The following is a 57671-nucleotide window of genomic DNA, read 5'->3' as shown; positions in this document are numbered from 1 at the left end:
CACCCCACCCGCCCCGAGGCCCTGCCGGCCGACCTGCGGGACGGCCTCGGCGGCGAGGAGCGCGGCCTGCTGCGGCGCGGGCGGGCGGCCGCCGCCCTCCTCGACGAGGTGTGGGGACGCTTCACCGACGCCGTCGAACCGCTTCGGGCGGCGGGGCGGCTCGGCACCCTGCTGTTCCAGTTCCCGCCCTGGTTCGGGCCCGGCCCGAAGGCGGAGGACACCCTGCGGGACTGCGCACGGCGCACGGGGGAGATGCCGCTCGCCGTGGAGTTCCGGCACCCTGACTGGTGGGCGCCGGACCGGGCGGACGCCACCGCCGCGCTGCTCACCGGTCTCGGCGCCGGCGCCGTCGGCGTGGACATGGCCCAAGGTCTGCCCGGCTCCCTGCCGCCCGTCGTGCCCGTCACCCGGCCCGCGCTCGCCGTCGTGCGGTTCCACGGCCGCAGCCCGGCGTGGGGCAGGGGCAGCAAGGAGGACCGCTTCCGCCACGACTACGACGTGACCGAACTCGCCGCCTGGGTACCGCGGTTGCGGCGTGCTGCCCGGCAGACCGGCGAGCTGCACGTGCTGTTCAACAACTGCTGCGGGGACGCCGCCGTACGCGCCGCGGAGGACATGCGGCGACTGCTCAGCGAGCCGCGTCGCTGATCCCCAGCCGCAGGTGTTCCACGTGGTACACGGCCTGGTCGAGCAGTTCGGCGACGTGGTGGTCGTGCAGGGCGTACACCACCGAGCGGCCCCTGCGCTCACCGACCACCAGGCCGAGGTTGCGCAGCAGGCGCAACTGGTGCGAGCAGGCCGACTGCTCCATGCCGACCTCGGCCGCCAACTCGGTGGCGGGGAGCGGTCCTTCGCGCAGCCGGGCGAGGATCAGCAGCCGGGACGGGGTGGACAGGGCCTGGAGGGTGGTGGCGACCTTCGCCACGTTGTCCGCGTCCAGGCGCACCCGTTCGGCGGCGTCCTGCGCGGTGCTGGCGGCTCCATGACCCATGCGGCCATCTTACGGGGACCCGGAAGGCACCTGAACGGATGAACGAATGAATGGGTCTTCATGTGTTCCTGTATGGTGTGCCGCGTGTCCACGACGCTTGCCCCCGCTCCGCAGACCACGCCCTCGGCCCCGGTGCCGTCCCGCCGGCGCACCCGTGCCCTCGCCCTGCCCGAGGCCCGCTGGGCCCTCGCCTCGCTGCTGGCCTTCCTCACGGCCCTGCCGCTCGACCTCGGCGGCGCCCCCGTGTGGGCGTACGGCCCGCTGTACGCGGTCGCCTATGCCACGGGCGGCTGGGAACCGGCCCTGGAGGGTCTGCGCGCGCTGCGCGAGAGAACCCTGGACGTCGACCTGCTGATGATCGTCGCGGCGCTCGGCGCGGCGGCCATCGGGCAGCTCCTCGACGGCGCCCTGCTGATCGTCATCTTCGCCGCCTCCGGCGCCCTGGAGGCCCTCGCCACCGCCCGCACCGCCGACTCCGTGCGCGGCCTGCTCGACCTCGCCCCCACCACCGCGACCCGGCTCACCGGCGACCGCGAGGAGACCGTCCCGACCGCCTCCCTCGCCGTCGGCGACCTCCTCCTGGTCCGGCCCGGGGAGCGGATCGGCGCCGACGGCTCGGTGACCGACGGCACCGGCGAGGTCGACCAGGCCACCATCACCGGCGAATCCCTCCCGGTCCTCAAACGCCCCGGCGACGACGTCTTCGCCGGCACCCTCAACGGCACCGGCGCCCTGCGCGTCCGCGTCGCCCGCGCCCCCGCCGACTCGGTGATCGCCCGGATCGTCACCCTGGTCGAGGAGGCGTCCCGCACCAAGGCGCCCACGCAGCTGTTCATCGAGAAGATCGAGCAGCGCTACGCGGTCGGCGTGGTCGCCGCCACCCTCGCGGTCTTCGGCATCCCGCTCGCCCTCGGCGCCGGACTCACCGACGCCCTGCTGCGCGCCATGACCTTCATGATCGTCGCCTCGCCCTGTGCACTCGTCCTCGCCACGATGCCGCCCCTGCTGTCCGCCATCGCCAACGCCGGCCGGCACGGCGTCCTCGTGAAGTCGGCGGTCGCGATGGAACGCCTCGGCGAGATCGACACCGCCGCCCTCGACAAGACCGGCACCCTCACCGAGGGCACCCCCGAGGTCACGGCCGTACGCCCGCTGCCCGCGACCGGCCTCGACGAGGACGCCCTCCTCGCCCTCGCGGCCGCCGCCGAGCACCCCAGCGAGCACCCGCTGGCCCGCGCGATCGTCGCCGCCGCCCGCACCCGCGGCCTGCGCCTCGCCCCCGCCGAGCACTTCGAGGCGGCCCCGGGGCACGGCGTCACGGCCGTGGTCGAGGGCCACGAGGTGCACGTCGGCCGGGCGGACACGCCCCAGGGCGCCGAGACCACCGTCCAGGTCACCCGCGACGGCACCCCGCTCGGCAGCCTCGCCCTCACCGACCGCCTGCGCCCCGACGCCGCCGCGGCCACCGCCGCGCTCACCGCCCTCACCGGCACCGCCCCCGCCCTGCTCACCGGCGACCACGAGGCCGCCGCCGTCCGCGTGGCCGACGCCACCGGTCTCACCGACGTCCGCGCCGGCCTGCTGCCCGACGGCAAGGCCCGGGCCGTACGGGAGCATGAGCGGGCCGGGCACAAGGTGCTCTTCGTCGGCGACGGCGTCAACGACGCCCCCGCCCTCGCCGCGGCCCACGCCGGCATCGCCATGGGCCGCGCGGGTTCCGACCTGGCCCTGGAGACGGCGGACGCGGTCGTCGTCCGCGACGAGCTGACGGCCGTACCCGCGGTCGTCCGCCTGTCCCGGCGCGCCCGCCGGCTGGTCGTGCAGAACCTGGTGATCGCGGGCACCGCCATCACCGCGCTCGTCGCCTGGGACCTGATCGGCCACCTCCCGCTGCCGCTCGGCGTCGCCGGGCACGAGGGCTCTACGGTGCTGGTCGGGCTCAACGGGCTGAGACTGCTGCGCGAGTCCGCGTGGCGATCCGGCGAACCGCAGGAAGCGTGAGGTCCATGTCGGATTCTCGCCAGCCCCGGCCCGTCCGGTGGACCATCCTGGACACATGCAGACGGGAATGCACACCGACACCGAGGGCTGCGTGCGCGCCGTCCGGTCCAAGGACGCGCGTTTCGACGGCTGGTTCTTCACCGCCGTCCTGACCACCCGCATCTACTGCCGGCCGAGCTGCCCCGTGGTGCCGCCCAAGCCGGAGAACATGACCTTCTACCCGAGCGCGGCGGCCTGCCAGCAGGCCGGGTTCCGGGCGTGCAAACGCTGCCGCCCGGACACCAGCCCCGGCTCACCGGAGTGGAACCAGCGGGCCGACCTCACCGCCCGCGCCATGCGCCTGATCGCCGACGGCGTCGTGGACCGCGAGGGCGTCCCCGGCCTCGCCGCCCGGCTCGGCTACAGCACCCGCCAGATCGAACGCCAGCTCCTCGCCGAACTGGGCGCGGGCCCCCTCGCCCTCGCCCGCGCCCAGCGCGCCCAGACCGCCCGGCTGCTCATCGAGACGACCCCGCTCCCGATGGCCGACATCGCCTTCGCGGCCGGCTTCTCCTCCGTCCGCACCTTCAACGACACGGTCCGCGAGGTCTTCGCGCTCGCCCCGAGCGAGCTGCGCGCCCGCCGCGCCCCCAAGGACGCGCCGGCCGGCGCCCCCGGCGGCGCGCTGTCCCTCCGCCTCCCCTTCCGCGCCCCGCTCAACCCCGACAACCTCTTCGGCCACCTCGCCGCCACCGCCGTACCGGGTGTGGAGGAGTGGCGGGACGGCGCCTACCGCCGCACCCTGCGCCTCCCGTACGGCCGGGGCGTCGTCGCCCTCACCCCCACGCCCGACCACATCGCCTGCCGCCTCACCCTCTCCGACCTGCGTGACCTGACCGTCGCCATCAGCCGCTGCCGGCGCCTGCTCGACCTCGACGCCGACCCGGTCGCCGTCGACGACCAGCTGCGCACCGACCCGCTGCTCGCGCCGCTGGTCGACAAGGCCCCCGGCCGCCGGGTCCCGCGCACCGTCGACGAGGCCGAGTTCGCCGTCCGTGCCGTCCTCGGCCAGCAGGTCTCCACCGCCGCCGCCCGCACCCACGCGGCCCGCCTGGTCACCGCCCACGGCGACCCGGTGGAGGACCCGGAGGGCGGACTGACCCACATCTTCCCGTCGACCGAGGCCCTCGCGGAGGTGGACCCGGAGTCGCTGGCGATGCCCCGCACCCGCCGGACCACCCTCACCACCCTGGTCCGCCACCTCGCCGACGGCTCCCTCAGCCTCGGCGTCGAGACCGACCGGGCCGACACCCGCGCCCGGCTCCTCGCCCTCCCCGGCTTCGGTCCCTGGACCGCCGACGTCATCGCGATGCGCGCCCTCGGCGACCCCGACGCCTTCCTCCCCACCGACCTCGGCATCCGCCGCGCCGCACGCGATCTGGGCCTGCCGTCCACCCCCGCGGCGCTCACCGCCCGCGCGGCGGCCTGGCGGCCCTGGCGGGCGTACGCCGTCCAGTACCTGTGGGCGACCGACAGCCACCCGATCAACTTCCTGCCCGTGTGAGGACGGACCCGTGTCAACCGTGAAACAGCACACCGTGATCGACAGCCCCTACGGCGCACTCACCCTCGTCGCCGAGGACGGCGTCCTGTGCGGCCTCTACATGACCGACCAGCGCCACCGCCCGTCCGAGGAGACCTTCGGCACGGCCGACGACGGCCCCTTCGCCGAGGTGGAGGAGCAGCTGACGGCGTACTTCGCCGGGGAACTGACGGACTTCACCCTCCCCCTGCGCCTGAACGGCACCCCCTTCCAGCGCACGGTCTGGGACCAGCTGCGGAAGATCCCCTACGGCGAGACCCGCACCTACGGACAGCTCGCCGACGCCCTCGGCAACCCCACCGCCTCCCGCGCCGTCGGCCTCGCCAACGGCCGCAACCCCATCGGCATCATCGTCCCCTGCCACCGCGTCATCGGCGCGAGCGGCGGGCTCACCGGCTACGGCGGCGGCCTGGAACGCAAGCAGCGGCTGCTGGACTTCGAACGCGGGACGGCGGGGGCGGCGCTGTTCTGAGCCCGGAAAGGTGTTGCCGGTGCCCGGCGGAACGGGTTAGCCTCACGGCACTCTGAGATCCACGCTCCCTCGAACGATGCCGCAGAACGGGAGCAAGCCCGCGCACAGCCGCGCGGCGCCAGGAGGGGCGGCGCCACCATCCGGCACGCCCTCCTGAAGGACACTCCCATGAAGATCGGCCTCGGCCTGCCCATCGACGACCCCGCCCGGCTGCTGACCTGGGCCCGGCGCGCCGACGCGGGCCCGTTCAGCACGCTCGGCCTGCTCGACCGGCTCGTCCACGACAACCCCGAACCCCTGGTCACCCTCGCGGCCCTGGCCGGCGCCACCTCCCGCATCCGGGTCCAGACCGAGGTGCTGATCGCCCCGGTCCACGGCACCGCGCTCCTCGCCAAGCAGACCGCCACCCTCGACCGTCTCTCGGGCGGCCGCTTCACCCTCGGCATCGGCGTCGGCGGCCGGGAGGACGACTGCCTCGCCGCCGGCATCGACATCCGCCGGCGGGGCCGGCGCCTCGACGAGCAGATGACCCTCCTCCGCCGCGTCTGGGCGGGCGAGCCCTACGCCCGGGACGTCGGCGCCATCGGCCCGCGCCCCGCGACGCCGGGCGGGCCCGAGGTGCTGTTCGGCGGTTTCGCCCCGGCCGCCCTCGAACGGGTCGGCCGCTTCGGCGACGGGTTCCTCGGCGCAGCACTGCCACCCGCGCGCATGACCGGCCTGTTCCGCGCCGTCGAGGACGTCTGGCGCAGGCACGACCGGGCCGGCCGGCCGCGCCTGGTGGCCCAGGCGAGCGTCGCCCTCGGCCCCGACGACACGGCGGACCGGGCCCGGCGCAGTCTGCTCGACTACTACGCCTTCACCGGCCGCGCCGAGTACATGACGAAGGGCCTGCTCACCACCGCCCGGGAGATCCGTGCGGCCGTCGACGCCTACGGCGACATCGGCGCCGACGAGGTCGTCCTGTACTGCTGGACCTCGGACCCGGATCAGGTCGACCGCCTCGCCGACGCCCTGTTCTGACCGCCCGTGGATTTCGGCCGTTGCTGCGCCTCGGGCCGGCCGACGACGAAGGCCCGGCCGTCACACCGAATCGGCCAGAACTCGGTGGATGGCCGGGCAACGCGCGTCTGAACGGGGCTTTTTCGCAAGGTTGTTGCATGGTGGCGGGAAAGTGGCTGTCGGGGTTCGTGCAGCGGAGGGGACGGGTAGACACGTCCGCGTCAAGGTGATCAGCTCGTCACCAGAGCAGGCGAGGGCCCGAGCGCGCGTCTCGACGGGAGGAGTGGTGTGACCGAGCAGCCAGCGCCGCATCACTTACCGCCGGCGCGCACCTCCGTCGACCGATGGTCGTGGGACGCCTACCTGACCGGGGCGCCGACACAGTCCCGGTTCCCGAGGCTCACCGCGGACGACTCCGCCTCCGAGACCGTCAAGCGGGTGGCCGTGGCCCTCTCCGCCGAGACCTCACGGATGATCGAGGCCCTCGCCGCCGCGGAGCGGACGACCACCGGAGTCTTCCTGGCGACCGTCGTGCAGGCAACGCTGTCACGCAGCGCCGACCAGCCCGACGTGCTCATCGCCTACCGCACATCCGCGGCGCCGGCGGTCCGCACGCTGCCGCTGCTCTGGACACACCGGAGGGCGGAGACCTTCCGCGACCGGCTGCGGCACAACGCCGCGGCCGAGGCTGCTGCGGGAACCACCCCGGCCGGGCGTGTCCCGGTGCCCCGCGGCCACGTCCTGGTGACCGAGACCGCCCGCCACCCCTCGGCCCCGTCCGCGAACGCGGCCGAGAAGCAGCAGCTCGACCACGACGGCCACGAGGCGTCCTTCCGCTTCCACCCGGGCGAGGGCCGCACCCTCGTCCTGGCGGCCGACTACCGCGGCCGGAGGTTCGACACCGACGGCGCCGCGCTCGTCACCGGCCGCCTGCTCCACCTGATCGACGCCGTCGCGCGCGCTCCCGGAACCCCCGTCCACGACCTGCCCGTGGTGCCCCCCGAGGAACGGGCACGCCTGCACCGCCTGACCGCCACCGGCCGGACACGCCCCGACGCACCGCGCCTGCACGACCTGGTACGGGAACAAGTCCGGCGGACCCCCGACGCGATCGCGGTCCAGGACGAACATGACGAGCTCACCTACCGCGGCCTCCTCGAGCAGGCGGAGGCGGTCGCGCACCGGCTCCGCCTGCGGGGTGCGGGACCCGACACGGTCGTCGCCGTGTGCGCCCTGCGGTCGGCGGCACTGGCCGTGGCCCTGCTCGGCGTCCTCCTCGCGGACAGCGCGTATCTGCCGCTCGACGCCGGCCACCCGCCGCAGCGCATCCGCGACATGCTCGCCGAGACCGGCACCCGCGTCCTGCTCGCCGACGAGCACGGCCGCGACGCGGCCCGCGCCGCCGCCCCGGACCACGTCACCGTTCTCCCGCTCGACGCGTCCGGCGTCCCCGCGGCCCCGGCACGCCCGGCTGACGCGACCTCACCGGGCCGCCACCGTGGGCCTCGGGGCGACACCGACCTCGCGTATGTCATCTACACCTCCGGCTCCACCGGGCGTCCCAAGGGTGTGGCCGTCGAGCACCGGGGCATCGTCAATCGCCTCCTGTGGATGCAGTCCACCTACCGGCTGCGCCCCGACGACGTGGTGCTGCAGAAGACCCCATACACCTTCGACGTCTCGGTGTGGGAGTTCTTCTGGCCGATCATCAGCGGCGCACGCCTGGTCATGGCCCGGCCGGGCGGACACCAGGACCCCCGCTACCTGACGGCGGTCATCCAGGAGGCGGGGGTGACCACCGTGCACTTCGTGCCCTCGATGCTGGGCATCTTCGTCGAGGAACCCTCCTTGCCGGCCTGCCGCTCGCTGCGCCGCGTGTTCTGCAGCGGTGAGGCCCTGCCGGCCTCGGTGGCCAACCGGTTCCAGCGGGTCAGCGGCGCCGAGCTGCACAATCTCTACGGTCCCACCGAGGCGTCGGTCGATGTGACCCACTGGCCCTGCCGCCGGGTGGAGCCCGCCGGGACGGTTCCGATCGGCTATCCCATCGACAACGTCGGCGCCTATGTGCTGGACCGTGCCGGACGGCCGGCGCCGCTGGGTGCGCCGGGGGAGCTCTGGCTCGGCGGGATCGCCCTGGCGCGCGGCTACTTCGGGCGGCCGGGGCTCACCGCGGAGCGGTTCGTGCCCGACCCGACCGGTTCGGGACGGGGGCGCAGGCTCTACCGCACCGGGGACCTGGCCCGTTGGCACCCGCAGGGCCATCTGGAGTTCCTCGGCCGGCTCGACCACCAGGCGAAGGTGAACGGGGTCCGGGTCGAACCGGGCGAGATAGAGGCCCAGTTGCGCAGACATCCGGCGGTACGGGAAGCCGTGGTGACCGTGCGGCACGACATGGGCACCGCCGCCCGGCTGGTCGGCTATGTCGTGCCGGCGTCCGGTGAGCCCGCGTCCGCGGCGGAGCTCGCCCGGCACTCGGCGGACTACCTGCCCGAGTACATGGTGCCCTCGGCCTTCGTGACGCTGGATTCCTGGCCGTTGACCAGCAGTGGAAAACTCGACCGGGAGGCCCTTCCCAAGCCACAGCTGAAACGCCGGCGAAGATAATCCGACAAGAATATGCCAACCCTGTTGACTCGCCCGGAAGATATCGCCTAGGGTTTCTCCCGGAAGTACGAGATATGAGCAAGTTCAGGCAAGATGCTCAGCCCTCCCGATGGAGGGTTCGGAGGAGACACCTACCGGCCTCGCCCGGAGGGAAGTCTCATCGATTGAATGCCGGACTCGAGGCTCTTCTGTTTTCTGATTACTGATTCTTTCTCCCTCGGTTGGCTCGCCTCGGTGAGGCCTGCCCCATGGATGGCCGTGGCGCGTCCACGGCTGGTCGGTTGTGCCCCCCATGTGCCCGTAAGGAGGTGACTCGATATGACCGCCGAAGACTTCCTGGCGTCCCGCGAGGCGGGAGAGGCCGCGACGAAGTGGTAATCGTCGAAGCCGGAAGATAGCGGGATGCCGGGTGAACTGCTCGGTCGATGAGTTCACCCGGCATCCCGTTGGTCGGGGACACCGAGACAGGGGAGGGACATGCTGCACGACCTCGCGAACGAAGCGTCCTTGGACGGACTTGCCGGCCAGGAGTACCGCGACCGGATCGAGCTGATCGAAAAGGCGCTGACCGACGCGGCCGATGCCGACCTCTCCCTGCCGGAGCTGAGCACCTGGGCGGTCCGGCACCCGGACTGGAACGTGCGGCGGCTCGCCGTCGAGACCCTCGGCGCCCGGTTCTCCGACGATCCGGGGGCACGCGAGGCGATCAGCGAGGCGATCCACGACGATGTGGACTGGGTCGCCTTCACCGCGATCAAAGTCGCAGGTCAACGCCGTATCCCCGAGGCCGTACCGCATATGATCCGGATCTCCGGATGGCCGAGCAACTTCACCAGGCCCGCCTATGCGCGCAAGCCGGTGGGCTGCGGGGCGGCCTTCACCAAGGATGCCCTGCTGCGGTTCTTCGGCTCCACCGACCCGGACGAGCTGCGCAAGCTGGAGAACGAGCACTTCGCCGCCCTGCACGCCCAGGTCGCCGCCGCACGGCGCGAGCCCGACCTGCGGGACGCGGTACTGATCCCGGCCGGCCCCTTCATCGCCGGGGCGCGCGTACAGGAGATCGGCCCGTTCCAGATGGACGACACCGACAATCCCCTGCGGGTGGAAGAACTCCCCGCCTACTTCATCGACCGGACCTGTGTGACGAATCAGCGTTACGCGGAATTCCTTGAAGCGACGGCGGGGTCCCACGAATTCGGGCATCCGGACGAGCCCGACGGTAAGGACTACACGCCGGCGCACTGGCACGATCGGCGGTTCAACGACCCGGCGTTTCCCGTCGTCGGGGTCGACTGGTACGACGCCTACGCTTTCGCCAAGTGGGCCGGCGGGCGACTTCCATCGGAAAACGAATGGGAAAAGGCGGCGCGCGGCACCGATGGACGCATTTATCCCTGGGGTGACGCCTGGGACAATTCAAGAGCCCGGAGTGTATTCACCGCGTACGGCCGCGACGACATCCAGGACCTCGCCGACCTCGAAGAACTTCTTGTGTCCACCACGGTCGACTGGCCCGAGAATCCGGTGGTTCCCGCCGACGCTCATCCGTCCGGTGCCAGCCCGTACGGCCTGCTCAATATGGCGGGCAACGTCTGGGAACTCACCCGGACGAATTTCTTCACCCGCGAGGACATGGCCCCCTACTTCAAGGGCCGAAGCGGCCAGGACTTCATGAACCGGCCCGAGGCCTTCCATGTGCTGCGGGGCGGGACGTGGACATCACCGCCGGTCTGCCTGTCCACGTTCTACCGCGGCAAGGATCTGCTGACCGACCGGCACAACGAGGTCGGCTTCCGCTGCGTCTACGACGCCCCCACCAAGTGAGGTCACCGATGTCTGCACCGTCCGCCACGGCAGCGACCCGGCCCGGCACCGCACCGGGACGCGAGGAGGTGCGGCGATCCCTGACCGAGGCCGTCCACCTGCTCGCCGAACTCGGCTACAGCGAGGGCATCGCCGGACACGTCAGTGTGCGGGATCCGGAAGTCCCCGACGCGTACTGGGTCAACCCCTTCGGCATGGACTTCCACCACGTCACCCCGGACGACCTGCTGCTGGTCGGGGCCCAGGGCACCGTCCTGGAGGGCACCGGCGACCTCAACCCGTCGGTGGACCCGCTCCACGGCGAACTGCACCGCAGCCGCCCGGACCTGATGGCCTTCGCCCACACCCATTCGATGTACGGCAAGACGTGGTCGTCACTCGGCCGCAAGCTCGACCCGATCACCCAGGACGCCTGTGTCCTCTACCAACGGCACGGTCTCTACGGCCAGTTCATGGGGCTGGTCAACGCCCGCCAGGAGGGCAAGGAGGTCGTCAGGGCGATGGGGGACGGCACCGCCGTCATCATGCAGAACCACGGCTTCCTCACCGGCGGCCGCAGCATAGGTGAAGCGATCTGGCTGTTCGTCGTCATGGAACGGGCGGCCCAGTCCCAGCTGATGGCCGAGGCCGCGGCCTCCGCCCCCCGGCTGATCCCGCACGACGTCGCCGTCGACACCGGGCAGGCGCTGGCGAAACTGGAATTCGCGGACATGCAGTACCGCAATCTGTACCAGACCACATGCCGGCGCCGATGAGCCGCGGACCGCAGCCGAAGGGGACGTCTCGATGAAGCTGGGGATCAACTTCCTGCCGACCGTCGGACCCGACGAGGTGGCGGCTGACCGGTTCTACGACGAATGCCTCGAACTGAGCACCGTCGCCGACGAACTCGGCTTCAGCCACGTGAAGATGGTCGAACACCACTTCCACGAGTGGGGCGGCTACAGCCCGGACCCGGTGGCCCTTCTGTCCGCCGTGGCCCGGGTCACTCGCCGGGTCCGCCTGGTCACCGGTGCCGTCACCCCCGCGTTCAACCACCCCGTCAAGCTGGCGTCCTCGCTCGCCGTCCTGGACAACCTCTCCCACGGCCGGCTCGACGCCGGATTCGGCCGTGCCTTCCTGCCGTCCGAATTCGAGGCGTTCGGCGTGGACCTGGCCGACAGCCGCGCCCTGCTGGAAGAGAACGTCGAGGCGATCAGGCGGCTGTGGAGCGACGAGAACTTCCGCTGGGAGGGCCGTTTCCACCGCTTCGGCCCCCTGCCCCGGATGCTGCCCCGCCCCGTGCAACGGCCCGCAGTGCCGGTCTTCATCGCGGCGACCTCCTCGCCCGAGACGTTCAGCTGGGCCGGGGAGCACGGCCACCATCTCATGATCATCCCCATCGTGGCGAGCCACGAGAAGCTCTCCGGGCTCCTGGAGACCTACCGCAAGGCCCGCACCGACCACGGCCACACCCGCTCCCACCGGCTGCACGTCAGCTACCACTGCTACGTCGCCGACAGCCACGAGGAGGCCGTCGAACGCGCCGGCCTGCACTACGAGGCCTACCGGGAGAAGCAACTGGAGGCGTACGGGAGCTGGCGCGGCATCACGTCCCGGCAGTACCCGGGCTACGAACGCATGGAGGAGGCCGCGCGCACCACCACCGTCGCCTCTCTGATGGCCGCCGACAACATCGTCGTCGGCGGAGTCGCGGAGGCCGGAGCGACGCTGCGCCGCATCCACGACCTCTACCCCGGTGCGGAGATCAGCCTCCAGTGCCGCTTCGGATCCGTGCCCCATGCCGAGGCCCTGCGCACCGTACGGCTGCTCGGTGAGAAGGTCCTGCCCGACCTCGCGCAGCTCGGCCCCGACGAAGCCGGCCTGCTCTGACCTCGAACGACGATGACGATGACGGTGATCCAGTGACGACGCAGCACACCCTGGGGGACCGGGCCCGGGCCGCCACGACCCACGGCCTGGTCGAACAGTCGGCCCGCACCCGGCCGGACACCGTCGCGCTGCGCGGGCCCGACGCCTCGCTCACCTACGGGCAGCTCGACACCCGGGCCGACGGCCTCGCCCGCGCACTCGCGGACGCCGGAGCCGGACCCGGGGTACCGGTCGCCCTCACCGTGCCCCGCTCCTGCGCCCATGTCGTGGCGACCCTGGCCATCTGGAAACAGGGCGGTATCTGCGTCCCGGTCGATCCCCTGCTGCCCGCACGGCGCGCCGAGCGGCTGATGGCGCTCTCCGGGGCGCGGATCACGGTCGGCCCCGGTCTGGAGGTCTCGACCACCCCGGCACCCGGCGCCCCGCACACCTGGGCGGCCGGCTCCGCACCGGCGGACCGCATCGCCTACGTGTTCTTCACCTCCGGCTCCAGCGGCGAGCCCAAAGCCGTCGCGATCCCGCACTCCGGCATCGTCAACGAAGCACTGTGGACCGCCGGGACGTACGGCTTCGGCCCCGGCACCGTGGGAAGCTGGCTGTCCTCTCCCGGCTTCGCCATCACCCGCTGGGAACTGTGGTCGCCGCTGACCGCCGGGGCCTGCGTCGCCGTCGCCGATGAAGGCACCGAATGGGACGCCCCGGCCGTCCAGCGATGGCTGTGCGAGAACGGCGTGACCTGGAGCGTGGTGGTGACCGGCCTCGGCGAGCGGCTGATGGCGCTGGCCTGGCCCGGGGAGACCGCCCTGCGGGTCCTGATCACCGGCGGGGAACAGCTGAGGTCCTGGCCCGAAGGGCTCCCCTTCGAGGTGGTCAACTCCTACGGCGTCACGGAGACCTCCGGGGTCCGTCTGGTCGCCCCGCTCAACCCCCTCGACGCTCCCGGCGCACGGCCCGAGGGCCTGCCGCCGATCGGCGCGCCCATCCGCGAGACGTCCGCCTACGTCCTCGACGCGGACCTGCGTCCGGTCCCCGAAGGCGAGACGGGCGAGCTGTACATCGGCGGCACGGGACTCGCCCACGGATACCTGGGCCGCCCGGGGCTGACCGCGGAACACTTCGTGCCCGACCCCTTCCGGGGCGCCGGACACCGCATGTACCGCACCGGAGACCTCGTACGCCGTACGGCCGACGGTTCCCTCGGGTACGTCGGCCGGGGCGACGGCGAATCCAAGGCCCGCGGAGTACGCCTCAACCCCGCCGAGGTCGAGTCTGCGCTGCTCGCCCACCCCGCCGTCACCGCGGCGGCCGTCCTCGTCCGCCCCGACGGGGTCACCGGATACGTGGTGCGCCGGGAAGGGGCCGGGCTCCACGCCCATGAGCTGCGCGCCTTCCTCGCGGGCCGGCTGCACGCGGCGGCCGTGCCCACCGTCCTCGTCGAACTCCCCGCGCTTCCCGTCCTGCTCAGCGGCAAGACCGACCGCAACGCACTTCCCCGGCCCACCGCGGACAGCACACTGACCGACCGCCACGCCCCACCGCTGGGTCCCGTGGAGGAGACGGTCGCCGAGGCGTTCGCCGCGATCCTGGACGTCCGTCGAGTCGGCCGCGACGACGACTTCTTCGCCCTCGGCGGCGACTCCCTGGGCGTCGCCCGGCTCAAAGCCCGACTCGAGCGGACGTACGCCGTACCGGCCCCTGCCGCGACGCTCTTCGAGGAACGGACCCCGCGCCGCATCGCCACCGCCCTCTTCCCGCACGACGGCCCCCCGCCGCCCCGGCCGCCCGCAGAGCGCGCCACCGGTCCGGAAACCGCCGGCAGCCGCGCCGACTGGGTCGCCACCCTCAGCGACGACGAGGTGGAGGACCTGCTGGCGGTCATGGACCGGATGGAGGAAAGGTGACCACACAGGCCTCGCACCCCCACGGAGCGGAAGGCGAGGGCCACCAGGCCGACGGCAGGAGCCGGCGCGAGGAACTCGCCGAGCGCCTCGGCCGGCCCGGCACCTCGGCAGCCGTCACCGGCGCTCCACGGATCGTTCCGGCCTCCAGCGGCCAGCGCGGACTGTGGTTCCTGGAACAGATCGCCCCGAAGACCGCCGCCTACGTGGAGACCGCGGCGATCGACCTCGCCGGGCCGTACGACACCGCCGCCCTGCGCTCGGCGCTCGCCGACGTGGTCGACGGCCAGGCCGCTCTGCGCACCGCCTGCGTCACCGGCCGCTCCGGCCCCGTACAACTGGTCCACCCGCCCGGCACGGTCACCGTGCCTCTCCACGAGAGCACCCACCCGGGAGACCCCGACGACCCGCACACACTCCGGGCCCGCCTGGAGCACGACGGGATGCTCGAGCCGTTCGACCTGGGCCGGGCACCGCTGCTGCGGGCCCGCCTCTACCGGGTCTCACCCACCCGCGCCACCCTGGTCCTGGCCGTCCACCACATCGTCTGGGACGGCGCGTCCATGGGAGTACTGCTGGCGGACCTCACCGCCGCCTACGAGGCACGGAGCACCGGTCGCACGGACACCACGCACCGCACAGGGCCGGACTACACGGACCTGACGCTGGCCGAACGCGGCCGGGAGAGCGACGCCGGCCACCGAGCCTCCCTGGACCACTGGGCCGAGCTGCTGCACGGCGCCCCCGTGACCGCCCTCCCCGCGACGGCCGGCCCCGGCGACACCCCGCAGGAGGCCGGCGCCGTTCCCCGCCGCAGCGGCGTCGTACGGCGCAGCGTCCCCGCCCCGACCGTCGAACGTCTTCGGGCCCGGGCCAACGAAGCGGGCTGCACGATGTTCATGATGGGGATCGCCTGTCTCACCGCCGCCCTGCGCCCCGGCCCCGCGCCCCTCCCCGTCCTCGTGGCGGCCCCCATGTCGGTACGACCGCCGGGTGCCGAACGGCTCATCGGCTACCTGACCAACACCGTGCCCGTCCTGGTCACCCCGCCGCCGGGCAGCTCGCGTCGGGTGTTCCTGGAAGAAGTACGCCGTAGCTGTGTGCGGTCGTGGACCCACCGCGCGGTGCCCCTGGAAGACATCGTGGCGGCCGCCGCACCGGCGCGCACCGCCGGCCACCCTCCGTTCGCCGACGTCCTGTTCAACTACACGGCCTTGCCGGAGCCCGTCCGCGACGCGACCGGCCTGACCTGGCAGGCCCACTGGCTGCCCAGCCCCAGTCCACGCTGCGCCCTCCTGGTCTCCTGGAACGAATCGCAGGGCCGGCTGCTCGTCCGGCTCGAACACGACCCCGGCCGGCTCACGGCCGGGACGGCGAACGCCGTCGCCGACGCGCTCCTCGCCGTGGCCGAGCACCTCGCCGAGGCCGACGACATCCCCTACGACGCGCTGCCCGCCCTCGCATCCCCGCCTCTCCCGGCCCCGGCGGCGGCCGAGCAGGCCGGCCGGCCCGGGACGGGACGCCCCGGTGCCCGGACCGTCACGTCCGGGGTCCGGGCAGCGGCCGCGCAGGTGTGGCGCGAGGCCCTCGGTCTCGACGAGACCGACGAACTCGACGACGAGGACGACTTCTTCGAGCTCGGCGGCCGGTCCCTCGACGCGGCCAGGATCGCGACGAAGCTGAGCGCCGCGCTGGGGCGCGACGTCTCCCTGCGCACCGTGCTCGACACGGAATCCTTCGGCGAGTTCCTGGCTCAGGTGGAACTGGCCCCCACCACCGCGACGAAAGGGGCCTGACATGCCCGATCCAACGGCGACCGTCGACACCGGCGCGGCACTGCCCCTCGCCGCCCGGACCGCGCAGCTCAGGTCCTCGGCCATCGGTGCCGTGCTGCGGCTCGCCGAGGCGCCCGGAATCATCCCCCTCGCCGCGGGCAGCCCCGCGCACGAACTGTTCCCCGCCGCGGCCGTCGAAGAGGTGTCGGGCCGGCTGCTGCGCGAGCAACCAGGCATCCTCCAGTACGGCGACACCGCCGGACTGCCGGAACTGCGCGAGTGGATCGCCGCCCACGTCGGGGCACGGCTCGGCGCACCGCCCAGGCCCGAGCACACGATCCTGGCGCACGGCTCGCAGCAGGCCCTGGACCTGGTCTGCAAGGCCCTGCTCGACCCCGGGGACACGGTGGTCGTCGACCGGCCCTCGTACGTCGGGGCCCTCCAGGTCTTCCGGCTGTACGAGGCGGAACTCGCCCCGGTCCCGCTGGCCTCCGACCCCGGACTCGGCGCCCTCACCGACGCACTGGAACAGGGGCTGCGGCCCCGTCTCGTGTACACCGTGCCGGACTTCGCGAACCCCACCGGCGCCCAGCTCACCCTGGTGCAGCGCCGGCGGCTGGCCGGCCTCGCCGACCGGTACGGCTTCGTCATCGTGGAGGACGACCCCTACGGCGAGCTCCGCTACGACACGGACGGGACCACGGCACCCCCTCCCGCGCTCGCGTCCCTCTCCGACCGGGTGATCCGCCTCGGCAGCTTCTCCAAGGTCCTCTTCCCGGCCGCCCGGCTCGGCTACCTCACCGCCCCCGCACCCCTGGCCCCGGTGCTCGGCCTGCTCAAACAGGCATCGGACCTCGGCAACTCGGGGTTCATCGAGCGCATCGTGCTGGAACTGGTCACCCGCCCCGGCTTCGTGGACGACCAGACCGCCGCGGCCCGCACCCTGTACGCCGCGCGCCGCGACGCGCTGGCCCTTGCCCTGCGCCGGCAGTTCGGCGACACGCTGCAGTTCGACATGCCCGGGGGCGGATTCTTCATCTGGGCCCGCTTCGCCGACCGCACCGACGCCGCCGGCCTGCTGGCCCACTCCCTCCGCCACCGGGTCTCCTACGTGCCCGGCGCCGAGTTCTACGCGGCCGGCCCCGACCGGGCGACGCTTCGGCTCTCGTTCTCCGGCTGTTCCACCGGCGACCTCGCACGCGCGGCCGGACACCTGCACGCCGCCTGGAGCTCGGCGGCGGCCGGCGGCCTGGCGGCCGTCGCCCCGGGCGGTGGGGCGGCCCGGTGAAGAAGACCCTCAAGGCGGTCCGCCGGAACGGCACTTTCGGGCCGCTCACGGACGCCCCCTTCGACGTGGAGCGGTTCCTGGCCAGGCCGCTGGTGGCCCGGCTGGCCACGGACGGGCCGACGGTGCGCCCGGTGTGGTTCCTGTGGGAGGACGAGTGCTTCTGGGTGCTCACCGGCGCCTGGTCCCGGCTTCCGCGGCGGCTCGCGAAGAACCCGGCGTTCGAACTCGTCGTCGACACATGCGATCTGGACACCGGCGTCACCCAGCAGGTCGTGGCGGGCGGGCAGGGCGGGATCGTGCCGCTCGACAACGCCCGGGCACGGCGCAAACTGGTTCGCTACCTTGGTCCGGACGAGGCGGTGTGGGACCCGCGGTTCGCGCTCGGCGACGCCTCCGGGAGCGGGGGAACCCTGTGGGCCCGCCTCGTGCCGGACGTCCTGCGGATCGCCGATCTGTCGTTCACACCTCCAGGGGCCACGACAGGAGAGGCGGACGCGCATGGGTGAGCCGGACACCGGCGGCACACCGGCACGGGACACGACGGGAACGGGCACGCGGACGGAGACCGAGACGGCACCCGCCAACCGGTCCTACCGCGAGGTGCTGCGCAACCGCCGGGTCGCCGCACTCCTCACCGGCGACCTGCTGTCCCACGTGGGCACCGGCATGATCATCGTCGCGATGCCCGTACAGACCCTGGACATCCACGGCTCGGTGCCGCCGGCCATCGCGATCTCCGTGGTCGAGACGGCACCGTTCGTCCTGTCCACCGTCCTGGCACTCGGCATGGGGCTGGGGCGGCTGCGGGTACCGCCGCGCGTCCTGCTGCTCGCCGACTGTCTGCTGCGGTCCGCCGTGTTCGTCACGCTCGCGGTCCTCTCCGTCAACGGGGACCTCACACTGCCCGTCCTCGTCGCGGGGCTGCTGTTCGGCTCGGTGTTCCGGCTCGTCGGATCCAGCGCGCGCAGGCTCCTGGCCACCTCGATGGTGGGGGAGGAGGACCTGTTCGCCGTCAACGGCCTCCTGGGCGTCAACAGCAACTTCGCCCTGTACGTCGTGGGCCCGGCCGTCGGCGGCCTGGCCGTCGTCGCCTGGGGGCCCGGCGCCGTCCTGCTGTTCGACGCGATCGGCTCACTGCTGCTGTCGGCCGTCGTTCTGCTCTGGGTGCCGGGGCAGCCCCCGGAAGAACGCCGGACCGAGGAGGACGACACCCAGTCCGGGTGGCGGATCCTGCGCCGCAGGCCGCAGACCGCCCGGCTCTTCGCCGTCGTCTTCTTCTTCAACTTCTTCTACATGCCGGTGGAGATCGCCCTTCCCCTCCTCGTGCGGGGGCCGCTGGACTCCAACGGCGCCGGCCTCGGTGCGCTGTGGGGCGCCTTCGGAGTGGGCGCCCTCCTCGGCGCCGTCGTCACCAACTACACCCGCAGAGTGCGCGAACACACCCTGCTGATCGCGATCATCGCCCTGTGGGCACTGTGCCCGCTCGCGCTCGCGATCTCGGGCGACCTCGCCGTCGCGGTGCTGGTCTTCGCGCTCGGCGGTCTGGTCTGGGCCCCCTTCACCCCGGTCGTCTTCAGCTTCGTGCAGTCCGCGCTGCGCCCCGACGAGCAGCAGCCCGTGGTGACGCTGTGGGTCGCGGGATCCACCCTCGCCGCGCCCCTCGGTCTGGCAGCGGGCGGCCCGCTGATCGAATACGTCGGCACCCGCGGAGGGCTGGCCCTGTCCGGGCTGCTGACCCTGCTGCTCGTCCCGCTCGCCGGGGTGGGCCTCCTGGCCTCGAAGAGAAAGGACGCCGCCGGTGCCTGACGAGAACACCACCGTGTACGACGTCGTGGTCAACGAACAGGACCAGTACTCCCTGTGGGCCGGCGGCACCCCGCTGCCCGGCGGATGGCGGGCCGAAGGCTTCAGCGGGCCCAAGGACGCCTGCCTGTCCTACATCGACAGGACCTGGACGGCGATGCAGCCGCCCGGCACCCGGCAGCCGGAGGACGAAGGGACAGCCACATGAAGCCGTTCGACAGCGCCGATTCCTGGGACCGGCTCGACACCTACGACACCACCGAATGGGCGGTCGGCGACGACGAGGAGGAGGCGAGCGCCTTCCTGGCGAAGGCCGCGCAGGGCGGCCCCGCACTCGAACTCGGCGTGGGCACCGGACGCGTCGCGCTCCCGCTGGCCCGCCACGGGGTACCGGTGACCGCCGTCGAGTCCTCGCCCAAGATGATCGAACAACTGCGCGCCAAACCCGGAGGCGACGAACTCCGCATCGTCGAGGCGGACTTCACCGACGTGCCCGTCGAGGGCGAATTCAGCCTGGTCTACTGCGTGTTCAACACGTTCTTCCTGCTGCTCAGCCAGGAGGCCCAGGTGCGCTGTTTCCAGCACGTCACCGCCCGGCTGCGCCCCGGCGGCGCGTTCGTCCTGCAGACCTTCGTCCTGACCGCCGAGCACTACGGCTCGGAACAGATCACCGAGACCATGTACGTCGGCGACGACCAGACCGTGCTCCTGGCCTCGGTGCACGACCCCGTCGCCCAGCGGTTCAACCGCCAGCAGATCGTGCTGACCCCGGCCAACACCCGGTTCCTCCCGATGTCCTTCCGGTACTCATGGCCCTCCGAGCTGGACCTCATGGCATCCCTGGCGGGGCTGACGAGGGAGGCACGCTGGAGCGGCTGGAACGGTGAGCCGTTCCGTCACCCCGGCCCGTGCGTCACCGTCTACCGCAAGAGCGCGTAGAGGGGGCACCCGGATGTCCGGACACCGCACCGCGCACCCGCCGACCGCCTCCGACGCACCACTGGCCTGGGGCCAGGAGAACTACTGGTACGTCCGCTTCCTGCGGACCGAGGGCAGCTCGAAGATCGCGACGTCCTGGGCCGTCCCGGAATCCGCGTCGCGGGAACAGGTCACCGCGGCCGTCCAGGAACTCCTGCGCCGCCACGAGTCGCTGCGCACCACCTTCCCGCAGGGACCCGACGGGCGCCCGGTGCAACGTGTCCACCCGCCCCGGCCCGTCGACGTACCCGTACTGAGCCTGGAGCCGGGACAGAGCCCGGCCGAGCTCACCTCCCGCTGCGCCCGGCCCCCCATGGACCCCGAGACCGACCTGCCGGTGCGATTCGCCCTGATGACCTCCGCCGGCCGGCCGTTCCGCCTGATCATCGTGGTCAATCACATCGCGGCCGACGGCGCGGGCATCGAAGCGCTGTGGCGCGACTTCGCGGCCCTGCTCGGCGCCGGGCCGCGCCCCACGCGCCATCCCGCCGCCCGCACCCCCGGCGAACAGGCGAGGCACGAACGGAGCGAGGACCTCCACGAGCACCGCAAACGCGTCCTCGACCACCTCCACGAATGCTTCAGCCAGGCACCCCGGGCCACCTTCCCCGGATTCCGCCCCGCGGCCGCGGACACCGCACCGGCCGGCGGAGCGTCAGACACCACGGAGCCCGCGACGGGGCGGCCGCTCACGGGTCCGGGCACCGGGCAGCCGACCGCCGTCTATCACAAGGCGGCCCTGCGCTCCGCACACCTCCACGCGCGCGTGGAGACGCTGGCACGCCGCCACCGCACGCTGCCGTCCCTGGTCTACCTGGCCGCCTACGCCGTCCTGCTGGGCGCACACAGCGGCCACGACCGCTTCGTCCTCCAGTCGTCGTTCGCCAACCGCCCGCCGGAGCTGGAACACGTGGTGGGCTGCTTCTTCCAGCGAGCTCCGGTACGCATCGACCTGACGGGCGCCACCACCGCCGGCCTGGCGCTGCGCGCCGTCAAGAACTCGGCGATGGACGCGTGGGAACACGCCCACCACTCCTACTGGGACATGCGCGACGCCAAGGCCCGCGCGGAGGCCGAGCGCGGCCACCCCGTGCGGATCGGCGTCGGATACAACTACTTCGCCTCCGACGTGCTGTCCCGGGCCTGGTACATCGAACCCGACACCGCACCCGACATGACACTGCGGTGGAAGAACCCGGGCAAGACCGACGACGCACTCGACGCCCACCTGGAAGTGCTCCTGGACGGGCCGGTCGTCGAACTGTCCCTGCTGGCCCACCGGTCCGTGCTCGACCGGCACACCACCGGCACGCTCCTGCACGCCGTCACCGCCCTGATCGGACGCTGGGCCGAGGCCCCGGCCGGCACCGACCCGGAGTCGGCCGCCCTGACCACCGAACTCGGCTTCCCACCCGCCCGGTTGCCGGCCGGCTGGCAGCTCGCCGGACCCAGCTGGGTCAACGTTCCCCGGCTGACCGAGTGCCTGCGCTCGGCCCCCGGCGCCGCCACGGCACGGGTGTTCGCCGTGCCCGCCGCGCACCGCCCGGGACGGGCCGGCCTGGAGGCGTACGTCGCGGGGACACACCGGCGCCCCGGCCTCGTCCCGCTGCTGGACCACGTACGGGCCTCGGTCGCGGCCCACGCGGACCTCGTCCCGCCCGACCGGATCGTGCTCTGCGACCGTCCGCCGCACGACCCGGACGACCTCAGGGACTGGCAGGCGCTGCCCGGGCACACCCGGGAGACACACGACACCACCGCCCCGGCCGCCGCCGTCCGCCCACCGCGCGACGCCGCGGAGGAAGCGCTGTGCGCGGCGATCGGCAGATACCACCCGGGTGCCGAGGTGGGGACCGGCCTTCCCTACGCGGCGGCGGGCGGAAGCGCGGCCGCCGCCGTCGCCGTGGCCCGCGAACTGGGCCGCGCAGGCTTCCAGGGCCTGCACCCCGAGGAACTGCTCAGCCCCGTGCCGCTGCGGACCCTCGCCGCGCGACTGCACCGGTGAACGAGCCCCGCACCCCACCCGCCCCGATCGAAAGGCCCGGATCACATGAGGACGCTGCTGGTCACCGGAGGGAACGGCTACGTCGGCACGGTGCTGACCGCCCAGGCACTCGCCCAGGGCTGGCGGGTCTTCACCCTCGACACCCGGCCACGCGACGAGAGCCCCCTCCCGCCGGGAGACCTCACCGAGGTCGCCGGGGACATCCGCACCCCGGAGGAGTGGAGCGGCGTCCTGCGCCACGTCGACCACGTCGTCCACCTGGCCGCGGTGGTCGGCGACCCGGCCTGCGGCGCCGACCCCGACACCGCCTGGGAGACCAACTACCTGGCCACCGTCAGACTGGCCGAGGCATGCCACCGCCACGACATCCGCGAACTCGCCTTCGCCTCGACCTGCAGCAACTACGGAGTGGCCGCCGACCACATGGCCCACACCTGGTCACCCGTCGCCCCGCAGTCCGTGTACGCGAAGTCGAAGGTCTTCGCCGAACACCACCTGCTCTCCGCCCGCGACCGCGGACTGCGCGCCCGCATCCTGCGGTTCTCCACGCTCTACGGCTGGTCGCCCCGCATGCGCTTCGACCTCGTGGTCAACCGGATGACGGCCGACGCGACATGGGACGGCGTCATCAACCTCGTCGGCGGCGAGCAGTGGCGCCCCTTCCTCCACGTACGCGACGCCGCGGGAGTGGCCCTGGCCTCCCTCACCGCCACCTGCCCCGAACTCATCCACAACTGCGGTGTCACCAGCGAGAACTACCGCATCGCCGATGTGGCCCGCATGGTCGGTGAAGCCGTGCCCCAGGCCCGGCTGCTGCAGACGCCGGGCGGCTCCGACCGGCGCGACTACCGGGTCGACTTCGACGGCCTGGAGAAGAGCCTCGGTTTCCGTCCGGGATGGACGGTCTCCGCGGGGATACGCGAGATCGTCGGACAACTGCGCTCCAGCCACGGACCGACCGGTGTGGGCGGCATGGCCGCAGTGATGAACTGATGGGCCGCCTCCCCGCCGTGGCCGGCGGCGTCCCGCGCTTCGGCCGACGCGTACCGGTGACGCGCCCCACCCTGGCGACGGACGCCGCACTGATGACGGAGATCCGCACCGTCCTGGAGTCGGGGATGCTCACCTCCGCCAGGCACGTACGGGCCTTCGAGGAGGAGGCCGCAGAGTTCCTCGGCGTGGCCGACGTCGTGGCCGTCAGCAGTTGCACCACCGGTCTGATGCTGACCCTGCGCGCTCTGGGCACGACCGGGGACGCCGTCCTGCCGAGCTTCACCTTCATGGCGACAGGCCACGCCGCCGCATGGCACGGCCTGACCCCCGTACTCGCCGACTGCGACCCGTCCACCTACACCCTGGACACCGACTCGGCCGCCGCCGCGCTCACCGGCGACACCGGGGCCGTCATCGGCGTGCACACCTTCGGGGTCTGCTGCGACGCGGACACCCTCCACCGGCACACCGAGGACCGCGGCATTCCCCTGGTCCTGGACGCGGCACACGCCTTCGGCGCCCGCTACCCCGACGGAACCATGGCCGGAGGCAAGGGAATCGCCGAAGTCTTCAGCCTCAGCCCGACCAAGGTGCTCCCCGCAGGCGAAGGCGGCCTCGTCGCCACCCGTTCCACCGCCCTCGCGGCCGACCTCCGTCAGGCACGCGAATACGGCAACCCCGGCGACTACGACGCCCGCATGATCGGCCTCAACGGCCGGATGACCGAGATCAACGCGGTGATCGGCAGGGCCGCCCTGCGCGCCCTGCCCGGCCGCCTCGCCCAGCGGGCCGAACTCGCCGACCGCTACCGCAGCCGGCTGGCCCAGCTGCCCGGGCTCGGCTTCCAGTCCGTCCCCGACGGCGCCACCAGCACGTACAAGGACTTCACGGTACGGATCGACGCCGGCCGGCTGGGCCTGACACGCGGCCGACTGGCAGCGGCCCTGGACGCCGAGAACATCGACACCCGCACCTACTTCGACCCACCCCTGCACACCCAGACCGCCTACCGCACCCTCGCCCGCCGCCCCACGGCACTGCCCGCCACCGAAAGCCTCTCCCGCACCCTGCTCACCCTGCCCCTCTACAGTCACATGGGCGTGGACACCGTGGACAGGATCTGCGAGACCATCGCCGAGCTCCATGAACACAGCCGGATCATCAACGCCGCCGCCGGCGACGCCCGCGGCACGACGGAGGCCGCGGCGGCAGAAGGAACAGTGAGCGCTTCATGAACTACGTGATGGACCTGCGGAAACTGGTGGGCTCCCGGCCACTCCTGCTCCCGGGCACCTCGGTGCTCATCACCGACGACCAGGACAGGCTGCTTCTCGTGGAACGCGTCGACACCGGAGACTGGGGGCTGCCGGGCGGCCTCATGGAACCGGGGGAGTCCTTCGAGGAGACGGGGGTGCGCGAGGTCCGCGAGGAGACCGGCCTGGACATCCGCGACCTCGAACTCTTCGGCGTCTACTCCGGTGCCGACTACTACTACCGATACCCGCACGGCGACGAGATCTACAACGTGACGGCGGCCTACACCGCCCGGATCGCGGGCGGCCGGCCGGCTGCGGACGGCGCGGAGACCAGGAGGCTGCGCTTCTTCCCCCTCGACGGCCTTCCCCAGGACATCCTCGCCCCCGAACTGCCCATCGTCGAGGCGTTCCTGGACAGGTCGGGCCGCGCCCGGGGCCGGGGGCCCCGGGCGGCACGGCCGTGAGGGCCGTCCGGCTGTTCACGGCCCCCGCACCCGGCCGGGCCGCCAACGAGGACGCCTGCGTACACGCCGGCAACCTGCTGGGCGTCCTGGACGGGGTGACCCAGCCGCCCGGGCTGGTCTCCGGCTGCCGGCACGGAGCCGCCTGGTACAGCGCCCGCCTCGCCGCCCGCCTCGCCGACGTGCACCGCTCCAGCCCGCAAGGCGCTCTGACCGACCTGCTCGCCCAGGCCGTCGCGGCCGTACGCGGGGACCACGGCGGCCACTGCGACCTGGGCCGGCCCACCACACCGGCCGCCGCGGTATGCCTGCTGCGCACCTCACCCGGCCGCGCCGACTTCCTGCTCCTGTGCGACACGACCCTCGTCGTGGAGAGTCCCGACGGGGTCCGGGCGACGACCGACCACCGCCTCGCGGACACCGTCTCCCGCCTCCGCGCGCAGGAGAACAGCGGCGGCACCGCGAACCTCACCCGCGAGAGCGCCGAGGAACGGGCCGTGCGGTACGCCCTCATGAAGAGCGCGTACACCAACCGCCCCGAGGGCTACTGGATCGCCGCCGCGGACCCCGCCGCGGCGGAGCACGCGCACACCGGAACCCTCCCGCTGGGCGGCCCGGACGGCCTCACCCGGGCGGCCCTCCTCACCGACGGCGCCGCACGTGCGGTCGACGTCTTCTCCCTGTTCGGCTGGCCGGAACTGCTCGGCCTGCTGGCGGGCGAGGGGCCCCGGGCACTGGTGGACTCCGTACGGAAGGCGGAGTACGCAGCCGCCCGTCAGGACGGCCCCGGCGACGAGAAGGCACACGACGACGCGACAGTCGGCTATGTGGAGTTCTGAGACCTCGCCCCCAAGGATGAGCCCATGCCGGAAGAGAACGGACACCGCTCGCCCCTCCAGCCGTGCGACCTCGACACCGTGCGGGACCGGCTCCGCTCCCATCCGGCCGTGGAACAGGCCGACGTCCACCTCGCCGCAGGCGGCGGCCTGACCGCCCACGTCGTGCCCGCGCACGGCCCGCAGCGGGACGGCGCCGGTGCGGCGGCTGAGGGCCTCGCGCCGCCCGATGCGGAGACGGTCGACACCTGGCGGTCGGTCTTCGACGACTGCTACCGCGGCGAGAGCCCACCGACCGCCGGATGGACGGACAGCTTCACCGGTCGCCCCGTCCCCGCCGACGACATGGCCGAGTGGGTGGCCACGACCGTGGCGCGGATCCTGGCACTCGAGCCGACCCGGCTGCTGGAACTGGGCGCCGGCACCGGGCTGTTGATGTCCCGCCTGACAGCCCGGGGAGCGCTGCGGGAGTACACGGCCACCGACCTCTCCCCCGAATCCGTGCGGGTCCTCACCGCTCTCGCCGCACGGCTGAGCCGCACGCACCCGGCGCCGCCGTCCATCACGGTGCACGAGGCGTCCGCCACCGCACCCGCCCCGCCCTCCCGGCACGGGGGATACGACGTGGCGGTCCTCAACTCCGTCATCCAGTACTTCCCGTCGACCCGTTACCTGGAAGACGTCCTCCACCGGATCGTGCCGGCGATGCGCCCCGGCGGCCACATCTTCCTCGGCGACCTGCGCAACGGGGACCTCCTCGAAGAGTTCGCGTGCCTCAAGCACCACCGCCGCGCCACGCCCGGCACCCCGCCCGAGCGGATCGCCCGGAAGATCACCCGCGAACTGCGCCGGGACGGCGAGCTGCTCCTGTCACCCGGCTATCTGCACGGCCTGCCCGCCCGGCTCGGTGCCGTCACGGCGGTGGAGACGGCACCGCGGCGCGGCGCCGCCCGCAACGAGATGACGCTCTTCCGCTACGACGCGGTGCTCCACGTGGGCTGCGAGGCACCCGTGACGGAGCCGGACTGGCAGGACGGCACGGAACTCACCCTGCCGGTCCTCGCGGGTCAGGTGGACCGCAGAACCCGCGCGTTCGGCTACCGATCCCTGGTTAACGCCCGCCTGCGGGACGCGCACCGGCTGCGCCGCACCTACCTGCCCGGACGCTCCACCGCCGCGGAAGCCGCGGCCGTCGACCCGGAGGAGGCGTGCTCCCTCGCCGAGGAGAACGGCTGGACCCCCCGCCTGCGCTGGACCCCCCGAACGGACCGCGGCGAGTTCGACCTGTGGCTCGTGCCGCCGGCCGCCACCCGCGACCACTTCCGGTTCGCCGTCCCGTGGCAGGGTCCCGCCGCGCCGCGGCACCGGATGTTCCCGCCCCGCACGGAACACGAGAGGAAAGCCGAGCTGACGTCCTTCCTCACCGGACGGCTTCCCGAGCGGCTCGTGCCGTGCGACATCGTCTTCACCGAGCGCCTCCCGCGCCCGGCCGGGCACCTCCACCGGTGACCGCCGGCCCGCGGGGGCGTTCCACGAAGCGGTCGGGGCATGACGGCGAGGGTGTGCTCCGGTTAGGGTCGCAGCGGCGCGACTGCCTTGACGTGCGCAAGGCTCGAACAGCAAGGGGAGAGCAAGGTGGCTGACGCTGCAGTGGACGGGGCCCGCCGGGTGCTCGTCGCCGCGGACAAGTTCAAGGGTTCGCTGACGGCCGTCGAGGTCGCCGAGCGGGTCGCGGCCGGTCTGCGCCGGGTCGTGCCGGACGTCGAGGCCGAGGCGCTGCCGGTGGCCGACGGCGGCGACGGCACCGTGGCCGCGGCGGTCGCGGCCGGCTTCGAACGCCGGGAGGTGCGGGTCGCCGGGCCCCTCGGTGACGAGGTGACGGCGGCGTTCGCGCTGCGCGACGGCACCGCGGTCGTGGAGATGGCCGAGGCGAGCGGGCTCCAGCGGCTGCCGGCCGGTGTACTGGCCCCGCTGACCGCCTCCACGTACGGCTCGGGCGAGCTGCTGCGGGCCGCGCTGGACGCGGGCGCGCGGACGATCGTGTTCGGGGTCGGCGGCAGCGCGACCACCGACGGCGGCGCGGGCATGCTGTCCGCGCTGGGCGCGCGGTTCCTGCGCGGCGACGGGGAGCCCGTCGCGCCCGGTGGCGGCGCTCTCGCCGAGGTGGCCTCGGCCGACCTGTCGGGACTGGACCCGCGCCTGAAGGACGTCGAGCTGGTGCTCGCGAGCGACGTCGACAACCCGCTGACCGGCCCCAAGGGCGCCCCGGCCGTCTACGGCCCGCAGAAGGGCGCGTCCCCCGAGGACGTGGAGGCGCTGGACGCGGCCCTCGCGCACTTCGCGAAGGTGCTGGAGGAGACCGTGGGGTCGCGGGCCGCCGAGTACGCGGCCTCGCCGGGCGCGGGTGCGGCGGGCGGCATCGGCTACGGCGCGCTGCTGCTCGGGGCGCGGTTCCGGGCCGGCATCGAGGTGATGCTGGACGTGCTGGGCTTCGCGCCGGCGCTGGAGCGGGCGGATCTCGTGATCACGGGGGAGGGCTCGCTGGACGAGCAGACCCTGCACGGAAAGGCTCCGGCGGGCGTCGCGGCGGCGGCCCGGGCCGCGGGCAAGGAGGTCGTCGCGGTGTGCGGTCGGCTGGCGCTGCCGGCGGAGGCGCTGGGGAGGGCCGGGATCCGGCGGGCGTATCCGCTGACGGATGTGGAGCCGGACGTGGCGAAGTGCATCGCGGAGGCCGGCCCGATCCTGGAGCGGGTCGCGGAGCGCATCGCCCGCGACTTCCTGGCGTAGGCCAGAACGGGCCTCGTCCTCGAACCCCGGACGGGCCGTGTGCGGCTCGCTTCCGTCCCGACCGAGTCGGGTGCGGGGGTGGGCACGGGCCCGGGGGTCTGGGGGCGTCCACGCCGGCGTCGGCACCGGACGGGGCTCGGTCCATGCCGCTGAGCCCGTCCCGCGCCCGGCCGAACTGGCGGGGGAAGTCGGTGGCGCCCGGCAGGGAGAGCGCGGTCACGTACTCGTGCCGCGCCTCGGCCCGGCGGCCCGCCGCCGCACAGGTGCTGCCCAGCCGGATACGGACCTCCATCTCCAGCCCCGCGCTCGTGTGCCGGGTGAGCGCGGCCGGCGCCCGGCGGTGCGTGTCGATCGCCGAGCGCAGCCTGCCCTCGAGGTGTTCCACGGTCGCGAGGCGGGACAGGCTCGCGGCGTGCAGCGGCCGGTCCTCGGCGTCGACGGCCCGTTCGGCGGCGCGCCGCAGCAAGTCCTTGGCCCCGCAGTTCGCCGAGGCTGCGCACGTCGTCGGACATGCGGCCGGCTCACCCTGCTGAACGTCATGACCGGCTTCCCGAGCCCCACCCGTGGACGAGAACGGCGACCTCTCCTGCGAAGAGGCGGCGACCTTCGACAAGTGCACGGACGACCACGACTCCGAGGCGTTCGGCAAGGCGCCGAAGGGCGAGTCGTACGAGGCCTGCGACATCCACCTCACCGACGCCGGCGACAGCGGCGCGCCGACCGGCGTCGAGTGGGTCGAAGGCGGCGGGAGCGAACCGGTCGCGGTCTGGAAGTAGCACCCACCGCGCCGCGCGGCAGCCGGGAATCGTCAGACAGCCCCTGAGCAGAGGGCCCCGGACCCGACCCGGGTCCGGGGCCCTCACAAGCAATGCCGCTACGGCAACTGCGCCGCCCGCGCCTCGCGCCGGTTGCCGCGGAAGTTGTTCACCCTGCGAGCGGTGGCGAACAGCGGGATCACCGCGCCCATCACCAGCTGCAGCGCACACCCCGTCTGGAGCAGCAGCTGCCCGCTCGGCGCGTCGAACGCCCAGCCGGCCAGCAGGCCCATCGACAGGACGATCCACGACAGCATCGCCACCGCGAGGCGCCCCCGCGGCTTGGGGTACTCGACCCGGCTCACCATCAGCCAGGCCGTACCGATGATCGCGAGGAGCGTCGCCACGAAGGGCAGCTCCAGCAGCACGATGGAGACCACCGTCAGCGCGCCGAACGGCGACGGCATGCCCTGGAAGGTGCCGTCCTTCACGGTGACGCAGGAGAATCTCGCGAGTCTCAGCACCACCGCCAGCAGCACCACGATCGCGCCCACCGCCGCGACCCGCTGATACGCGTCGTGCGCGACCATCCCGTAGACCAGCACGAAGTACGCCGGCGCCAGCCCGAAGCTGATCAGGTCGGACAGGTTGTCCAGCTCGGCGCCCATGGGCGAGGAGCGCAGCTTGCGCGCGACCAGACCGTCGAACAGGTCGAAGATCGCCGCGCACAGCATCAGGATCACCGCGGTGGCCGCGCTGTGCCGGGCCATGCCCGACTCCTCGCTGCCCGTCAGGTGCGGGATCAGGATGCCGGTGGTGGTGAAGTACACCGCCATGAACCCGCACGTGGCGTTGCCGAGGGTGAGGGTGTCCGCTATCGAGAGGCGCAGCGAGAGCGGCATCTCCTCCTCGTCGTCCACCTCGTCGGCCTCGGGCACCCAGCCGGCCTGGGTCTGTGGATCAATCACGGTCAATGCGAGTCACCCCAGCCACCGTCTTCTGCCCCACCTCGACCGCGACCTCCACGCCCTCCGGCAGGTACAGGTCGACGCGCGAGCCGAAGCGGATCAGACCGACCCGGTCGCCCTGCTCGACCTTCGTGCCCTGCGGCACGTAGGGGACGATGCGGCGGGCCACCGCGCCGGCGATCTGGATCATCTCGATGTCACCGAGCTCGGTGTCGAAGTGCCACACCACCCGCTCGTTGTTCTCGCTCTCCTTGTTGAAGGCGGGAACGAAGCCACCGGGGATGTGCTCGACCGAGGTCACCGTGCCCGACAGCGGGGCGCGGTTGACGTGGACGTTGAGCGGGCTCATGAAGATCGCGACGCGGGTGCGGCCGTCCTTCCACGGCATGATGCTCTGCACCACACCGTCGGCGGGCGAGATGACCCGGCCCTGGGTGATCTCGCGCTCGGGGTCGCGGAAGAACCACAGCATCCCCGCCGCGAGCGCGGTGGCGGGGACGGCGACGGCCTTGGCCGCGCCCGAGCGGCGGGCGCGGAGCAGGCTGACGGCTGCGGTGGCGACGGTCGGCAGAAGCCACGGCGATGCTCCGCGCGCGAGGCGTACGCCGGCGAGGCTGTCGCGAGGTGCAGAGGTTGGGCTGTGGGGCATGGATGACCTTCGTAGCGGATGATGCCGCGCTCTGACGGGGGACGGCGGCTTTCCGGCGATCGTAGCGGCTATCGACCGCAACTGGGTAAGCCAGGAAGCCGAGTCGGCGGCCGAACAGTGCCTACGGGGTGTGACCTTCTTCTCCAAGAAAACACCCCGTATCCGGACATCTAACCCTGGAATCGATACTCTTCGAGCAGTCGGCGGCCGATGATCATTTTCTGGATCTCGGCGGTGCCTTCACCGATCAGAAGCATCGGAGCCTCGCGGTAGAGCCGCTCGATCTCGTACTCCTTGGAGAAGCCGTACCCGCCGTGGATCCGGAAGGCGTCCTCCACGACCTCCTTGCAGTACTCGGAGGCGAGGTACTTGGCCATCCCCGCCTCCAGGTCGTTTCGTTCGCCCGAGTCCTTTTTGCGTGCAGCGTTCACCATCATCGCATGCGCCGCCTCCACCTTGGTAGCCATCTCCGCCAGCTTGAACTGGATGGCCTGGTGCTGGGCGATCTGCTTGCCGAAAGTGTGACGCTGCTGGGCGTACTGGACACCCAGCTCGAAGGCACGCTGAGCGACGCCGCAGCCACGCGCCGCCACATTCACGCGGCCGACCTCGACGCCGTCCATCATTTGGTAAAAACCTCGGCCGGTGACGCCGCCGAGCACCCGGTCGGCCGGAATGCGCAGGCCGTCCATGATGAGCTCGGTCGTGTCGACGCCCTTGTAGCCCATCTTGTCGATCTTGCCGGGGATGGTGAGGCCGGGCCGGACCTCGCCGAAGCCGGGCTCCTTCTCCACCAGGAAGGTCGTCATCGACTTGTGCGGCGCCGTGCCCTCGGGGTGACCCTCGTCACTCCTGACGAGAACGGCCACCAGCGACGACGTGCCGCCGTTCGTCAGCCACATCTTCTGGCCGTTCAGGACGTACTCGTCGCCGTCCTTCACCGCCTTCGAGGAGATGGCGGAGACGTCCGAGCCGAGCGCCGGCTCCGACATGGAGAAGGCGCCCCGGATGTCGCCGGCGGCCATGCGGGGCAGGAAGTGGTCCTTCTGCTCCTGCGTTCCGTGCTGCTTCAGCATGTACGCCACGATGAAGTGCGTGTTGATGATGCCGGACACCGACATCCAGCCGCGGGCGATCTCCTCCACGCACAGCGCGTAGGTGAGGAGCGACTCGCCCAGGCCCCCGTACTCCTCCGGGATCATCAGGCCGAACAGGCCCAGTTCCTTCAGCCCGTCGACGATGTCCTGCGGGTACTCGTCCCGGTGCTCCAGTTCGGTGGCGACCGGGATGATCTCCTTGTCCACGAAGTCACGGACGGTGGAGAGGATCTCCGTCTGCACGTCCGTGAGACCGTGGGTCTGGGCGAGGCGGCTCATCTACTTCCCCTGTTCCTTCAGCTCGGGGCGGCCCGGCTGCTCGCCGCCGCGCTCCTTGATGTACGTCTCGGTCGGCACCATCACCTTGCGGCGGAAGACGCAGACCAGCGTGCCGTCCTGCTTGTAGCCCTTGGTCTCGACGTGGACGATGCCCCGGTCGTTCTTCGACTTCGAGGGCCACTTGTCGAGCACGGTGGTCTGGCCGTAGACGGTGTCGCCGTGGAAGGTCGGCGCCACGTGCTTGAGCGACTCGATCTCCAGGTTGGCGATCGCCTTGCCGGAGATGTCGGGGACCGACATGCCGAGCAGGAGCGAGTAGACGTAGTTGCCGACCACCACGTTCTTGCCGAAGTCCGTCGTCTTCTCGGCGTAGTTCGTGTCCATGTGGAGCGGGTGGTGGTTCATGGTGAGGAGGCAGAACAGGTGGTCGTCGTACTCCGTGACCGTCTTCCCGGGCCAGTGCTTGTAGGTCGCCCCGACCTCGAACTCCTCGTAGGTGCGTCCGAACTGCATCGCGCTCAGCCCTCCGGGATCTCGAACTTGCTGGTGCGCTGCATGCCGGCGGCGCGGCCCTTGCCCGAGATGACCAGGGCCATCTTGCGGCTGGCCTCGTCGATCATCTCGTCGCCGAGCATCGCCGAGCCCTTCTTGCCGCCCGCCTCGGACGTGTAGTAGTCGTACGCGTCCAGGATCAGCTCGGCGTGGTCGTAGTCCTCCTGCGACGGCGAGAAGATCTCGTTGGACGCCTCGACCTGGCCCGGGTGCAGCACCCACTTGCCGTCGAAGCCGAGGGCGGCGGCGCGCTGGGCGACGGCGCGGTAGCCCTCCACGTTGCGGATCTGGAGGTAGGGGCCGTCGATCGCCTGGAGGTTGTTGGCGCGGGCGGCCATCAGGATCTTCATCAGGATGTAGTGGTAGGCGTCCGCCGGGTAGCCGGGCGGCTGCTCGCCGACGACCAGCGACTTCATGTTGATGGACGCCATGAAGTCGGCCGGGCCGAAGATGATCGTCTCGACCCGCTGGGAGGCCTGCGCGATCTCGTTGACGTTGTTGAGGCCCTGGGCGTTCTCGATCTGCGCCTCGATGCCGATCTTGCCGACCTCGAAGCCCATGGTCTTCTCGATCTGCGTGAGCAGCAGGTCCAGCGCGACGACCTGCTGCGCGTCCTGGACCTTCGGCAGCATGATGCAGTCGAGGTTCTGGCCGGCGCCCTCGACGACCGTCACGACGTCGCGGTACGTCCACTCGGTCGTCCAGTCGTTGACGCGCACGACGCGGGTCTTGCCGGTCCAGTCGCCCTCGTTGAGGAACTTGACGATGGTGTGCCGTGCCTCCGGCTTGGCGAGCGGCGCGCAGGCGTCCTCCAGGTCCAGGAAGACCTGGTCCGCCGGGAGGCCCTGCGCCTTCTCCAGGAAGCGCGGGTTGCTTCCCGGGACCGCCAGACACGAGCGGCGGGGGCGAAGGCGGTTCACGGTCGTCATGCGGGGACCTCCAGGGGGTCGAGCTTGTTCGCGTTCCGGATCTCGTCGACGATCCGGCCGATGATGCCGGTGATGTCGAAGTCCTTCGGGGTGAAGACCGCGGCCACACCGGCGGCCCGCAGGTCTTCGGCGTCACCGTTGGGGATGATGCCACCGGCGATCACCGGTATATCTGTGGCACCGGCCACACGGAGCCGTTCGAGCACGTCCGGCACGAGCTGCGCGTGCGAGCCGGACAGGATGGACAGGCCCACCGCGTGCACGTCCTCCGCGAGGGCGGCGTCCACGATCTGCTCCGGGGTGAGCCGGATGCCCTGGTAGACCACCTCGAACCCGGCGTCGCGGGCCCGCACGGCGATCTGCTCGGCGCCGTTGGAGTGGCCGTCCAGGCCGGGCTTGCCGACCAGGAAGCGGAGCTTGCCGACGCCCATCTCCCCGGCCGTCAGTTCCACCTTGCGGCGGACCGTGGCGAGCGCCGAGCCCTCCTCGGCGGAGACCGCCACCGGCGCCGACGACACGCCGGTCGGCGCGCGGAACTCGCCGAACACCTCGCGCAGCGCCCCGGCCCACTCGCCCGTCGTGACGCCGGCGCGGGCGCACTCGAGGGTGGCCTCCATGAGGTTGTCGGTGCCCTTGGCGGCCTCCTTCAGCTTCTCCAGCGCCTTGCAGGGGCGCGGGTGGTTGAAGGGCGGCTGGTACCGGGTGTCGCGCCAGTGCTGGAGCGAGGCGATGACGCGGGCCTCCACCGCCGGGTCGACGGTCTGGATCGCGGTGTCCAGGTCGGCGGTCAGCGGGTTCGGCTCGGTGCCCTCGAAGGCGTTGACACCGATGATCTTCTCCTCGCCGGACTCGATCCGGGCCCGGCGCTCGGCGTGCGAGGCGACGAGCTGGGACTTGAGGTAGCCGGACTCGACGGCGGCCATCGCGCCGCCCATCTCCTGGATGCGCTCGATCTCCGCGAGGGACGCGGCGACCAGCTCGTCCACCTTCGCCTCGACCACCTTCGAGCCCTCGAAGAGGTCGCCGTACTCCAGCAGGTCGCTCTCGTAGGCCAGCACCTGCTGGATGCGCAGGGACCACTGCTGGTCCCAGGGGCGGGGCAGGCCGAGCGCCTCGTTCCAGGCGGGCAGCTGCACGGCGCGGGCGCGGGCGTCCTTGGAGAGGGTGACGGCCAGCATCTCGAGGACGATCCGCTGGACGTTGTTCTCCGGCTGCGCCTCGGTCAGTCCGAGGGAGTTGACCTGGACGCCGTAGCGGAAGCGGCGGTGCTTGGGGTTCTCGATGCCGTACCGCTCACGGGTGATGCGGTCCCAGATCCGCCCGAAGGCCCGCATCTTGCACATCTCCTCGACGAAGCGGACGCCCGCGTTCACGAAGAAGGAGATGCGGCCGACCACGTCACCCATGCGCTCCTGGGGCACCTGGCCGCTGTCGCGCACCGCGTCGAGCACGGCGATCGCGGTGGACATCGCGTACGCGATCTCCTGCACCGGCGTGGCGCCCGCCTCCTGCAGGTGGTAGCTGCAGATGTTGATCGGGTTCCACTTCGGGATGTGCGAGACCGTGTACGCGATCATGTCCGTCGTCAGGCGGAGGGACGGCCCCGGCGGGAAGACGTGCGTCCCCCGGGACAGGTACTCCTTGACGATGTCGTTCTGGGTCGTGCCCTGGAGCTTGGTGATGTCCGCACCCTGCTCCTCCGCGACGACCTGGTAGAGCGCCAGCAGCCACATGGCGGTGGCGTTGATGGTCATCGAGGTGTTCATCTGCTCCAGGGGGATGTCCTGGAACAGCCGGCGCATGTCGCCGAGGTGCGCGACGGGCACACCGACCCGGCCCACCTCGCCGCGGGCGAGGATGTGGTCGGAGTCGTAGCCGGTCTGGGTCGGCAGGTCGAAGGCGACCGACAGACCCGTCTGCCCCTTGGCGAGGTTGCGCCGGTACAGCTCGTTGGACGCCTCGGCCGTGGAGTGACCGGCGTACGTGCGCATGAGCCACGGCCGGTCCTTCTCCCGCCTTCCGCCGGCGGGCTGACGCTCAGTCATGCGGCGCTCCTCAGATGTTCCGGAAGCGGTTGATGGCGTCGATGTGCTGCGCGCGCTTCTCCTCGTCGCGCACGCCCAGGCCCTCCTCGGGGGCCAGGCACAGTACGCCGACCTTGCCCTGGTGGAGGTTGCGGTGCACGTCGTACGCCGCCTGGCCGGTGTCCTCCAGCGAGTACACCTTCGAGAGCGTCGGGTGGATCTTGCCCTTCGCGATGAGGCGGTTGGCCTCCCAGGCCTCGCGGTAGTTGGCGAAGTGGGAGCCGATGATGCGCTTCAGGGACATCCACAGGTAGCGGTTGTCGTACTCGTGCATGTAGCCCGAGGTGGAGGCGCAGGTGGTGATGGTGCCGCCCTTGCGGGTGACGAAGACCGAGGCGCCGAAGGTCTCGCGGCCGGGGTGCTCGAAGACGATGTCGATGTCCTCGCCGCCGGTCAGCTCGCGGATGCGCTTGCCGAAGCGCTTCCACTCCTTGGGGTCCTGGGTGTGCTCGTCCTTCCAGAACTTGTAGCCCTCGGCGTTGCGGTCGATGATCGCGTCGGCGCCCATCGACCGGCAGATGTCGGCCTTCTGCTCGCTGGAGACGACGCAGATCGGGTTGGCGCCGCCGGCGAGGGCGAACTGGGTGGCGTAGGAGCCGAGGCCGCCGCTGGCGCCCCAGATGAGCACGTTGTCGCCCTGCTTCATGCCGGCGCCGTTGCGGGAGACCAACTGGCGGTACGCGGTGGAGTTGACCAGGCCCGGGGCCGCGGCCTCCTCCCAGCTGAGGTGGCCCGGCTTGGGCATCAGCTGGTTGGACTTGACAAGCGCGATCTCTGCCAGGCCGCCGAAGTTGGTCTCGAAGCCCCAGATGCGCTGCTCGGGGTCGAGCATCGTGTCGTTGTGGCCGTCGGACGACTCCAGCTCGACGGAGAGGCAGTGCGCGACGACCTCGTCGCCGGGCTGCCAGGCGTTGACGCCCGGGCCGGTGCGCAGGACGACGCCGGCCAGGTCGGAGCCGATGATGTGGTAGGGCAGGTCGTGGCGCTTGGCCAGCTCGCTGGTGCGGCCGTAGCGCTCGAGGAAGCCGAACGTGGACAGCGGCTCGAAGATCGAGGTCCACACCGAGTTGTAGTTGACCGAGGAGGCCATCACGGCCACCAGGGCCTCACCGGGGCCCAGCTCGGGCAGCGGCACCTCGTCGAGGTGGATCGACTTGCGCGGGTCCTTGGCGCGGGTCTCCATGCCCGCGAACATCTCGGTCTCGTCCTTGTGCACGGTGATCGCGCGGTACGACTCGGGGAGCGGCAGTGCCGCGATGTCGGCCGACGTGGATTCGGGCGACTGGATCGCGTCCAGGATGTCCTTCACGGTCACGGTGTTGCCTCCGGCGGTGAGCGCCCTGAGGGAGGGGCGCTGAGGGTTACGTCGGTGCTGCAGAGGGATGGGGGTGAAAGTGCCTGTGACGCAGGCGCCGGGCGCGCAGGGGATGAGTGCGGGGACAGCCCGGACACCTTCAACGTATGACACCGCGTGTCACCCCGCAAGGCACTGAGTGCCAGAAACTCCACTCAGATGAAATCTTTACGCAACATATGAGCGATGATCGATCGAATGGGGTCCTGTGCGGGGTGAAAAAGGGGCGTTGACGTGCAAAAACGGCCACCCGGTGGGTGGCCGTTGTCACAGGGGGAAACGGTAAGAGCAGGTCCCGGCGCTCGGTCTCAGCGCTCCTTGAGCGCCTGCTCGATGGTGCGCATGATCTCGTGCAGCGGGGCGTCGGTGCGGGCGACCGTCACCAGCACCTCGCCCTCCACGGACGCCGCGGAGGCCGGCGCCGAGGACGCCGCGCCGCGCCCGGCGCCGATGCCCGTGCCGAACGTCTTGCGCACGATCGCGAAGGCGTGGTCGAGCTGCGCCTCCACGTCGCCCTGGCCGCCCGCCCGCAGCCAGCGCCGCAGGACGTGGTTGTGGGCGGTGACCACGGCGGACGCGGCGACCTCCGCCAGCAGCGGGTCGTCGTTGGCGTCGTCGTCGTGCGCGTGCTCGTCGAAGTGGCCGAGCAGATAGCGGGTGAAGAGGCGCTCGTAGCGGGCCACCGACGCGATCTCGGCCTCGCGCAGGGTGGGCACCTCGCGCGTGAGCTTGTAGCGGGCGACCGAGATCTCCGGCCGGGCCGCGTACATCTTCATGACTTCCTTGATGCCGCGGCACACGGTGTCCAGCGGATGCTCGTGCGCGGGCGCCGCGTTGAGCACGGCCTCGGCGCGGACCAGGGTGTCGTCGTGGTCCGGGAAGATCGCCTCTTCCTTGGAGCGGAAGTGACGGAAGAAGGTGCGGCGCGCGACGCCGGCCGCGGCCGCGATCTCGTCGACGGTGGTCGCCTCGTACCCCTTGGTCGCGAACAGCTCCATGGCCGCGGCCGCCAGCTCCCGGCGCATTTTGAGCCGTTGGGCGGCGGCCCGGCTGCCGGCCGCGCTCTCCGGCGCGTCGGGCGTAGCTGGTGTACGTGAGGACTTGGCGGGCTGGGACATGACCCGAACGTACTGCATGTGCGCGGAACGATGCGCGTGACCGGGGATTCCCCCGCCCGCGAAGGGCGGGGGAGACCCTGCCGGATCGAGCAGTCCGCCCCAGTCCTCCTCGGACCGGAACCAGTCGCCGGGGCCGGGCTCAGCGGCGGGCATATTCGCGGAAGCCGCGGCCCGTCTTGCGGCCGAGGCAGCCCGCGGCCACCAGGTGCTCGAGCAGCGGCGCCGGGGCCAGCCCCGGGTCGCGGAACTCGCGGTGCAGCACCTTCTCGATGGCCAGCGACACGTCCAGCCCCACCACGTCCAGCAGCTCGAAGGGGCCCATCGGATAGCCGCCGCCCAGCTTCATCGCCGCGTCGATGTCGTCGAGCGTCGCGTAGTGCTCCTGCACCATCTTGACCGCGTTGTTCAGGTACGGGAACAGCAGCGCGTTCACGATGAACCCGGCCCGGTCGCCGCAGTCCACGGCGTGCTTGCGGATCGTGGAGCAGACCTCGCGGACGGTGGCGTGCACATCGTCCGCGGTCAGCACCGTGCGGACCACCTCCACCAGCTTCATGGCGGGCGCCGGGTTGAAGAAGTGCATGCCGATCACGTCCTGCGGGCGCGAGGTGGCGCGGGCGCAGGCGACGACGGGCAGCGACGAAGTGGTGGTGGCCAGCACCGCGCCGGGCCTGCAGACCTTGTCGAGGGCGGCGAACAGCTGCCGCTTGACCTCCAGGTCCTCCGCGACGGCCTCCACGGCGAGGTCGACGTCGGCGAAGTCGTCGTACGTCCCCGTCGGCGTGATCCGCTCCAGCGTCTCGGCGGCGGCCTCGGCGGTGAGCCTGCCCTTGTCGACGCTGCGCGACAGCGACTTGCCGATGCGGGCCTTGGCCGTCTGCGCCTTCTCCGCGCTGCGGGCGGCGAGGACGACCTCGTACCCGGCCTTGGCGAACACCTCCGCGATGCCGGAGGCCATGGTGCCCGAGCCCGCGACACCGACGGAGCGCACCGGACGGCCGGCGGCCGGAGCCTCGTCCGCGCGCGGTGTCAGGGCGTCCGGCACCACGGTCGCGCTGCCGGGCGCCTCGTAGGTGTAGAAGCCGCGCCCCGCCTTGCGGCCCGTCAGTCCGGCCTCGCTGAGCTGCTTGAGGATGGGCGCAGGGGCGTGCAGACGGTCGTGGGAGGCCGAGTACATGGCGTCCAGGACCGTGCGCGCGGTGTCCACGCCGATCAGGTCCAGCAGCGCCAGCGGGCCCATCGGCAGCCCGCAGCCGAGCCGCATCGCGGCGTCGATGTCCTCGCGGGAGGCGTAGTTCGCCTCGTACATCGCCGCTGCCTGGTTGAGGTACCCGAACAGCAGCCCGTCGGCGACGAAACCGGGCCGGTCGCCCACCGCGACGGGCTCCTTGCCGAGGTCCAGGGTGAGATCGGTGACCGCCGAGACGGCGGCCGGCGCGGTCAGCACGGAGGAGACGACCTCCACCAGCTTCATCGCCGGCGCAGGGTTGAAGAAGTGCAGGCCCAGCACGCGCTCGGGACGGGCCGAGTCCGCGGCCAGCCGGGTCACCGACAGGGCGTTGGTGCCGGTCGCCAGGATCGTGTCGGGGCGCACGATCCCGTCCAGCTCCCGGAAGATCTGCTGCTTGATCTCGTACGACTCCGGCGCGACCTCGATCACGAGGTCGGCGTCGGCCGCGGCCCGCAGCTCGGTGGCGGTACGGACCCGGGCGAGAGCGGCGGCGCGCTCCTGCTCGGTCAGGCGTCCGCGCCGCACGGCGCGGGCGGTGGACGCCTCCAGCGCGGCGACGGCCTGCGCGGTCTGCGCCTCGCCGACGTCGATGCCGATCACGTCACGGCCGGCCCGGGCCAGGACCTCGGCGATGCCGGTGCCCATCGTGCCGAGGCCGACGACGGCGACGGTGCGGAGCGGGGACAGAGGGGTGTCGGACTGGGGAGTGGCCATCGCGGGACTCCAGGAATGAGGGTGACGACGGAACGCCCGGGTGCGCCGGAAGGCACACCGGGGGCGTACGGAGGGAGGAGTGCGGGTGTTGCCGGGCTGCGAGCGCACACGCCCGGTGCCGTCCGCCGGGCGTGCACACGCCCGCGGCGGCGGGGTCCGACCGGCCCTGTCCCGAGGCCGGATCGCACTGCGGTGCCTGGGCACCGTCACGGTCGATCTGCTCCCACGGCGGCTGCGTCACCAAACCGTCGTGAGGAGTGCTGCGGGTGGGTGACCCGCTCGTCTGAGATTAACTCGCGGGTAACGAGCGCGCCAGCCCCCGGTGTTCGTGATGTAGCTCCCACACGGCGTGTGACGCGCCTAACCTCGGTGTCATGGACGAAGAGTTGCGAACGCTCACGGAGCGCTTACGGGCCGAGGCGGCCGCCTCCGGGGCTCCGGGCGCCGTGACGGAGTGCGAGAGGCTCGCGGCGACCGGGGACCACGACGCGCTGGCCGCGCAGCTCACCGAGCCCGGGCAGCCGCTGTGGGCCCGCGAGCTGGCCGCGTTCCGGCTGGGACTGGCGGGGGACCGGCGGGCCTTCGAGGCGCTGGTGCTGCTCCTCAACCACCGTGACCCGCCGCGCTGCGCCGCGGCCGCCCACGCCCTCGCCCGGCTCGGCGACCCGCGCACCGCCCGGGCCGCCGCCGCCCTCGCCACCAACGAACTGCGCGTCGCCTACGCCCTGCACCCGGTGCGCCTGCTGGTCGAGCTGCGCGCCCCGGAGGCGGTGCCCGCGCTGATCACCACCCTGGGGCGCCGGCTGCGCCCGCACGACCCGTACCGGCGCGTGGCCCTCGCCTGCGTCGACGGGCTCGGCTCGCTCGGTGACGAACGGGCCGCGCCCGTGCTGAAGGACGCCCTCGCGCACCCGGCACTGGCCGAGGCCGCGGTACGGGCACTGGCCCGGATCCCCGGACAGCGGTGAGCGGCCCGGCGGGCGTGGGGACCCGGTGGCGCGGCGGTGGTCCAGGGGCGCGCCGTCAGCCGGTGAGGGGTCTCGCGTAGCGCACCTCGGGCACCGGGACGCCGTCCACGTCGGACGACTCCACGGCGCCGTCGGCGCGGAAGCCCGCCCGCTCGTAGAACCCGCGGGCGCGGGCGTTGCCCTCGAGCACCCACAGCAGCATCCGCGGGTGTCCGGCGGCGGCGCACCGCCGCACCGACTCGCCGAGCAGGGCCTGTCCGATGCCGCCGCCGAAACGCCCGGCGTCGACATAGAGCGCGTACAACTCGGCCTCCCCGGTGCGCAGTTCACCGTCCCGGTACGGGCCGTGACAGGCCCAGCCGACGACCGTGCCGGTGTCGTCCTCCGCGACCAGGTTCACCAGTTCGGCCGGGGCGCGGGCGAAGAGGGCGCGGCGCCGCTCGGCGTCCTCGGCGACATTGAGACCGTCGAGATACGACTGCGGCATCAGCCCCCGGTACGCCGACTGCCAGCCCCGGATGCGGATCTCGGACACGCGGTCGCAGTCGGCGGACGTCATCTCCCGCACGCGCGGCCCGCTCACGGGGCGACGACCGCGAACGCCTCGATCTCCATCAGGAACTCCGGCCGCACCAGCGAGGCGACCTGTACGGCCGAGGCGGCCGGCAGCCGGTCGTCGGGTATGTGCGCGGCGCGGGCCGCGCGGATCGCCGGCAGGTGCGCCATGTCCGTGACGAAGAAGGTCAGCTTGACCACGTCGTCGAAGCTCGCGCCGGCCGCGGACAGACAGCGCCGCAGATTCTCGAAGACCTGGCGGGCCTGGGCCGCCGCGTCGCCCTCGCCGACGATCCGGCCGTCCTCGTCCAGCGCGAGCTGGCCGGAGACGGCCACGAACCGCCCCGTGCCGAGGACGACATGGCTGTACTGCGCGGCGGGCGCGACGCCGTCGGGAGCGGCGATCCTGGTCAGCTCGTTCATGCCCCCATGGTGGACCATGGCACCGACAACGTCCCCGACGGCCCGTCAGGCGCCCCCTGGGCCCTCGGGCAGGGCCGCGCTCAGCCCCGGAAGCCGAGCAGGCCGTGCAAGGTGGAGCCGCGCGAGGACGTCGACGCGGCCTTGGACTCCAGCGGCCGTGGATCGGGCAGCGTCGCGCACACGGCGTCGGCCGCGCCCTCGCCGCGCGGCACGGTGCCGTCGGTCAGGTAGGCGGCCAGATACCGGTCGAGGCAGGCGTTCCCGCTCAGCGTGATGCCGTGGTTGCCGCCGCCCACCTCGACGACCAGGCTGGAGTCTCGCAGCAGCCGGTGCACCGTGACGCCGCCCTCGTACGGGGTGGCCGCGTCCCCCGTCGCCTGGAACAGCAGCGCGGGCGGCAGCCGCCGGTTGGCGACGTCCACCGCCTGCCGCGGGGCCGCCGGCCAGAAGGCGCACGGCGCGTTGTACCAGGCGTTGTTCCAGGCCATGAACGGCGCCTTCGCGTGCGTGCCCCAGTTGTCCTCGCGCCACCGGTCCCAGTCGCGCGGCCAGCCGGCGTCGCGGCACTGCACCGAGGTGTAGACGCTGTAGCCGTTGTCGCCGGCGGCGTCCAGGGCGCCGAAGTTCTCGTACGCCTCGACGAGCGGGGCGGCGTTCCCGTCGTTCACGTACGCCGCGAACGCGTCCGCCAGGTAGGGCCAGTAGCCGTTGTAGTAGCCGCCCGGCAGGAAGGTGTCCTCCAGTTCCGCGGGGCCCACCACGCCTCCGGCCGGCTTCTTCGCGAGCGCCGCCCGCATCGCGTACCACGCGGCCTCGATCCGCTCCGGGTCGGTGCCCAGCCGGTACGTCGCGTCGTACTTCGCGATCCAGGCCGTGAAGGCGCGGTGGCGGTCGTCGAAGGCGAGGTCCTGGTTGAGGTTGGCCCGGTACCAGACGTCGGTCGGGTCGACGACCGAGTCCAGGACCAGGCGCCGCACCCGTTCCGGGAACAGCTTGGCGTAGACGGCGCCCAGGTAGGTGCCGTAGGAGTAGCCGAAGTAGTTGATCTTCTCCGCGCCGAGCGCCCGGCGGACGGCGTCGACGTCCCGCGCGGCGCTGACCGTGTCCATGTGGGGCAGGACGTCCGCGTACTTCGCGCCGCAGGCCTCGGCGAAGGACTTGGCGCGGGTGAGGTTGGCCTGTTCGACAGCGGGTGAGGAGGGCACTGTGTCGGGGCGCACCGGGGCGAAGTGACCCGGCCGGCAGTCCAGGGCGGGCTCGCTCCTGCCGACGCCCCTCGGGTCGAAGCCGATCACGTCATACTGGGCGGCCACCTTCCTGGGCAGCGACGACGCCACGAACCCGGCGAGCGTCAGCCCGCTGCCGCCGGGTCCGCCGGGGTTGACCAGCAGCGGGCCCTGGTAGGTCTTCGCCGTGTGCGGGACGCGGGACAGCGCCAGGGTGATGCGCCTGCCGTCCGGACGGCCGTGGTCGAGCGGCACCGTGAGCGACGCGCACTGGAGGGTCGGGTAGTCCGCCGTGCCGCACGCCTTCCAGCCGATCCCGGCGGGGCGCGGAGCGTCCGCGGGCAGCGGGGCGCCGGCCTCGGCGGGGACGGCCGTGACGGCACCGGCCGCGAGGACGGCGGTGCCGCACAGCACGGCTGCGCGTTGTCTCATGGGATCTCCCGGGACGGAGAGGCTGCGGTCCGCGAGGCTCACGGTCCTCGCGCATCGTCCCGGGAAGCGCCCCCGGAGGAACGCGTTCCGCCCGGAGATGACCCGATCGGGCCGCCGGATGCGCTCGAATGCCCGCCGTGGACGCGGTCCGGGCAGCGGTCCGGGCCGGTCGCTAGGCTGGCTCCCGCACGTGAGGAACCACGTGAGGAACAAGGAGAGCGAGATGCCCGAGGCGACGGTGGCCGAGGTGATGGCCGAGCTGGCCGCGCTCGAGGAGCCGAAGGTCCGCGCGGTCAACGAGCGGCACGGCGACGACCACGGGGTGAAGCTCGGCCCCCTGCGCGCGCTCGCCAAGCGGCTGAAGACGCAGCAGGACCTCGCGTGCCGGCTCTGGGGGACGGGCGACTCGGCGGCGCGACTGCTGGCGCTGCTGATCTGCCGCCCGAAGGCCTTCGGACGCGACGAGCTGGACACCATGCTGCGCGAGGCGCGCACGCCCAAGGTGCACGACTGGCTCGTGAACCACGTCGTGAGGAAGAGCCCGCACGCCGAGGAGCTGCGCCTGGCCTGGTCCGCCGACCCGGACCCGGTGGTCGCGAGCGCGGGCTGGGCCCTGACCGCCGAACGCGTGGCGAAGAAGCCCGAGGGCCTGGACCTCGCGGAGCTGCTCGACACGATCGAGGCGGAGATGAAGGACGCCCCCGACCGCCTCCAGTGGGCGATGAACACCTGCCTGGCCCGCATCGGCATCGACCACGCGGAGCACCGCAGCCGCGCGCTCGGCATCGGCGAACGCCTGGAGGTCCTCAAGGACTACCCCACGCCCCCGGGCTGCACGTCCCCGTACGCTCCCGTCTGGATCACCGAGATGGTGCGCCGGCAGGAAGAGGCGCCGGCCGGCTCGTAGCCGTCCGCGTCACAGGAGCGACAGCTGGACCGGCTCCGTCGCCGGGGGCGGGGCCGGGGGATCCCTCCGTTCGGTCCGCCGCGGCATGCCCGGGCGGTTCGGGCCGATGCCGTACTCCCGGGCCAGGGCGTGCACCTGGCCGGTGATGCGGCGCTGGTACCACTTCGGAGCGTAGGCGCCCTCCGCGTAGAGGCGTTCGTAGCGGCGCACCAGGTGCGGGTGGTGCTGCCCGAGCCAGCTCATGAACCACTCCCGGGCGCCCGGGCGCAGATGCAGCACCAGGGGCGTCACCGAGGTGGCGCCGGCCGCGGCGACGGCCCGTACGGTCGCCCGCAGCTGGGCCGGTTCGTCGCCGAGGAAGGGGATGACCGGAGCCATCAGCACCCCGCAGCCGATGCCGTGCTCGGTCAGGGTCCGTACGACGTCCAGGCGGCGTTCCGGTGCCGGGGTGCCGGGCTCCACCGTGCACCACAGTCCGGCGTCGGTGAAGCCGACCGAGACCGAGATCCCGACGTCCGTCACCTGTGCCGCGCGGGTCAGCAGCTCCAGGTCGCGCAGGATCAGCGTGCCCTTGGTGAGGATCGAGAAGGGGTTCGCGCGCTCCGTGAGGGCCTCGATGATGCCCGGCATCAGGCGGTAGCGGCCCTCCGCGCGCTGGTAGCAGTCGACGTTGGTGCCCATCGCCACGTGCTCGCCCTGCCAGCGGGGGGAGGCCAGCTGGCGGCGGAGCAGTTCGGGGGCGTTCACCTTGACGACGATCTGCGAGTCGAAGCCGAGGCCCGTGTCGAGGTCCAGATAGCTGTGCGTCTTGCGCGCGAAGCAGTACACGCACGCGTGCGAGCAGCCCCGGTACGGATTCACCGTCCATTCGAACGGCATCCGCGAGGCGCCCGGCACCCGGTTGAGGATCGAGCGGGCCCGCACCTCGTGGAAGGTGATCCCGCGGAACTCGGGTGTGTCGACGGTGCGGACGGTGACCGCGTCCGCGCCGAACAGCGCGGGACCGGCGGCCCGGGCGTGGTCGGAGTCCGTGAGGTTCTCCCAGCGCATGACGCCTCCTCGATAGCACTGCCCAGAGAATAGAACATCTGTTCCCTTGATCGTGCGCGTGAGTCGCGCGGGGCGGTTTCACGCCCCCGGATTTGGAGGCCGGGCGGCGGGGTGGTTGGCTTGCCCCGACCCCGAGAACGAGGCCCTGGAGAGGAACCCGATGGCGCAGGTCGAGGCCACGACGGAGCGGATCGTCGCCGCGGACGCGGAGACGGTGTTCGACACCCTCGCCGACTACAGCGGCGCACGCGAGAAGCTGCTCCCCGAGCACTTCAGCGAGTACGAGGTCCGCGAGGGCGGTGACGGCGAGGGCACCCTCGTGCACTGGAAGCTCCAGGCCACCAGCAAGCGCATCCGCGACTGCCTGCTGGAGGTCAGCGAGCCGAGCGACGGCGAGCTCGTCGAGAAGGACCGCAACTCCTCCATGGTCACCACCTGGCGGGTCACCCCGGCCGGTGAGGGCAGGTCCCGGGTCGTGGTCACCAGCACCTGGAAGGGCGCCGGCGGCATCGGCGGCTTCTTCGAGAAGACCTTCGCCCCCAAGGGCCTCGGCCGGATCTACGACGCGGTGCTCGCCAAGCTCGCCGCCGAGGTGGAGAAGTAGCCAACACGCCCTTCGAATAGGGGTGTTGGCGGTCTCACCGGTTCGAGTGATCCTCGGCTGATCGCGCGGTACGCCGTAACTTGTCGCACTTGCTCGTAGTTGTCGCCTCTGGTGGCAAAAGTGAGCAGGTGCGACGAGGGGAGCGGTACGTGGGCGGGATCACTCTGGTGCAGGACGAACCGGTCGCCGCGCCGCCCCCGGAGGTGCTCGAGGCGCCCGCTCCCGAGCCGGAGCGGGACGCCGGGCTCAGCCCCCGCCGGGTGCGGCTGGTCTTCGTCGGACTGATGCTGGCGCTGCTGCTCGCCGCGCTCGAGCAGATGATCGTGGCCACCGCGCTCCCGAAGATCGTCGGCGAGCTGCACGGCCTGGACAAGATGTCCTGGGCGATCACCGCGTACCTGCTGACCTCCACCGTCGGACTGCCGATCTACGGCAAGCTCGGCGACCTCTTCGGCCGCAAGGGCGTCTTCCAGTTCGCCATCCTGGTCTTCGTCATCGGCTCCGCGCTCGCCGGACGCGCGCAGACCATGGACCAGCTGATCGCCTTCCGCGCGGTGCAGGGCGTCGGCGCCGGCGGCCTGATGATCGGCGTCCAGGCGATCATCGCCGACATCGTGCCGCCCCGGGAGCGCGGCCGGTTCATGGGGCTGATCGGCGCCGCCTTCGGACTCGCCTCGGTCGCCGGTCCCCTGCTGGGCGGCTACTTCACCGACCACCTCTCCTGGCGCTGGTGCTTCTACATCAACGTGCCCTTCGGTCTGCTCACCATGGCCGTGGTCGCCGTCGTCCTGAAGCTGCCCCGGCCGCGCGTCAAGCCCCGCCTGGACTACCTCGGCGCCCTGCTGCTCGCCGCCGCCTCCACCTGCCTGGTGCTGCTCACCAGCTGGGGCGGCACCGAGTACGAATGGGACTCCGAGGTCATCCTCGGCCTCGCCGGCGGTGCCCTCGCGGCCTCGCTGCTCTTCGTGGTCGCCGAGCGCTTCGCGCCCGAACCGCTGATCCCGCTGCGGCTGTTCCGCGACTCCGTCTTCAACGTCACCGCGCTCGTCGGCCTCGTCGTCGGCGTCGCGCTGTTCGGCGCCGCCAGCTATCTGCCGACCTTCCTCCAGATGGTCGACGGCGCCACCGCCACCGAGTCCGGCCTGCTGATGCTCCCCATGATGGGAGGCATCGTCGGCGCCTCGATCGTCTCCGGACAGCTCATCAGCCGCACCGGCCGCTACAGGGTCTACCCGGTCCTCGGCGGCGTCCTGTCCGTCCTCGGCATGTGGCTGCTCTCCCGCCTCGACGTCGACACCCCCCGGCTGCACTACAGCGTCTGGATGGCCGTCCTCGGCGCCGGCATCGGCATGGTGATGCCGGTCCTGGTCCTCGCCGTGCAGAACTCCGTGCGCCCCGCCGACCTCGGCACCGCCACCAGCGCCAACAACTACTTCCGGCAGATCGGCGGCAGCGTCGGCGCCGCCGTCTTCGGCACCCTCTTCGCCGGCCGGCTCACCGACGCCCTGGCCGACCGGGTGCCGGCCGGCGCGGGCGCCGGACTGCCCGACGCCGAGGCCATCACACCGCAGCTCGTCCACACCCTGCCCCCGGCGCTGCGCGACGCCTACATCCGGGCGTACGCCGACGCCATGCCGCGCATCTTCCTGTACCTGGTGCCGGTGCTCGTCCTCGGCCTGCTCATCGCCTTCTTCCTCAAGGAGAAACCCCTGGTGTCCCACAACGCCCCCGTCACCGAGCCCGAGACCGCGCAGCCCACTGCCCACGTCCCCCAGGCCCGTTCGCCCCACGCCGCCGGGATCCCCGTCTGCGGCACGGTGCAGCATCCCGACGGCACCGTGGTGCCCCGCGCCGCGCTCACCCTGATCGACGTCGGCGGGCAGCAGATCGGCCGGGGCGCCAGCGGCGAGGACGGACGGTACGCGCTGGCCACGCCCGGCTCCGGGGCGTACGTCCTGATCGCCGCGGCCGGCGGCCACCAGCCGCAGGCCGTCTCCGTGACCGTCGGCGAGCGCCCGGTGGAGCTGGACGTCGTCCTCGGCGGCGCAGGACGCCTGGCCGGCAGCGTCGTCACCGCCGACGGCAGCCCCGTGCGGGACGCGATCGTCACCCTCACCAACGTCCACGGCGAGGTCGTCGCCACCACGCGCAGCGCCCGTGAGGGCGGTTACGTCATCACCGAGCTGGTGGCCGGCGAGTACACCCTCGCCGCCAGCGCGCCCGCCTTCCGCCCGGCCGCCCTGCCGGTCAGCGTCCAGGCCGCCCGCGAGACCCGGCAGGACGTCGAACTGGCCGGCGGTGCCGTCCTGCGGGGCACCGTGCGGGCCGGCGGCGGACGGGCCGTGGAGGACGCGCGGGTGACGCTCCTGGACGCGGCCGGGAACGTCGTCGACACGCTGACCACGGGCCCCGACGGCACGTTCCGCTTCGTCGACCTGTCGTCCGGCGAGTACACCGTCATCGCCGCCGGCTACCCGCCCGTCGCCACCGTGCTCCAGGTCGCCGGCGGCGGCCGCACCGAACGCGACCTCCAGCTCGGGCACCAGGACTGACACCCGCCACCGTCGCCGGCGCGGGCGTGACGTAGCCTGCCCGGCGATGACACACGAGTTCAGCTGGGTGCTGGCCCGCTGGGGCGACCGGGCGGAGTCCGCGTCCGAGTGCGCGGTGCGGCTGGCGGCGTTCCTCACCCGGCTGGCGGCGCTCCACCCGGACCTGGCCGCATGGGACGGCCTGGTCGGCGAGGACGAGACGGTGCCGCCCGAGGCGTGGCGCCTGGGGCCCGACGTGGCGCGGGCGGAGCGGTTCGTGCGGCAGTGTCGGCGCGACGACGGCGACCCTCCCGCGTACGCCGGTTTCCGGCTGGCCCTGCTCTCCGCGGACCGGAGCCTGTCCCTCAGCATCTGCTGCGGCGGCCACCGGCACGGGCCCGACACCGGGAACAGCGTCGCGCTCTTCTTCCCGGAGCCCGCCCCGGCGACCGCGCTGCGCTACGGCCGGGACACCGTCCGGGACCTGGTCATCGCCGTCGCAGAGGTGTGGCGGCCGGAGTGGGCGACGTTCACCGACTCCCTGCTGGACACCGGCCGGACCGAGGCGCGCCGGCACCGCCCCGTCGGCTTCCTGAACCGTCCCGTCGGCTTCCTGACCTGGACGCCGGGCGCCACGGCGCCGGTCCTCGCCGACCGTCCGTTCCTGACGGCCGAGCCGCTCACGGACGGGACCCTGCTGAGCCGCCCGGGGTGGTGAGGGCCGGCCGCGGCCGGCCGGCGGCGCCTTCGACGGTCCGGAGCGGGCGCGCGCGGGTCAGGCCGAGCGGTCCCGCGCCGCGTGGTGGCCGTCGTAGTGGCGGGCGGCGCGGACGCGGTTGCCGCAGCGGTCCGAGCACCAGCGGCGGGCGCCGTGATTGCGGACGAACAGGCGGGTGCAGCCCGGCGCCCCGCACGTGGACAGACGTCCGCTCGGCGGGCCGGTCAGCAGCTCCACGCCGTCCTCGGCCAGCGCGGTGAGCGCCGCGCCGACGGGTTCGCCGGCCGGGCGGCGCACCGCCGCCACCGGACCCGCTTCCTCCCAACGGACCTCACGGACGGCCGGGGCCGCCGCGAGCGCGCCGTTGAGGACGGACAGGGCGGCCGTGCCGGGGGCTGCGCCACTGAGGTGGGCGTCCAGCAACTCCCTGAGCGAGCGCCGCAGTTCGAGCAGCTGATCCAGTTCCCCGGCGTCGATCCGGACGCCGGAGGGGGTCAGTCCCCGGCCGCTCAGCCAGGCGGCCGCGCTCTCCGCGTCACGCAGCCCGTCGTACGGGCCGCTCGGCCTGCTGAATTCCGTGTTGACCAGTGCCAGCGCGCCGTGGCGGTCCTCGCCGGGCGTCTGCGGCGGGGGAGTCGCGGTGGAGGAATCGGCAGCGTCCATGACCTAACGCTAGCACTTGAGAGTTTCCGTGAGGCTGGGATAGGGTCGGCGATGTCTAACGGTGAAGTGGAAAGTTAACCGTTAGGCCAGCCGCCTTCGGCTTCCGTTGTCGACAATGGGAATCCCTATGGAAAAGACAGACAAAGGCCTCACCTTACGGTTCGTCACGCTGGCCATCGGCATGTTCGCCATCGGCACGGACAGCTTCGTGGTCGCCGGCATCCTGCCCAGCGTGGCCGAGGACCTCGACGTCGACGTGCCCACCAGCGCGGAGCTGATCACGGCCTATGCGCTGTCCTACGCCGTCCTCTCGCCCGTCGTGGCGGCGGTGGCCGCCCGCGTGCCGCGCAGGGTGCTGCTGATCGGCGGCCTGCTGGTGTTCATCGCGGGCAACCTCGGCACCGGGCTCGCGCCCTCGTTCGAGGTGGCGATGGGATTCCGGGTGATGGCGGCGCTCGGCGGGGCCATGTTCACGCCGACCGCGGCCGGGGTCGTCGTCTCGCTCGCCGGGCCGGAGCGACGAGGGACCGCCCTGTCCATCCTGTTCGGCGGGCTGAGCGCGGCCACCGCCCTCGGTTCCCCCCTCGGCACCGCGATCAGCGGGTTCACCGACTGGCGCGGCACGATGGTCTTCGTCGCCGCGGTCGGTCTCGTCGCGCTGATCGCCGTCTCCCTGGCCCTGCCCTCCGTGCCCAGCCCGCCGGCGGTGTCGCTGAGGGAGAGGCTGTCGCCCCTCACCGACGCCAGGATCGCCCTGACGCTGCTGCTGGTCCTGGTCGGCTACAGCGGTCTGTTCGTCCTCTACACCTACGTCAGCCAGGTCTTCGACCCGGCCACCGACGGCAGCGGCCGCAGGCTCGCCTGGCTGCTGTTCGCCTGGGGCATCGCGGCCGTCGTCGGCAACATGACCTCCGGGCGCCTGACCGACAAGCTGGGCAGCCGCGTCGTGATCAACACGGCCGGCGTCATCGCGGTCGCCGTGTTCGTCACCACTCCGTGGACCAGCCGGCATCTGGCGACCGCCTTCGTCGCCGTGGTGCTGTGGGGCGCCTGCGGATGGGCGATGCTCGTCCCCATCCAGCACCGGCTCGCCGGGGTGAACCCGGCGGTCGCGCAGATGTCCATCTCGCTGAGCTCCTCGGCGAACTACGCCGGTGTCTCCCTCGCCCCGGTGATCGGCCACTTCTTCCTCGACCAGGGCGTGGACATGCGCTACCTGGGTGTGCCCTCCGCCGCGATCGTGGTCGCGGGCCTGCTGATCGGAGAGGCGGGCCATCTGCTGATCCGGCGGGCACAGCGGCAGGCGGAGGCGGACAGCGGCGGGGCTCCCGCCGAGGACCGGGCCGTCCCGGCACGCTGACCGTCCAGCGGCGCAGGTGCTTCGCGTGGACCGGTCGGCGTCGGCACGCGAAGCCCCTGCGGGAGCCGGAGGACGGTCGGATCAGGCGATCCGGCCACGCGGCTGCGGCTCCGGCACCCCCATCAGCCGGCTCACCTCCGCCGTCGCGGACTTGACGGCCAGGACACACCGGTCACGGACGGCCGCGGCGAGGTGGGCCGGCTTCAGCAGGACGAGCGCGCCCAGCACGGTGCCGTCCCAGAGCACGGGAGCGGCGAACGAGTCCCAGCCCCGTGCGCACTCCTGGAAACCGATCGCGTACCCCTTGGCCCGGATCTCCGTCAGGGAGGCGAGTAGTTGGCCGCGGTCCCGGTACACCCCCGGACCGACGGCCGCGGGCAACTGCTCCGCCAGCACCCGGTGTTGCAGCTGGTCTGAGAGGTGGGCGAGGATCACCCGGCCCGAGGCGCCGATCCGCAGCGAGCGGTTGACCCGCATGATCTCCCGCGGCGACATGCCCAGTTCGGTCAGGTCGTGCGAGCCCACGGCCATGTCGATGCAGTGCCGTTGCGGGTGGCCGAGATTGGTCAGGCCGTACAGGAAGACCATCCCGCCGTCGGCGGTCAGGCGCAGTTGTTCCAGGCAGTCGCCGAGGGCGTCGTGGTCCAGCCGGGGCGTCAGCGCCTGGGTGCCCAGCCGCGCCGCGGCCGGACCGAGCCGGTACCGGCCCCGGGAGACCTGGACGAACGCGCCCTGCTGGATGCCGGAGCGCAGTATCCGGTACACGGTGGAGTCGTCCAGGCGGCAGGCGCGGGCCAGTTCAGCCAGGCCGTGCACCTCCCCGCCCAGCTGGGTGAAGGCGTGCTGCACGCGGAACACGCGCTCGGCGTGGCTCGTCCCGGCGGCGTGCGAGGCGTCGGAGGGCGGGTTCTTGAGTGGGTTCGGATTCTGTCGGGATGCGGAAAAGTGGGTCCGGGTGTTTCCGGACTGATGGACGGCAGCAGTGCGCACGATAGGACCTCTCGACACGGAGAACGGGTGCCCGCGGCCGGCGGGCATCGAAGTCGCTGAGCGGTGTCAGTGACGATTTCTTGTGCGTCGTGGCGAAAAACGCCGAGGTCTGTCCGGTGCCGGTGCTGTCGGGTGAGTCGCCGATGGCGCGAATTGCATGTCACAGCCCCCGTATTCTTCTGCGTTCAACCACTTCGCCGTGCGGGTGGGTGGACGGTCCCCGTATCCGACACGCGAGTCAGGCGCGTTCGTTGGGACGGTACAGGGGAGCCGACGGGTCCGGATGTGATGGGACTCACTCTCTAACGGATTCGGCTGGAATTTGCCATTCGGCTACTCCGGTCAGGTCTGGACCGCCGAATGCGGTGGCACGGCAGGCTGAATGGGCGGGTCCGTCCGGTGTGCGAGGGCACGTCATCCGGCCATGGGGCCGGCCGGACCGGCGAGCGCCGCCTCGGCCCGGCGCACCGTCACGGGCTCGTCCGCGCCGTCGGCGGGCCGTGCCACCGCCGCCACGAGGCCGGGGACCGGCCTGAGATCGCTCACCTGCCACTCGCCCGCGCGCCGGCCCGTGCCGTGCGTCACGCGCGCCGTCCGTCGCCAGGGCCGCACGTCCAGCTCGGTCAGGTCGCCCACGACCCCCGTGCCCACGGCCTTCAGGACGGCTTCCTTCCGTGTCCAGCAGCGCAGATACGCGAGCGAGCGGCGCGGGCCCGGCGGCTCGTCGAGGACGTGGGCCCGTTCGGCACCGCTGAGCGTCGTCGGCGCGAGGACGTCCACGGGCATCGGCCGCACCCGCTCGATGTCGAGGCCCACCGGATGACGCGGCGACACGAGCAGGGCCGAACGGCCCTCGCTGTGCGAGAGGCTGAGGTGCACCGTGCCGTCCGCGACCTCGGCCACCGGCGGGCCGTGCCCGGGGTCACCGCAGCCGGGACAGGGCTCGCGGGTCAGCCGGACGTCCCGGGCGTGCACCCCGGCGCCGGCGGCCACGATCCGCTTGGCCAGGGCCCGCGCCCAGACGAACCGGACGCCGAGCGCCGGGAAGCGGTAGGCGTCCGCCCGCGCCCGCTCGGGCGCGTCGAGCAGCTCGGCGAAGCCCTCGGGCACCGGCGTGCCGGGCCGCCACCACCACAGGTCCACGCGTCCGTCCCGTCAGACGGGCAGGCGCCGCAGACGGGCCGACAGGTGCTGCTGGAGGGGCTGCCCGACCGCCTCCACCTCCTGTACGACCGACAGCTCGTCCCCGTGGAGGGTGAGCCGGCGCCGGGAGGCGGTGACCTCCTTCGCCAGCGGCGTGACGGCCATGTCCCGCGACGCCAGCTCGATCTCGTCGCCCGAGATCCGGCCGGCATAGGTCGTCACGATCCCCAGCGGATGGGCGACCACCGCCTCGACGTAGCCGTCGCCGCCGATCCGCCACCAGCCGGTCTCACGCCCCGACGGCTTCAGCGGCCGGCCCTCGGCGTCGGTCAGCCAGGCGCACGCCTCGTACCGCAGGAAGGGCCGCCCGTCGTGGCTGAAGGTGATCTGCTGCTCGTACGTGAAGCCGGAGTCCAGGGTGCCGTAGCCACCGCTGCCGGAGCCGCGCCAGGTGCCCAGCAGGGCGAGGGCGGGCGTGATCCACGGATGCGGCTGCGGGCCCACGCCCGCGACCTGGCTGTCAGGGAAAGGGATCTGCGCGCTGTCCAACTCTGCTCACTCCGCTGTGTCGGCCCGTACCCGGCAGTACTGGAATCGGCTGTGCCCGGAATCAGTGGTACCGGACGCACAGTAGCGGGAAGCGTGCAAGATTTCTGCAATAGCCGCCCCTTTTCTCGGCACATGAGAAACCGGGGAGTTCGCCGTGGCCGGGGAATTTTCTCGGCCGTCGAGAAAGCCGGCGGGGTTTCTCGGAGAATGAGAATGTGCAGATGGCGGGCCGGTCAATAAAGTCATTGACGAATGGTCGGGGCGTGTTGTTACGCTGCTGGCGCCGGATCTTCATCCGGAGATATTCGTCGGCGGACGGGGGACTTTCGTGTACGACGCCATTGTTGTAGGCGCGCGAATATCCGGCGCATCCACGGCCATGCTGCTGGCGCGGCTCGGCCACCGGGTGCTGCTGATCGACCGGGCGCGATTTCCCAGCCCGACGTCGTCATCCACGAATCTCATCCACCCGCCGGGCGTCCAGCGGCTCCACCGCTGGGGCGTCCTGGACCGGCTGGGCGACCCCACGATCCCGCGGATCGGCCGCTACCGCCTGGAGAGCGGCCCGGTGCGGCTGGAGGCCCCGCTGCCCGCCGTCGAGGACGTGGACTACGCGCTGTCGCCACCCCGCGTCAAGCTGGACGAGGCCCTGGTGCGCTGTGCGGCCGACGCCGGTGCCGAGGTGCGCGAGGAGACCTCCGTCCAGGAGCTGCTGCGCGACGCCGACGGCACCGTGGCCGGGGTCGCGGGCACCGGCAAGGGGACGGGCCGCTGGCAGGAGAAGGCGACCGTCGTCATCGGCGCCGACGGCAAGAACTCCAAGGTGGCCCGGCTGGCCGGCGCCGAGCAGTACCTCGCCGAACCGGTGCTGAGCAAGAGCCTGTGGACGTACTGGGAGGGGCCCGCCCGGCCCTCCCTCGTCCGCACCTACCGCGGGAACCGCCGCCACCCCTTCACCTGGCCGACCCACGACGGGCTGTCCATCGTCGGAGTGGCCTGGCCCGCCGCGGACTTCCCCTCGCCCGGCAGCGACGAGGCGACCGACCGGACGGTCGTCGCCGCCCTGGCCGACGCCGACCCGGAGTTCGCCGAGGAGGTCCGGGAGGGCCGGCGGGCCGGTCGCTGGCTCACCGGCTCCGTCCCCAACTTCCTGCGCACACCGCACGGCCCGGGCTGGGCCCTCGTCGGCGACGCCTCCGCGACCAGGGACCCGATCACCGCGTCCGGCATCACCCACGCCGTGCTCGGCGCCGAACTCCTCGCGGACGCCGTGCACCGGGGCCTGTCCGGCGGCCCCGGCATGGACGCGGAGCTGGCGGCGTACGCCCGCGCCCGGGACGCGCTCGTCCGGGACCACTACGACTACACCCGGGACTTCGCGCGCATCCTCGACCACACGCCCGAGGAGCGGGCGCTCATCGAGGCCATGAGCCGCAGCCCCTGGCACGCGCGCGGCATGATCGGCCTGTTCGCCACGGTCGTCCCGCCGGCCGAGTTCTACTCCCGGCGCACCTTCCGCGAGCTGTTCGACTTCCTCGACGAAGAGGGCGGACTGCCCCGGAACATCCGCATGCTGCGCTGGCTGCTGCACGCCGTCCCCGGCCGGCCCGAGGCCACGGCACGACTCGCCGACCGGATGCTGGCCTCCCGGCTCGGCCTGATGGGCGAGCTCCTCCTGCGCAGCAAGGCCGCCTGAGCCGCGCCCCGTACCACCCGGCCCTTCCCCGCCCCGACGGCACCCACTGGCGACGACGCCGTGGCGCGGCGCCCGGGGCACCCCGTGACACCTCGTTCTGGAGGATTCCCACCATGACCGGTACGCAGCAGACTGCCGGCCCCGTCCTTCTCTTCCCCGGCCAGGGCGGCTTCGACGGTGCCGCGCTCAGCCGAGCGGCCGACGGCTACCCGCAGGTGCGGGCCGTCTTCGCACAGATCGACACGGTCGCCCGGCAGCTCCACGGCCGGGACCTGTCCACGGCCCTGTTCCGCGCCACACCGGTGGAGCTGGGCGAGCTGCCGGCCGACGAGCCCTGGCTGTCCCAGCTCGCCGTCTACGGGGCCGGCCTGGCCGCCCACCGCGTGCTGACCGAGCACGGCGTACGGCCGTCCGTCCTCGTCGGCCACAGCCTCGGCGAGATCACCGCGCTGGTGGCCGCGGGCGGTTACTCCGTAGAGGACGGCGCCCGGATCGTGCTGCGCCGCACCGCCGCCATCGCCGGTCGGGACGGGGGCACCGGAGTCATGGTCGCCCTCGCCGCCTCACCCGGCCGCACCCGGCACCTGATCGGGCTGGTGGAGAACGACCGCATCGCCGTCGCCACCGAGAACCACGACGCCCAGACCGTGCTGAGCGGCCCCCGCGAGGCCATCGGCCAGGTCAAGGCCATCGCCGGGCAGCTCGGGATCGGCTGCGTCGAACTGGAAGCCCCGTTCGCCTTCCACAACCCGGCGCTGGCCTCCGTGGCGCCCGACTTCGCCGCCGCCGTACGCGACCTGCCGCGCGGCCCGCTGAGCGTGCCCGTGTACTCCCCGGTCCTGCAGCGCTTCTACGACCAGGACGAGAGCCTCGGCGACCGGCTCGCCGACCACTTCACGCTGCCCGTCCGGTTCTCCTCGGCGATCGCACACCTCCACGAGCGCGGTGCGCGCACCTTCGTGGAGGCCGGCGGGCGCGCCGCCCTCACCTCGCTGGTGCCCAAGATCCTGCACGGCCCGGACGACGTCACCGCGCTGGCCACGCTGTCCGTGGGCCGGGGCAACACCCTGCGGCTGCCCGACACCCTGGCCGAGCTGCGACGGGCGGGCCTGGCCGCCGACGACGGACTGGAGTCCCTGCGGCAGTACCTGGCGCCCGAGCTGAGCTCCGCCGAGTTCTCCACCTTCTGGACCACGACCGGCCACGAGATCACCACGCTGGTCAACCGGCGGCTGTCGGACTTCCTCACCGCGCCGAAGGAGGACGCCGCGGCCGCGAGCGCGGAGACCTCCGAGACCTCCGGGACGGTCGCGGACGCCGGTGTGCCCTCGGGTGGGGCGGTGGCGGGTGTGCCGGGGCGGGACGAGGTGTTCGTGACGGTGCGGGGGCTGTACGCGGGGGCGTTGGAGTATCCGGAGGAGGTGTTCACGCCGGGTGTGCTGCTGGAGGCGGAGCTGGGGGTGGACTCGGTGAAGCAGGTGGAGCTGTTGTCGCGGGCGTCGGAGCACTTCGGGCTGCCGCCGCGGGGTGCGGACTTCCGGCTGGCCGATTACGAGACCCTCGACAAGATCGCCGACCTCATCCACCACGAACTCGGCGCCCCGGGCGCGGAGACCTCCGAGACCTCCGGGACGGTCGCGGACGCCGGTGTGCCCTCGGGTGGGGCGGTGGCGGGTGTGCCGGGGCGGGACGAGGTGTTCG

At 72.5% G+C, this 57671-nt stretch carries 51 protein-coding genes (1 of these 51 running past the window's edge); 33 read left to right on the top strand and 18 right to left on the bottom strand.

Annotated elements, in window-relative coordinates:
- A protein-coding gene (locus AB0E77_RS09745; protein ID WP_361568053.1) for a DUF72 domain-containing protein crosses the window boundary here: on the top strand, positions 1–648 show its 3' portion. The gene continues 243 nt to the left of window position 1, outside the view; only the last 648 of its 891 coding nucleotides appear in the window; the start codon falls outside the window, past its left edge; the stop codon is at positions 646–648.
- Here the strand turns inward: AB0E77_RS09745 and AB0E77_RS09740 are convergent.
- Positions 629–991 (bottom strand): metalloregulator ArsR/SmtB family transcription factor, encoded by a 363-nt coding sequence (locus AB0E77_RS09740; RefSeq protein WP_361568051.1) that lies wholly within the window; start codon positions 989–991, stop codon positions 629–631. The genes AB0E77_RS09745 and AB0E77_RS09740 overlap by 20 nt on opposite strands.
- Before the next feature lie 72 nt (positions 992–1063).
- On the opposite strand from AB0E77_RS09740, the gene AB0E77_RS09735 reads away from it, so the two are divergent.
- From AB0E77_RS09735 to AB0E77_RS09620, 24 genes are all read left to right on the top strand, one after another.
- Entirely contained in the window at positions 1064–2992 is a 1929-nt protein-coding gene (locus tag AB0E77_RS09735; RefSeq protein WP_361568048.1) for a heavy metal translocating P-type ATPase, read from the top strand.
- A 55-nt stretch (positions 2993–3047) separates the two neighbouring features.
- On the top strand, positions 3048–4535 hold the full coding sequence (locus AB0E77_RS09730; RefSeq protein WP_361568045.1) for an AlkA N-terminal domain-containing protein: 1488 nt from the start codon (positions 3048–3050) through the stop codon (positions 4533–4535).
- Positions 4536–4554: 19 nt separating this feature from the next.
- Positions 4555–5046, top strand: a complete 492-nt coding sequence (locus AB0E77_RS09725) for a methylated-DNA--[protein]-cysteine S-methyltransferase (RefSeq protein WP_361568244.1) — start codon at positions 4555–4557, stop codon at positions 5044–5046.
- A gap of 168 nt (positions 5047–5214) precedes the next feature.
- Positions 5215–6066 (top strand): LLM class flavin-dependent oxidoreductase, encoded by an 852-nt coding sequence (locus AB0E77_RS09720; protein WP_361568042.1) that lies wholly within the window; start codon positions 5215–5217, stop codon positions 6064–6066.
- Between the two features lie 267 nt (positions 6067–6333).
- A complete protein-coding gene (locus AB0E77_RS09715) occupies positions 6334–8649 on the top strand; it encodes an amino acid adenylation domain-containing protein (protein ID WP_361568039.1) in 2316 nt (771 codons plus the stop codon).
- A 477-nt stretch (positions 8650–9126) separates the two neighbouring features.
- Positions 9127–10473: an SUMF1/EgtB/PvdO family nonheme iron enzyme gene (locus tag AB0E77_RS09710; protein ID WP_361568036.1), complete on the top strand. Its 1347-nt coding sequence runs from the start codon at positions 9127–9129 to the stop codon at positions 10471–10473.
- A gap of 8 nt (positions 10474–10481) precedes the next feature.
- Positions 10482–11228, top strand: a complete 747-nt coding sequence (locus AB0E77_RS09705; RefSeq protein ID WP_361568034.1) for a class II aldolase/adducin family protein — start codon at positions 10482–10484, stop codon at positions 11226–11228.
- Between the two features lie 31 nt (positions 11229–11259).
- A complete protein-coding gene (locus AB0E77_RS09700) occupies positions 11260–12345 on the top strand; it encodes an LLM class flavin-dependent oxidoreductase (protein WP_361568031.1) in 1086 nt (361 codons plus the stop codon).
- Between the two features lie 32 nt (positions 12346–12377).
- Positions 12378–14246, top strand: a complete 1869-nt coding sequence (locus tag AB0E77_RS09695) for a non-ribosomal peptide synthetase (protein WP_361568028.1) — start codon at positions 12378–12380, stop codon at positions 14244–14246.
- Complete coding sequence (locus AB0E77_RS09690) at positions 14243–16039, top strand: condensation domain-containing protein (RefSeq protein WP_361568026.1); 1797 nt, start codon at positions 14243–14245, stop codon at positions 16037–16039. Before AB0E77_RS09695 ends, AB0E77_RS09690 begins: the two co-directional genes overlap by 4 nt.
- 1 nt (position 16040) lies before the next feature.
- Positions 16041–17306, top strand: a complete 1266-nt coding sequence (locus AB0E77_RS09685; protein ID WP_361568023.1) for a PLP-dependent aminotransferase family protein — start codon at positions 16041–16043, stop codon at positions 17304–17306.
- Entirely contained in the window at positions 17303–17812 is a 510-nt protein-coding gene (locus tag AB0E77_RS09680) for a pyridoxamine 5'-phosphate oxidase family protein (protein WP_361568020.1), read from the top strand. Before AB0E77_RS09685 ends, AB0E77_RS09680 begins: the two co-directional genes overlap by 4 nt.
- Complete coding sequence (locus AB0E77_RS09675) at positions 17805–19112, top strand: MFS transporter (protein WP_361568017.1); 1308 nt, start codon at positions 17805–17807, stop codon at positions 19110–19112. The genes AB0E77_RS09680 and AB0E77_RS09675 overlap by 8 nt, the downstream gene beginning before the upstream one ends.
- The gene (locus AB0E77_RS09670) at positions 19105–19317 is read left to right on the top strand and encodes an MbtH family NRPS accessory protein (protein WP_361568015.1); all 213 of its coding nucleotides are present in this window, start codon (positions 19105–19107) and stop codon (positions 19315–19317) included. Before AB0E77_RS09675 ends, AB0E77_RS09670 begins: the two co-directional genes overlap by 8 nt.
- Positions 19314–20048, top strand: a complete 735-nt coding sequence (locus AB0E77_RS09665; RefSeq protein ID WP_361568013.1) for a class I SAM-dependent methyltransferase — start codon at positions 19314–19316, stop codon at positions 20046–20048. The genes AB0E77_RS09670 and AB0E77_RS09665 overlap by 4 nt, the downstream gene beginning before the upstream one ends.
- 13 nt (positions 20049–20061) lie before the next feature.
- Entirely contained in the window at positions 20062–22092 is a 2031-nt protein-coding gene (locus AB0E77_RS09660; protein WP_361568010.1) for a condensation domain-containing protein, read from the top strand.
- 45 nt (positions 22093–22137) lie between these two features.
- Positions 22138–23085 carry an NAD(P)-dependent oxidoreductase gene (locus tag AB0E77_RS09655; protein WP_361568007.1) on the top strand — a complete coding sequence of 316 codons (948 nt, stop codon included), beginning with the start codon at positions 22138–22140 and terminating at the stop codon, positions 23083–23085.
- Positions 23085–24320 carry a DegT/DnrJ/EryC1/StrS family aminotransferase gene (locus AB0E77_RS09650; protein WP_361568004.1) on the top strand — a complete coding sequence of 412 codons (1236 nt, stop codon included), beginning with the start codon at positions 23085–23087 and terminating at the stop codon, positions 24318–24320. Before AB0E77_RS09655 ends, AB0E77_RS09650 begins: the two co-directional genes overlap by 1 nt.
- The gene (locus AB0E77_RS09645; protein ID WP_361568001.1) at positions 24317–24805 is read left to right on the top strand and encodes an NUDIX hydrolase; all 489 of its coding nucleotides are present in this window, start codon (positions 24317–24319) and stop codon (positions 24803–24805) included. Before AB0E77_RS09650 ends, AB0E77_RS09645 begins: the two co-directional genes overlap by 4 nt.
- Positions 24802–25641, top strand: coding sequence for a hypothetical protein (locus AB0E77_RS09640; protein WP_361567999.1), 840 nt, complete (start codon positions 24802–24804; stop codon positions 25639–25641). The genes AB0E77_RS09645 and AB0E77_RS09640 overlap by 4 nt, the downstream gene beginning before the upstream one ends.
- Positions 25642–25665: 24 nt before the next feature.
- Positions 25666–27147 carry a class I SAM-dependent methyltransferase gene (locus AB0E77_RS09635; RefSeq protein ID WP_361567996.1) on the top strand — a complete coding sequence of 494 codons (1482 nt, stop codon included), beginning with the start codon at positions 25666–25668 and terminating at the stop codon, positions 27145–27147.
- A gap of 141 nt (positions 27148–27288) precedes the next feature.
- Positions 27289–28425, top strand: a complete 1137-nt coding sequence (locus tag AB0E77_RS09630) for a glycerate kinase (protein WP_361568242.1) — start codon at positions 27289–27291, stop codon at positions 28423–28425.
- Between the two features lie 143 nt (positions 28426–28568).
- Positions 28569–28958 (top strand): hypothetical protein, encoded by a 390-nt coding sequence (locus AB0E77_RS09625; protein ID WP_361567994.1) that lies wholly within the window; start codon positions 28569–28571, stop codon positions 28956–28958.
- A 30-nt stretch (positions 28959–28988) separates the two neighbouring features.
- A complete protein-coding gene (locus AB0E77_RS09620) occupies positions 28989–29201 on the top strand; it encodes a hypothetical protein (RefSeq protein ID WP_361567991.1) in 213 nt (70 codons plus the stop codon).
- Positions 29202–29299: 98 nt separating this feature from the next.
- Here AB0E77_RS09620 and pssA read toward each other — a convergent pair whose 3' ends face one another.
- From pssA to AB0E77_RS09575, 9 genes are all read right to left on the bottom strand, one after another.
- Complete coding sequence (gene pssA / locus AB0E77_RS09615) at positions 29300–30118, bottom strand: CDP-diacylglycerol--serine O-phosphatidyltransferase (protein WP_077799326.1); 819 nt, start codon at positions 30116–30118, stop codon at positions 29300–29302.
- A 22-nt stretch (positions 30119–30140) separates the two neighbouring features.
- The gene (locus AB0E77_RS09610) at positions 30141–30797 is read right to left on the bottom strand and encodes a phosphatidylserine decarboxylase (protein WP_361567988.1); all 657 of its coding nucleotides are present in this window, start codon (positions 30795–30797) and stop codon (positions 30141–30143) included.
- Positions 30798–30967: 170 nt separating this feature from the next.
- Entirely contained in the window at positions 30968–32173 is a 1206-nt protein-coding gene (locus AB0E77_RS09605) for an acyl-CoA dehydrogenase family protein (protein WP_361567985.1), read from the bottom strand.
- Positions 32174–32686 (bottom strand): MaoC family dehydratase, encoded by a 513-nt coding sequence (locus AB0E77_RS09600; protein WP_043377938.1) that lies wholly within the window; start codon positions 32684–32686, stop codon positions 32174–32176.
- Positions 32687–32691: 5 nt separating this feature from the next.
- The gene (locus tag AB0E77_RS09595) at positions 32692–33654 is read right to left on the bottom strand and encodes a CoA ester lyase (RefSeq protein ID WP_361567982.1); all 963 of its coding nucleotides are present in this window, start codon (positions 33652–33654) and stop codon (positions 32692–32694) included.
- On the bottom strand, positions 33651–35699 hold the full coding sequence (locus AB0E77_RS09590) for a protein meaA (RefSeq protein WP_361567979.1): 2049 nt from the start codon (positions 35697–35699) through the stop codon (positions 33651–33653). Before AB0E77_RS09590 ends, AB0E77_RS09595 begins: the two co-directional genes overlap by 4 nt.
- A 10-nt stretch (positions 35700–35709) precedes the next feature.
- Positions 35710–37053 (bottom strand): crotonyl-CoA carboxylase/reductase, encoded by a 1344-nt coding sequence (gene ccrA, locus AB0E77_RS09585; RefSeq protein ID WP_361567976.1) that lies wholly within the window; start codon positions 37051–37053, stop codon positions 35710–35712.
- Between the two features lie 347 nt (positions 37054–37400).
- Positions 37401–38210, bottom strand: a complete 810-nt coding sequence (locus AB0E77_RS09580; RefSeq protein WP_361567973.1) for a TetR family transcriptional regulator — start codon at positions 38208–38210, stop codon at positions 37401–37403.
- A 139-nt stretch (positions 38211–38349) separates the two neighbouring features.
- Positions 38350–40155 (bottom strand): 3-hydroxybutyryl-CoA dehydrogenase, encoded by a 1806-nt coding sequence (locus AB0E77_RS09575; RefSeq protein WP_361567970.1) that lies wholly within the window; start codon positions 40153–40155, stop codon positions 38350–38352.
- A 374-nt stretch (positions 40156–40529) separates the two neighbouring features.
- On the opposite strand from AB0E77_RS09575, the gene AB0E77_RS09570 reads away from it, so the two are divergent.
- A complete protein-coding gene (locus AB0E77_RS09570; RefSeq protein WP_361567967.1) occupies positions 40530–41123 on the top strand; it encodes an adenylosuccinate lyase in 594 nt (197 codons plus the stop codon).
- Positions 41124–41178: 55 nt separating this feature from the next.
- Here the strand turns inward: AB0E77_RS09570 and AB0E77_RS09565 are convergent, their stop codons facing one another.
- From AB0E77_RS09565 to AB0E77_RS09555, 3 genes are all read right to left on the bottom strand, one after another.
- Positions 41179–41706, bottom strand: a complete 528-nt coding sequence (locus AB0E77_RS09565; RefSeq protein WP_361567965.1) for a GNAT family N-acetyltransferase — start codon at positions 41704–41706, stop codon at positions 41179–41181.
- Positions 41703–42101: a RidA family protein gene (locus tag AB0E77_RS09560; protein WP_361567962.1), complete on the bottom strand. Its 399-nt coding sequence runs from the start codon at positions 42099–42101 to the stop codon at positions 41703–41705. Before AB0E77_RS09560 ends, AB0E77_RS09565 begins: the two co-directional genes overlap by 4 nt.
- Before the next feature lie 80 nt (positions 42102–42181).
- Entirely contained in the window at positions 42182–43759 is a 1578-nt protein-coding gene (locus tag AB0E77_RS09555; protein ID WP_361567959.1) for an alpha/beta hydrolase, read from the bottom strand.
- Positions 43760–43982: 223 nt separating this feature from the next.
- Here AB0E77_RS09555 and AB0E77_RS09550 point away from each other — a divergent pair, with 223 nt between their 5' ends.
- Positions 43983–44666 (top strand): DNA alkylation repair protein, encoded by a 684-nt coding sequence (locus tag AB0E77_RS09550; RefSeq protein ID WP_361568240.1) that lies wholly within the window; start codon positions 43983–43985, stop codon positions 44664–44666.
- 9 nt (positions 44667–44675) lie between these two features.
- On the opposite strand, the gene AB0E77_RS09545 is transcribed toward AB0E77_RS09550, so the two are convergent.
- Positions 44676–45716: an Rv2578c family radical SAM protein gene (locus tag AB0E77_RS09545; RefSeq protein WP_361567957.1), complete on the bottom strand. Its 1041-nt coding sequence runs from the start codon at positions 45714–45716 to the stop codon at positions 44676–44678.
- A gap of 160 nt (positions 45717–45876) precedes the next feature.
- On the opposite strand from AB0E77_RS09545, the gene AB0E77_RS09540 reads away from it, so the two are divergent.
- From AB0E77_RS09540 to AB0E77_RS09530, 3 genes are all read left to right on the top strand, one after another.
- Positions 45877–46320, top strand: a complete 444-nt coding sequence (locus tag AB0E77_RS09540; protein ID WP_361567955.1) for an SRPBCC family protein — start codon at positions 45877–45879, stop codon at positions 46318–46320.
- Positions 46321–46469: 149 nt separating this feature from the next.
- Entirely contained in the window at positions 46470–48872 is a 2403-nt protein-coding gene (locus AB0E77_RS09535) for an MFS transporter (RefSeq protein ID WP_361567953.1), read from the top strand.
- 46 nt (positions 48873–48918) lie between these two features.
- Positions 48919–49569: an Imm52 family immunity protein gene (locus AB0E77_RS09530; protein WP_361567950.1), complete on the top strand. Its 651-nt coding sequence runs from the start codon at positions 48919–48921 to the stop codon at positions 49567–49569.
- A 57-nt stretch (positions 49570–49626) separates the two neighbouring features.
- On the opposite strand, the gene AB0E77_RS09525 is transcribed toward AB0E77_RS09530, so the two are convergent.
- Entirely contained in the window at positions 49627–50232 is a 606-nt protein-coding gene (locus AB0E77_RS09525; protein ID WP_361567948.1) for an ABATE domain-containing protein, read from the bottom strand.
- 127 nt (positions 50233–50359) lie between these two features.
- Here AB0E77_RS09525 and AB0E77_RS09520 point away from each other — a divergent pair, with 127 nt between their 5' ends.
- Entirely contained in the window at positions 50360–51592 is a 1233-nt protein-coding gene (locus tag AB0E77_RS09520; protein WP_361567946.1) for an MFS transporter, read from the top strand.
- An 81-nt stretch (positions 51593–51673) separates the two neighbouring features.
- Here AB0E77_RS09520 and AB0E77_RS09515 read toward each other — a convergent pair whose 3' ends face one another.
- From AB0E77_RS09515 to AB0E77_RS09505, 3 genes are all read right to left on the bottom strand, one after another.
- Positions 51674–52450 carry an IclR family transcriptional regulator C-terminal domain-containing protein gene (locus tag AB0E77_RS09515; protein WP_361567943.1) on the bottom strand — a complete coding sequence of 259 codons (777 nt, stop codon included), beginning with the start codon at positions 52448–52450 and terminating at the stop codon, positions 51674–51676.
- 546 nt (positions 52451–52996) lie between these two features.
- Complete coding sequence (locus AB0E77_RS09510) at positions 52997–53725, bottom strand: 4'-phosphopantetheinyl transferase superfamily protein (protein WP_361567940.1); 729 nt, start codon at positions 53723–53725, stop codon at positions 52997–52999.
- 12 nt (positions 53726–53737) lie between these two features.
- Positions 53738–54229, bottom strand: a complete 492-nt coding sequence (locus AB0E77_RS09505; protein WP_361567938.1) for an FABP family protein — start codon at positions 54227–54229, stop codon at positions 53738–53740.
- 373 nt (positions 54230–54602) lie between these two features.
- Here AB0E77_RS09505 and AB0E77_RS09500 point away from each other — a divergent pair, with 373 nt between their 5' ends.
- Positions 54603–55970 (top strand): NAD(P)/FAD-dependent oxidoreductase, encoded by a 1368-nt coding sequence (locus AB0E77_RS09500; RefSeq protein ID WP_361567935.1) that lies wholly within the window; start codon positions 54603–54605, stop codon positions 55968–55970.
- Positions 55971–56083: 113 nt separating this feature from the next.
- A partial coding sequence (locus tag AB0E77_RS09495; RefSeq protein WP_361567933.1) for an acyltransferase domain-containing protein occupies positions 56084–57671 on the top strand: 1588 nt, incomplete at its 3' end.

It is taken from the genome of Streptomyces sp. NPDC032940 (assembly GCF_040636935.1).
Lineage (GTDB): Bacteria > Actinomycetota > Actinomycetes > Streptomycetales > Streptomycetaceae > Streptomyces.
This window is presented reverse-complemented; position numbering and strand designations above follow the sequence as displayed.

Excerpts from the sequence above, each read along its gene's own strand:
- AB0E77_RS09610 (WP_361567988.1), bottom strand. The coding sequence starts at position 30,797 with ATGCCCCACAGCCCAACCTCTGCACCTCGCGACAGCCTCGCCGGCGTA.
- AB0E77_RS09560 (WP_361567962.1), bottom strand. The coding sequence starts at position 42,101 with ATGAACGAGCTGACCAGGATCGCCGCTCCCGACGGCGTCGCGCCCGCC.
- AB0E77_RS09600 (WP_043377938.1), bottom strand. The coding sequence starts at position 32,686 with ATGCAGTTCGGACGCACCTACGAGGAGTTCGAGGTCGGGGCGACCTAC.
- AB0E77_RS09665 (WP_361568013.1), top strand. The coding sequence starts at position 19,314 with ATGAAGCCGTTCGACAGCGCCGATTCCTGGGACCGGCTCGACACCTAC.
- AB0E77_RS09575 (WP_361567970.1), bottom strand. The coding sequence starts at position 40,155 with ATGGCCACTCCCCAGTCCGACACCCCTCTGTCCCCGCTCCGCACCGTC.
- AB0E77_RS09705 (WP_361568034.1), top strand. The coding sequence starts at position 10,482 with ATGTCTGCACCGTCCGCCACGGCAGCGACCCGGCCCGGCACCGCACCG.
- AB0E77_RS09530 (WP_361567950.1), top strand. The coding sequence starts at position 48,919 with ATGACACACGAGTTCAGCTGGGTGCTGGCCCGCTGGGGCGACCGGGCG.
- AB0E77_RS09700 (WP_361568031.1), top strand. The coding sequence starts at position 11,260 with ATGAAGCTGGGGATCAACTTCCTGCCGACCGTCGGACCCGACGAGGTG.
- AB0E77_RS09740 (WP_361568051.1), bottom strand. The coding sequence starts at position 991 with ATGGGTCATGGAGCCGCCAGCACCGCGCAGGACGCCGCCGAACGGGTG.
- AB0E77_RS09550 (WP_361568240.1), top strand. The coding sequence starts at position 43,983 with ATGCCCGAGGCGACGGTGGCCGAGGTGATGGCCGAGCTGGCCGCGCTC.
- AB0E77_RS09580 (WP_361567973.1), bottom strand. The coding sequence starts at position 38,210 with ATGTCCCAGCCCGCCAAGTCCTCACGTACACCAGCTACGCCCGACGCG.
- AB0E77_RS09520 (WP_361567946.1), top strand. The coding sequence starts at position 50,360 with ATGGAAAAGACAGACAAAGGCCTCACCTTACGGTTCGTCACGCTGGCC.
- AB0E77_RS09735 (WP_361568048.1), top strand. The coding sequence starts at position 1,064 with ATGGTGTGCCGCGTGTCCACGACGCTTGCCCCCGCTCCGCAGACCACG.
- AB0E77_RS09605 (WP_361567985.1), bottom strand. The coding sequence starts at position 32,173 with ATGAGCCGCCTCGCCCAGACCCACGGTCTCACGGACGTGCAGACGGAG.
- AB0E77_RS09660 (WP_361568010.1), top strand. The coding sequence starts at position 20,062 with ATGTCCGGACACCGCACCGCGCACCCGCCGACCGCCTCCGACGCACCA.
- AB0E77_RS09525 (WP_361567948.1), bottom strand. The coding sequence starts at position 50,232 with ATGGACGCTGCCGATTCCTCCACCGCGACTCCCCCGCCGCAGACGCCC.
- AB0E77_RS09645 (WP_361568001.1), top strand. The coding sequence starts at position 24,317 with ATGAACTACGTGATGGACCTGCGGAAACTGGTGGGCTCCCGGCCACTC.
- AB0E77_RS09555 (WP_361567959.1), bottom strand. The coding sequence starts at position 43,759 with ATGAGACAACGCGCAGCCGTGCTGTGCGGCACCGCCGTCCTCGCGGCC.
- AB0E77_RS09625 (WP_361567994.1), top strand. The coding sequence starts at position 28,569 with ATGCCGCTGAGCCCGTCCCGCGCCCGGCCGAACTGGCGGGGGAAGTCG.
- AB0E77_RS09545 (WP_361567957.1), bottom strand. The coding sequence starts at position 45,716 with ATGCGCTGGGAGAACCTCACGGACTCCGACCACGCCCGGGCCGCCGGT.
- AB0E77_RS09710 (WP_361568036.1), top strand. The coding sequence starts at position 9,127 with ATGCTGCACGACCTCGCGAACGAAGCGTCCTTGGACGGACTTGCCGGC.
- AB0E77_RS09650 (WP_361568004.1), top strand. The coding sequence starts at position 23,085 with ATGGGCCGCCTCCCCGCCGTGGCCGGCGGCGTCCCGCGCTTCGGCCGA.
- AB0E77_RS09590 (WP_361567979.1), bottom strand. The coding sequence starts at position 35,699 with ATGACTGAGCGTCAGCCCGCCGGCGGAAGGCGGGAGAAGGACCGGCCG.
- AB0E77_RS09570 (WP_361567967.1), top strand. The coding sequence starts at position 40,530 with ATGGACGAAGAGTTGCGAACGCTCACGGAGCGCTTACGGGCCGAGGCG.
- AB0E77_RS09635 (WP_361567996.1), top strand. The coding sequence starts at position 25,666 with ATGCCGGAAGAGAACGGACACCGCTCGCCCCTCCAGCCGTGCGACCTC.
- AB0E77_RS09540 (WP_361567955.1), top strand. The coding sequence starts at position 45,877 with ATGGCGCAGGTCGAGGCCACGACGGAGCGGATCGTCGCCGCGGACGCG.
- AB0E77_RS09730 (WP_361568045.1), top strand. The coding sequence starts at position 3,048 with ATGCAGACGGGAATGCACACCGACACCGAGGGCTGCGTGCGCGCCGTC.
- AB0E77_RS09685 (WP_361568023.1), top strand. The coding sequence starts at position 16,041 with ATGCCCGATCCAACGGCGACCGTCGACACCGGCGCGGCACTGCCCCTC.
- AB0E77_RS09655 (WP_361568007.1), top strand. The coding sequence starts at position 22,138 with ATGAGGACGCTGCTGGTCACCGGAGGGAACGGCTACGTCGGCACGGTG.
- AB0E77_RS09595 (WP_361567982.1), bottom strand. The coding sequence starts at position 33,654 with ATGACGACCGTGAACCGCCTTCGCCCCCGCCGCTCGTGTCTGGCGGTC.
- AB0E77_RS09720 (WP_361568042.1), top strand. The coding sequence starts at position 5,215 with ATGAAGATCGGCCTCGGCCTGCCCATCGACGACCCCGCCCGGCTGCTG.
- AB0E77_RS09675 (WP_361568017.1), top strand. The coding sequence starts at position 17,805 with ATGGGTGAGCCGGACACCGGCGGCACACCGGCACGGGACACGACGGGA.